The 57,671-nt window shown below is 39.5% G+C and carries 57 protein-coding genes and 3 pseudogenes (1 of these 60 only partly in view); 44 read left to right on the top strand and 16 right to left on the bottom strand.

Annotation, left to right across the window (positions count from 1 at the left end):
- Positions 1–202, top strand: the 3' portion of a protein-coding gene (locus ACIROD_RS17945) for a PTS glucitol/sorbitol transporter subunit IIA (protein ID WP_402942611.1). 164 nt of this gene lie to the left of the window's left edge; only the last 202 of its 366 coding nucleotides appear in the window; the start codon falls outside the window, past its left edge; it ends in the stop codon at positions 200–202.
- A gap of 177 nt (positions 203–379) precedes the next feature.
- Positions 380–1,180 carry an SDR family oxidoreductase gene (locus ACIROD_RS17950; RefSeq protein ID WP_101221953.1) on the top strand — a complete coding sequence of 267 codons (801 nt, stop codon included), beginning with the start codon at positions 380–382 and terminating at the stop codon, positions 1,178–1,180.
- Between the two features lie 507 nt (positions 1,181–1,687).
- Here the strand turns inward: ACIROD_RS17950 and ACIROD_RS17955 are convergent.
- Both ACIROD_RS17955 and ACIROD_RS17960 read right to left on the bottom strand, forming a co-directional pair.
- On the bottom strand, positions 1,688–2,002 hold the full coding sequence (locus ACIROD_RS17955) for an iron-sulfur cluster biosynthesis family protein (RefSeq protein WP_101221954.1): 315 nt from the start codon (positions 2,000–2,002) through the stop codon (positions 1,688–1,690).
- Positions 2,003–2,311: 309 nt separating this feature from the next.
- Positions 2,312–3,220 (bottom strand): LysR family transcriptional regulator, encoded by a 909-nt coding sequence (locus ACIROD_RS17960; RefSeq protein ID WP_402942614.1) that lies wholly within the window; start codon positions 3,218–3,220, stop codon positions 2,312–2,314.
- A 329-nt stretch (positions 3,221–3,549) separates the two neighbouring features.
- On the opposite strand from ACIROD_RS17960, the gene ACIROD_RS17965 reads away from it, so the two are divergent.
- Together ACIROD_RS17965 and cysI are read left to right on the top strand one after the other, a co-directional pair.
- Positions 3,550–5,364, top strand: a complete 1,815-nt coding sequence (locus ACIROD_RS17965) for an assimilatory sulfite reductase (NADPH) flavoprotein subunit (protein WP_402942617.1) — start codon at positions 3,550–3,552, stop codon at positions 5,362–5,364.
- Between the two features lie 26 nt (positions 5,365–5,390).
- Positions 5,391–7,109 carry an assimilatory sulfite reductase (NADPH) hemoprotein subunit gene (cysI, locus tag ACIROD_RS17970; RefSeq protein WP_402942620.1) on the top strand — a complete coding sequence of 573 codons (1,719 nt, stop codon included), beginning with the start codon at positions 5,391–5,393 and terminating at the stop codon, positions 7,107–7,109.
- 502 nt (positions 7,110–7,611) lie between these two features.
- Here the strand turns inward: cysI and ACIROD_RS17975 are convergent.
- The 4 genes from ACIROD_RS17975 to ACIROD_RS17990 form a co-directional block, all read right to left on the bottom strand.
- Positions 7,612–8,163, bottom strand: coding sequence for a Rid family hydrolase (locus tag ACIROD_RS17975; protein ID WP_402942623.1), 552 nt, complete (start codon positions 8,161–8,163; stop codon positions 7,612–7,614).
- 228 nt (positions 8,164–8,391) lie between these two features.
- A complete protein-coding gene (locus ACIROD_RS17980; protein WP_402942626.1) occupies positions 8,392–9,477 on the bottom strand; it encodes a Ger(x)C family spore germination protein in 1,086 nt (361 codons plus the stop codon).
- The gene (locus ACIROD_RS17985) at positions 9,474–10,565 is read right to left on the bottom strand and encodes a GerAB/ArcD/ProY family transporter (RefSeq protein WP_402942629.1); all 1,092 of its coding nucleotides are present in this window, start codon (positions 10,563–10,565) and stop codon (positions 9,474–9,476) included. The genes ACIROD_RS17980 and ACIROD_RS17985 overlap by 4 nt, the downstream gene beginning before the upstream one ends.
- Positions 10,566–10,589: 24 nt before the next feature.
- Positions 10,590–12,047, bottom strand: a complete 1,458-nt coding sequence (locus ACIROD_RS17990; protein ID WP_402942990.1) for a spore germination protein — start codon at positions 12,045–12,047, stop codon at positions 10,590–10,592.
- A gap of 276 nt (positions 12,048–12,323) precedes the next feature.
- Here ACIROD_RS17990 and ACIROD_RS17995 point away from each other — a divergent pair, with 276 nt between their 5' ends.
- Genes ACIROD_RS17995 through ACIROD_RS18005 form a run of 3 tightly spaced genes read left to right on the top strand, consistent with a single transcriptional unit; the run spans position 12,324 to position 15,953 of the window.
- A complete protein-coding gene (locus tag ACIROD_RS17995; protein ID WP_402942632.1) occupies positions 12,324–13,778 on the top strand; it encodes a spore germination protein in 1,455 nt (484 codons plus the stop codon).
- Entirely contained in the window at positions 13,750–14,844 is a 1,095-nt protein-coding gene (locus ACIROD_RS18000) for a GerAB/ArcD/ProY family transporter (RefSeq protein WP_402942635.1), read from the top strand. Before ACIROD_RS17995 ends, ACIROD_RS18000 begins: the two co-directional genes overlap by 29 nt.
- Positions 14,841–15,953, top strand: a complete 1,113-nt coding sequence (locus ACIROD_RS18005) for a Ger(x)C family spore germination protein (RefSeq protein ID WP_402942638.1) — start codon at positions 14,841–14,843, stop codon at positions 15,951–15,953. The genes ACIROD_RS18000 and ACIROD_RS18005 overlap by 4 nt, the downstream gene beginning before the upstream one ends.
- A gap of 92 nt (positions 15,954–16,045) precedes the next feature.
- Here the strand turns inward: ACIROD_RS18005 and ACIROD_RS18010 are convergent, their stop codons facing one another.
- The gene (locus tag ACIROD_RS18010; protein WP_402942993.1) at positions 16,046–17,494 is read right to left on the bottom strand and encodes a flavin monoamine oxidase family protein; all 1,449 of its coding nucleotides are present in this window, start codon (positions 17,492–17,494) and stop codon (positions 16,046–16,048) included.
- A gap of 360 nt (positions 17,495–17,854) precedes the next feature.
- Here ACIROD_RS18010 and ACIROD_RS18015 point away from each other — a divergent pair, with 360 nt between their 5' ends.
- The 17 genes from ACIROD_RS18015 to ACIROD_RS18095 all read left to right on the top strand — a co-directional run bounded on the left by ACIROD_RS18015 (position 17,855) and on the right by ACIROD_RS18095 (position 35,453).
- Positions 17,855–19,216 carry a cytochrome ubiquinol oxidase subunit I gene (locus ACIROD_RS18015; protein WP_402942641.1) on the top strand — a complete coding sequence of 454 codons (1,362 nt, stop codon included), beginning with the start codon at positions 17,855–17,857 and terminating at the stop codon, positions 19,214–19,216.
- A gap of 16 nt (positions 19,217–19,232) precedes the next feature.
- Positions 19,233–20,279 carry a cytochrome d ubiquinol oxidase subunit II gene (locus ACIROD_RS18020; protein ID WP_249593703.1) on the top strand — a complete coding sequence of 349 codons (1,047 nt, stop codon included), beginning with the start codon at positions 19,233–19,235 and terminating at the stop codon, positions 20,277–20,279.
- Between the two features lie 28 nt (positions 20,280–20,307).
- A complete protein-coding gene (locus ACIROD_RS18025; RefSeq protein WP_402942645.1) occupies positions 20,308–21,063 on the top strand; it encodes a hypothetical protein in 756 nt (251 codons plus the stop codon).
- A 211-nt stretch (positions 21,064–21,274) separates the two neighbouring features.
- Entirely contained in the window at positions 21,275–21,886 is a 612-nt protein-coding gene (locus ACIROD_RS18030; protein ID WP_260357977.1) for a TetR/AcrR family transcriptional regulator, read from the top strand.
- Positions 21,887–21,946: 60 nt separating this feature from the next.
- Positions 21,947–23,089, top strand: a complete 1,143-nt coding sequence (locus ACIROD_RS18035) for an acyl-CoA dehydrogenase (RefSeq protein WP_402942648.1) — start codon at positions 21,947–21,949, stop codon at positions 23,087–23,089.
- A 124-nt stretch (positions 23,090–23,213) separates the two neighbouring features.
- Positions 23,214–24,851: an AMP-binding protein gene (locus ACIROD_RS18040; protein ID WP_402942996.1), complete on the top strand. Its 1,638-nt coding sequence runs from the start codon at positions 23,214–23,216 to the stop codon at positions 24,849–24,851.
- Positions 24,852–24,863: 12 nt separating this feature from the next.
- Positions 24,864–26,213 carry an acetyl-CoA carboxylase biotin carboxylase subunit gene (locus tag ACIROD_RS18045; RefSeq protein WP_402942651.1) on the top strand — a complete coding sequence of 450 codons (1,350 nt, stop codon included), beginning with the start codon at positions 24,864–24,866 and terminating at the stop codon, positions 26,211–26,213.
- 31 nt (positions 26,214–26,244) lie between these two features.
- Positions 26,245–26,457 carry an acetyl-CoA carboxylase biotin carboxyl carrier protein subunit gene (locus tag ACIROD_RS18050; RefSeq protein WP_034312225.1) on the top strand — a complete coding sequence of 71 codons (213 nt, stop codon included), beginning with the start codon at positions 26,245–26,247 and terminating at the stop codon, positions 26,455–26,457.
- Between the two features lie 14 nt (positions 26,458–26,471).
- The gene (locus ACIROD_RS18055; RefSeq protein WP_402942654.1) at positions 26,472–27,374 is read left to right on the top strand and encodes a hydroxymethylglutaryl-CoA lyase; all 903 of its coding nucleotides are present in this window, start codon (positions 26,472–26,474) and stop codon (positions 27,372–27,374) included.
- A 19-nt stretch (positions 27,375–27,393) separates the two neighbouring features.
- Complete coding sequence (locus ACIROD_RS18060) at positions 27,394–28,176, top strand: enoyl-CoA hydratase (protein WP_402942656.1); 783 nt, start codon at positions 27,394–27,396, stop codon at positions 28,174–28,176.
- A gap of 23 nt (positions 28,177–28,199) precedes the next feature.
- On the top strand, positions 28,200–29,729 hold the full coding sequence (locus ACIROD_RS18065; protein ID WP_402942659.1) for an acyl-CoA carboxylase subunit beta: 1,530 nt from the start codon (positions 28,200–28,202) through the stop codon (positions 29,727–29,729).
- Between the two features lie 193 nt (positions 29,730–29,922).
- Positions 29,923–30,687: an NUDIX domain-containing protein gene (locus tag ACIROD_RS18070; RefSeq protein WP_402942662.1), complete on the top strand. Its 765-nt coding sequence runs from the start codon at positions 29,923–29,925 to the stop codon at positions 30,685–30,687.
- 15 nt (positions 30,688–30,702) lie between these two features.
- Positions 30,703–31,254 (top strand): cysteine hydrolase family protein, encoded by a 552-nt coding sequence (locus ACIROD_RS18075; RefSeq protein ID WP_101221976.1) that lies wholly within the window; start codon positions 30,703–30,705, stop codon positions 31,252–31,254.
- A 60-nt stretch (positions 31,255–31,314) separates the two neighbouring features.
- The gene (locus tag ACIROD_RS18080; protein WP_402942665.1) at positions 31,315–32,784 is read left to right on the top strand and encodes a nicotinate phosphoribosyltransferase; all 1,470 of its coding nucleotides are present in this window, start codon (positions 31,315–31,317) and stop codon (positions 32,782–32,784) included.
- Between the two features lie 34 nt (positions 32,785–32,818).
- Positions 32,819–33,649, top strand: a complete 831-nt coding sequence (gene nadE, locus ACIROD_RS18085) for an ammonia-dependent NAD(+) synthetase (RefSeq protein ID WP_230176349.1) — start codon at positions 32,819–32,821, stop codon at positions 33,647–33,649.
- A gap of 127 nt (positions 33,650–33,776) precedes the next feature.
- A complete protein-coding gene (locus tag ACIROD_RS18090; protein ID WP_402942669.1) occupies positions 33,777–34,802 on the top strand; it encodes a serine hydrolase domain-containing protein in 1,026 nt (341 codons plus the stop codon).
- 357 nt (positions 34,803–35,159) lie between these two features.
- A complete protein-coding gene (locus ACIROD_RS18095; RefSeq protein ID WP_063593415.1) occupies positions 35,160–35,453 on the top strand; it encodes a hypothetical protein in 294 nt (97 codons plus the stop codon).
- 150 nt (positions 35,454–35,603) lie between these two features.
- On the opposite strand, the gene ACIROD_RS18100 is transcribed toward ACIROD_RS18095, so the two are convergent.
- Complete coding sequence (locus ACIROD_RS18100) at positions 35,604–36,008, bottom strand: hypothetical protein (RefSeq protein ID WP_260357568.1); 405 nt, start codon at positions 36,006–36,008, stop codon at positions 35,604–35,606.
- Positions 36,009–36,371: 363 nt separating this feature from the next.
- On the opposite strand from ACIROD_RS18100, the gene ACIROD_RS18105 reads away from it, so the two are divergent.
- The 12 genes and pseudogenes from ACIROD_RS18105 to ACIROD_RS18155 all read left to right on the top strand — a co-directional run bounded on the left by ACIROD_RS18105 (position 36,372) and on the right by ACIROD_RS18155 (position 43,769).
- Complete coding sequence (locus tag ACIROD_RS18105) at positions 36,372–36,620, top strand: hypothetical protein (RefSeq protein ID WP_260357569.1); 249 nt, start codon at positions 36,372–36,374, stop codon at positions 36,618–36,620.
- Positions 36,621–36,859: 239 nt separating this feature from the next.
- A complete protein-coding gene (locus tag ACIROD_RS18110) occupies positions 36,860–37,288 on the top strand; it encodes a DUF5082 domain-containing protein (RefSeq protein WP_260357570.1) in 429 nt (142 codons plus the stop codon).
- Entirely contained in the window at positions 37,288–37,578 is a 291-nt protein-coding gene (locus tag ACIROD_RS18115) for a YwqI/YxiC family protein (protein WP_260357571.1), read from the top strand. Before ACIROD_RS18110 ends, ACIROD_RS18115 begins: the two co-directional genes overlap by 1 nt.
- Positions 37,575–39,500, top strand: a complete 1,926-nt coding sequence (locus ACIROD_RS18120; RefSeq protein ID WP_402942676.1) for a ribonuclease YeeF family protein — start codon at positions 37,575–37,577, stop codon at positions 39,498–39,500. Before ACIROD_RS18115 ends, ACIROD_RS18120 begins: the two co-directional genes overlap by 4 nt.
- Positions 39,500–40,108 (top strand): immunity protein Imm33 domain-containing protein, encoded by a 609-nt coding sequence (locus tag ACIROD_RS18125; protein ID WP_101221984.1) that lies wholly within the window; start codon positions 39,500–39,502, stop codon positions 40,106–40,108. Before ACIROD_RS18120 ends, ACIROD_RS18125 begins: the two co-directional genes overlap by 1 nt.
- A 438-nt stretch (positions 40,109–40,546) precedes the next feature.
- Positions 40,547–41,320, top strand: coding sequence for a DNA/RNA non-specific endonuclease (locus ACIROD_RS18130; RefSeq protein WP_260357573.1), 774 nt, complete (start codon positions 40,547–40,549; stop codon positions 41,318–41,320).
- A 28-nt stretch (positions 41,321–41,348) separates the two neighbouring features.
- Positions 41,349–41,759 carry an immunity protein YezG family protein gene (locus ACIROD_RS18135; protein ID WP_101221985.1) on the top strand — a complete coding sequence of 137 codons (411 nt, stop codon included), beginning with the start codon at positions 41,349–41,351 and terminating at the stop codon, positions 41,757–41,759.
- 21 nt (positions 41,760–41,780) lie between these two features.
- Positions 41,781–41,903, top strand: a pseudogene (locus tag ACIROD_RS26225) (RNase A-like domain-containing protein); the annotation flags it as partial.
- A 17-nt stretch (positions 41,904–41,920) separates the two neighbouring features.
- Positions 41,921–42,220 (top strand): contact-dependent growth inhibition system immunity protein, encoded by a 300-nt coding sequence (locus tag ACIROD_RS18140; protein ID WP_101221988.1) that lies wholly within the window; start codon positions 41,921–41,923, stop codon positions 42,218–42,220.
- Positions 42,221–42,463: 243 nt separating this feature from the next.
- Entirely contained in the window at positions 42,464–42,667 is a 204-nt protein-coding gene (locus tag ACIROD_RS18145) for a hypothetical protein (protein ID WP_402942682.1), read from the top strand.
- Positions 42,668–42,689: 22 nt separating this feature from the next.
- Positions 42,690–43,136 carry a hypothetical protein gene (locus ACIROD_RS18150; protein ID WP_402942684.1) on the top strand — a complete coding sequence of 149 codons (447 nt, stop codon included), beginning with the start codon at positions 42,690–42,692 and terminating at the stop codon, positions 43,134–43,136.
- A 126-nt stretch (positions 43,137–43,262) separates the two neighbouring features.
- A complete protein-coding gene (locus ACIROD_RS18155; RefSeq protein ID WP_260357575.1) occupies positions 43,263–43,769 on the top strand; it encodes an Imm6 family immunity protein in 507 nt (168 codons plus the stop codon).
- Between the two features lie 392 nt (positions 43,770–44,161).
- Here the strand turns inward: ACIROD_RS18155 and ACIROD_RS18160 are convergent, their stop codons facing one another.
- Complete coding sequence (locus ACIROD_RS18160) at positions 44,162–45,046, bottom strand: iron-hydroxamate ABC transporter substrate-binding protein (protein ID WP_397314750.1); 885 nt, start codon at positions 45,044–45,046, stop codon at positions 44,162–44,164.
- Here ACIROD_RS18160 and ACIROD_RS18165 point away from each other — a divergent pair.
- Both ACIROD_RS18165 and ACIROD_RS18170 read left to right on the top strand, forming a co-directional pair.
- On the top strand, positions 45,012–45,113 hold the full coding sequence (locus ACIROD_RS18165; protein WP_353616210.1) for a hypothetical protein: 102 nt from the start codon (positions 45,012–45,014) through the stop codon (positions 45,111–45,113). The two genes, ACIROD_RS18160 and ACIROD_RS18165, sit on opposite strands and share 35 nt — an antisense overlap.
- A gap of 549 nt (positions 45,114–45,662) precedes the next feature.
- Positions 45,663–45,875 carry an MBL fold metallo-hydrolase gene (locus tag ACIROD_RS18170; RefSeq protein ID WP_260357577.1) on the top strand — a complete coding sequence of 71 codons (213 nt, stop codon included), beginning with the start codon at positions 45,663–45,665 and terminating at the stop codon, positions 45,873–45,875.
- A gap of 366 nt (positions 45,876–46,241) precedes the next feature.
- On the opposite strand, the gene ACIROD_RS18175 is transcribed toward ACIROD_RS18170, so the two are convergent.
- From ACIROD_RS18175 to ACIROD_RS18185, 3 genes are all read right to left on the bottom strand, one after another.
- Positions 46,242–46,487 carry a ribbon-helix-helix domain-containing protein gene (locus tag ACIROD_RS18175; RefSeq protein WP_252297950.1) on the bottom strand — a complete coding sequence of 82 codons (246 nt, stop codon included), beginning with the start codon at positions 46,485–46,487 and terminating at the stop codon, positions 46,242–46,244.
- A 316-nt stretch (positions 46,488–46,803) separates the two neighbouring features.
- Entirely contained in the window at positions 46,804–48,015 is a 1,212-nt protein-coding gene (locus tag ACIROD_RS18180; protein WP_402942689.1) for a SpoIIE family protein phosphatase, read from the bottom strand.
- Positions 48,016–48,037: 22 nt separating this feature from the next.
- Positions 48,038–48,856 (bottom strand): alpha/beta fold hydrolase, encoded by an 819-nt coding sequence (locus ACIROD_RS18185; protein ID WP_402942692.1) that lies wholly within the window; start codon positions 48,854–48,856, stop codon positions 48,038–48,040.
- 931 nt (positions 48,857–49,787) lie between these two features.
- Between ACIROD_RS18185 and ACIROD_RS18190 the strand changes: the two genes are divergently transcribed.
- The 5 genes and pseudogenes from ACIROD_RS18190 (at position 49,788) to ACIROD_RS18210 (ending at position 54,442) form a co-directional block, all read left to right on the top strand.
- Positions 49,788–49,997, top strand: a complete 210-nt coding sequence (locus ACIROD_RS18190) for a hypothetical protein (protein ID WP_230176344.1) — start codon at positions 49,788–49,790, stop codon at positions 49,995–49,997.
- 157 nt (positions 49,998–50,154) lie between these two features.
- Positions 50,155–51,117 carry a peptidoglycan-binding protein gene (locus ACIROD_RS18195; RefSeq protein WP_260357580.1) on the top strand — a complete coding sequence of 321 codons (963 nt, stop codon included), beginning with the start codon at positions 50,155–50,157 and terminating at the stop codon, positions 51,115–51,117.
- Between the two features lie 155 nt (positions 51,118–51,272).
- Positions 51,273–51,338: pseudogene (locus ACIROD_RS18200) on the top strand (peptidoglycan-binding domain-containing protein); the annotation flags it as partial.
- A 202-nt stretch (positions 51,339–51,540) separates the two neighbouring features.
- Positions 51,541–52,458 (top strand): acyltransferase, encoded by a 918-nt coding sequence (locus ACIROD_RS18205; protein ID WP_402942697.1) that lies wholly within the window; start codon positions 51,541–51,543, stop codon positions 52,456–52,458.
- 385 nt (positions 52,459–52,843) lie between these two features.
- Positions 52,844–54,442 carry a phosphodiester glycosidase family protein gene (locus tag ACIROD_RS18210; RefSeq protein WP_402942700.1) on the top strand — a complete coding sequence of 533 codons (1,599 nt, stop codon included), beginning with the start codon at positions 52,844–52,846 and terminating at the stop codon, positions 54,440–54,442.
- Positions 54,443–54,707: 265 nt separating this feature from the next.
- Here ACIROD_RS18210 and ACIROD_RS18215 read toward each other — a convergent pair whose 3' ends face one another.
- The 4 genes and pseudogenes from ACIROD_RS18215 to ACIROD_RS18230 form a co-directional block, all read right to left on the bottom strand.
- Positions 54,708–55,292, bottom strand: a complete 585-nt coding sequence (locus ACIROD_RS18215; RefSeq protein ID WP_402942703.1) for a TetR/AcrR family transcriptional regulator — start codon at positions 55,290–55,292, stop codon at positions 54,708–54,710.
- A gap of 7 nt (positions 55,293–55,299) precedes the next feature.
- The gene (locus ACIROD_RS18220; RefSeq protein ID WP_402942706.1) at positions 55,300–55,851 is read right to left on the bottom strand and encodes an alpha/beta hydrolase; all 552 of its coding nucleotides are present in this window, start codon (positions 55,849–55,851) and stop codon (positions 55,300–55,302) included.
- Positions 55,851–56,051 (bottom strand): alpha/beta fold hydrolase, encoded by a 201-nt coding sequence (locus tag ACIROD_RS18225; RefSeq protein ID WP_402942709.1) that lies wholly within the window; start codon positions 56,049–56,051, stop codon positions 55,851–55,853. Before ACIROD_RS18225 ends, ACIROD_RS18220 begins: the two co-directional genes overlap by 1 nt.
- A gap of 318 nt (positions 56,052–56,369) precedes the next feature.
- Positions 56,370–56,459 (bottom strand): annotated as a pseudogene (locus ACIROD_RS18230) (DUF3898 domain-containing protein); the annotation flags it as partial.
- A gap of 259 nt (positions 56,460–56,718) precedes the next feature.
- Between ACIROD_RS18230 and ACIROD_RS18235 the strand changes: the two are divergent.
- Complete coding sequence (locus ACIROD_RS18235) at positions 56,719–57,615, top strand: R2-like ligand-binding oxidase (RefSeq protein WP_402942712.1); 897 nt, start codon at positions 56,719–56,721, stop codon at positions 57,613–57,615.
- Positions 57,616–57,671: the final 56 nt, after the last annotated feature.

The following is a 57,671-nucleotide window of genomic DNA, read 5'->3' on the forward strand; positions in this document are numbered from 1 at the left end:
TGACATTCTCGTCTTAGGCAATCAGCAATACACCATTACCTCTGTAGGTGACGTGGTGAAAAAGAATTTAGGTTCACTTGGACATATCACGTTAAAATTCAATGGTTCTGAAACTGCAGAATTACCTGGCACTTTACATCTTGAAGAAAGAGATATTCAAATGCCCCAAGCAGGGACAACTCTTCAAATCTTGAAAAAATAAGCTTGTCAAAGATTTATATAGAATGATTGAATGCAAGAAGAGGAAAGTTCCCACACCGGAAAATTGCATTTAGTAAGAGTCAACACAGCCAAAACTAGAAAAAAATTTAGAGTTTGTTACTCATTTTTAAATTTCAACTATGATTCTCGAATCTATATAAAATAAGGAGGAAAAAGAATGAATGAATCATGGCCTCAATTAGAAAATAAAGTGGCAATTGTTACGGGTGGAGCCTCTGGAATTGGCTCGAAAATTACAGCACATTTAGTAAAGAACGGTACAAAGGTGATTGTTTCCGATCTAAATGTAAATACTGGCGAACAAACTGATGGAACTTATCATATACAATGCGACGTTACCAATAAAGAAAGCGTTGAAAATATGGTTACCAAAGCCACCGAGTTATTTGGAACCATAGATATTTTAGTTAATAATGCTGGTGTAAACTTACCACGTTTACTTGTTGATTTCCGTGGCGAAAAGCCAGAGTATGAGTTAAGTGAAAAGGACTTTGATTTCATGGTTGCCGTCAATCAGAAAGGACCTTACCTTTGTGCTCAGGCAGTTGCGAGAGTAATGGTGAAAAATAACAAAGGCGTTATCATTAATATTTCTTCCGAGGCAGGTATGGAAGGATCTTCTGGACAAAGTGTTTATTCGGCAACTAAAGGTGCTGTTAATGGCTTTACCCGTTCCTGGGCAAAAGAACTGGGGAAATTCAACATCCGTGTAGTTGGTGTTGCGCCAGGGATCAATGAGCAAACAGGTTTAACAACAGACGCTTATAATGAAGCATTGGCTTACACACGTGGAGTGACAGTAGAAGGTCTTGGAACAGATTACAGCAAAACGATACCACTTGGACGACCTGGTAAATTGGATGAAATTGGTGAATTGGTCACTTATCTAGCCTCAGACCGTTCAAGTTATATTACAGGTACAACCGTTAATATTTCAGGTGGGAAATCCCGCGGATAAATAACGGCATCAACCATGGAGTTCTTATTCAAAATATAATTACGAGGAAGTTGTGTGGTTTTAAAATTCAACATAGAACCGTTTTATGTTCTATCAACTTTTAAGTAAGCGTTAATCAACATACAGGTGCTTAGGTTCATTAATAGGGGTTGCTGCGGCAGCCTTTTTTTATGGAACTAACGGGGCAGGTTTGTTTACAAAGAAAAAAACGGGGTTGGAATAATCGGTATTATTTTTAATTTGGTTATGCTTAAAGGCGCTATACTCAAATAAGGGAGTTTGCTGAAGCAACCTTTTTGGGGAAGCCTTTTAGACAATAGTCGTTTTAGAATCTGAGAGTTTCTGGAAAATTATCTACATAATATTATAATAATGAATTAGACCCTAAATTCTAAAATCAATTGCCTAATGGTTTGATCCCTTGAAGTAGATACCGAAGATAAATTCGCTGAGTATAAACATTAAAGCCCAACTGAAACAGAAGGGCTTTTTACTATATTCATTTTTTTAATTCACTCTATTCAACTGTAGATTGTATCTCAATGTTTCTTCGTCTGAATATAATTTGTATCCAAGTCCATCACTGTAGTTAAGAAAGACTTTATCTGGAAGATGCTTTTTAGACTCACTTGATATTAAGATGGGGACCCCATTAATTATGAATCTCTCATCATCTTCTTTCTTATTATCAATTTTCAATTCGTGTTCAACATAAATCGAACAGCTTCCAATATAAATGGCTTCGATACGAACACCTTCATTCTCTTTATAACCCACTTTTAATAGTTGTTCAATCGCTGCTTCTTTAATCTCAATATTCATTAAACCCGCTCCCATACAAAATTGATATTATTTTTATCTATACAAGGAAAACAAAAAACAAGCCAAAGAAGATTGCTCTAGTTATTCGTATACCCAATTGTTTATAAGTTAATGTGTATAAGAAAGACAAGTTGGGATTTACTCAGACTTCTTAATTAAGCATATTTCCTTAACGTAGGCAAACCTCAGCTTTATTGTCGAAATTTACTTAATGCAACTTTTCCCCGTTTTGGTTACATAAGCAACCTGTTAACAGCGTGCTCCCGGATTTCCCAGTCTGTAACTTTATAACAGCAATCTTCGCAAAGATCATCCTATCGGCTTTGCTTTCATGGGCCATTTTTTGTTTAATTCAGTTATAAAAGTCTTGACATTCTTTTTATCTTCCATAATTGGGGAATAGACGTACGAAAGTGTCCTGTTAAAGGATTCATTTTTTACCTGAATAATAGAAAGGATTTTATTTTGTACATCCCTTTCAATAACACTTCGGGAAAGCAGAGCCAGCCCTGCGCCGTTTTTTATAAGTGTTTCTTTAATTCCTTGATTACTGCTTATCGTGAGTATCGATTTAATTTTCAATCCGTTTGATCGTATGACGTGATTAAGGTATTCACGAGTACCAGATCCAACTTCCCTGGTTACCCATGCTTGGTCATGTAAATCAGTAATCTCCACTTCGTCTTTATTTGAGAGTACATGATTGTTAGAAGACACAATGAATAGCTCGTCTTGCATGAATGGGTGGACAGAAAGCTCTTTTTCATTAGTTTGACCCTCGATTAAGCCAATATCCACTTTGTATAGCCGAACGGCTTGAACGATTTCTTCCGTGTTTCCAATTACGACTTGAAGTTCGAGTTCAGGGTAGTCCTCTTGAAGGTCGATGAGTAAAGAAGGAAGGATATACTCTCCTATTGTAAAACTTGCCCCTATCTTTAATTCGCCCTTGATGGAACTATCGTGTTCCTGAATGTCTTGTCTGGTCTGTTCATAGATTGTGATCATTTGCTTGGCCCGGTCGTAAAGAATTTCTCCCGTCAAGGTGACTTTTAGGAATTTAGGAGAACGGAGAAATAATTTCGTTTGGAACTCTTCCTCCAATTTTTTTATATGTAAACTTACACTCGGTTGGGACATAAGAAGCATTTCTGCTGTTTTTGTAAAATTCTTGACCTCTACAAGGGTCACGAATGTTTTTAGAGCATCATAGTACATAGAAATTTCTCCTTATTATTAATATTCTTAATAGTTACAATAAATTATATATATTTTACTAATGATGTGACTTCCAGTAAAGTTTTAATGAGAAACTTATTTTAGGAAGAGTATAGGCTGAGGAAGGATATTGTCCTTTATAACCTTATTTTTTTATTTGTTGCGAGCTATGAACCTATATGACTATTTTTTTTTCAGTTAAAACCGACTTGGTCTATAGGAGTAAACGAGTTAATTAATTTATGGATGGATATAAAAATGTTTAAACCCACTCGTTATACATAATAGTCAACTAAGATAAGTTAATATCCCTTTGTGAGGTGGAAATCGTGCAACTTCAGGTAAGTAACAGTCCCTTTAATCAAGAGCAGGCAGAGCTCCTTAACAGCCTACTGCCAAGCTTGACAGAAACACAAAAAATTTGGTTGAGCGGTTATCTGACTGCATCTTTGTCAGTTTCGAATATCAGTTCAGCCGTCGCCCCGGTACTGGAAGCTCAAAGCGGCGGGAAGACAATATCAAAAGAGGTGACCATTCTTTTTGGTTCACAGACGGGTAATGCTCAAGGGCTGGCAGAAAATGCGGCGAGTAAGCTTGAGGGTAATGGCTTTCAGGTTACCATTTCATCCATGAGTGACTTTAAAGTCAACAATTTGAAAAAAGTCAAAAATCTCCTGATTGCCGTTAGCACGCATGGAGAAGGTGATCCTCCGGATAATACATTGTCCTTCCATGAGTACCTTCATGGCAGGAGGGCACCAAGCCTTGAAGGTCTCCGCTTTTCGGTATTGGCGCTAGGAGACAGCTCATACGAGTTTTTCTGTGAAACGGGAAAACAATTCGATAAACGCTTGGAGGAACTTGGCGGGACACGTTTATTTCCGAGAATGGACTGTGACCTTGATTATGATGAGCCTGCTAGCGAATGGCTGGATGGAGTACTTTCTAGTTTAAGTGAAGGGGAAGTCAGTTCAATTGCTGCTGTTCCCGCATCGAAAGCCTCAGTAAGTGAACAAACGTATTCGAGAACAAATCCGTTTAAAGCGGAAGTGTTGGAAAATATAAATTTGAACGGCCGTGGCTCCAATAAAGAGACACATCATCTTGAGTTATCTCTTGAGGGCTCAGGTCTTACATTCGAACCTGGTGACAGCCTTGGTGTTTATCCGAAAAATGATTCGGATTTAGTGGATATGCTTCTTACGGAACTCAATTGGGACCCTGAAGAAACCGTGAAGGTCAATAAGCAGGGAGACCTTCGACAGCTTAGGGAATCACTCATCTCCGATTTTGAAATTACGGTTTTGACAAAATCGCTCATTGAACAAGCGGCACAGCTTTCAGGTAATGAGGATTTAAAGGAGCTTTTAGAGCCTGGTAATGAAGAAAGGTTAAAAGAATATCGTGAAGGCCGTGATTTGCTTGATTTTGTCCGTGATTTTGGCGCATGGGGCGAATCGGCGCAAGAGTTCGTATCGATACTCCGGAAAATGCCAGCCCGTCTATATTCGATTGCGAATAGCTTATCCGCATATCCGGATGAAGTGCATTTGACAATCGGAGCTGTCCGGTATGAAAGTCACGGACGGGAAAGAAACGGTGTCTGCTCCATTTTATGTGCGGACAGATTACAGCCAGGGGAAACGCTGCCCGTTTACATTCAGCATAACCAGAACTTCAAGCAGCCGGAGAACCCAGACACTCCAATTATCATGGTTGGACCGGGAACGGGCATTGCTCCGTTCAGATCCTTTATTCAGGATCGCGAAGAAGCTGAAGCGACAGGAAAAACGTGGCTCTTTTACGGCGATCAGCATTTCGTGACGGATTTCCTTTATCAGACTGAGTGGCAAAAGTGGTTGAAAACAGGTGTACTTACGAAAATGGATGTTGCCTTTTCACGAGATACTGACGAAAAAGTGTATGTTCAAAACCGGATGCGCGAGCATAGCGGGGAATTATACGAATGGCTTCAAGAAGGTGCAGCTGTATACATTTGCGGTGACGAGAAAAACATGGCACATGATGTGCATAATACGCTTATTGAGATCATTGAAAAAGAAGGCAATATGAGCCATGCTGATGCGAAGGCTTATATTGAAGAAATGCAACAGAATAAACGCTATCAACGTGATGTGTACTGAAATTTGAATGAAAAGGAGATAACAACATGGTGAAAACACTATTAAAAGCACCAGAAGGCCCGCCCAGTGATGTTGAGCAAATTAAAGAAAAAAGCGATTATTTGCGAGGTACACTTGGAAAAGTGATGCAGGATCGGATCAGCGCCGGTATTCCGGATGATGACAACCGATTAATGAAACATCACGGCAGCTATTTACAGGATGACCGGGATCTGCGCAATGAGCGTCAAAAACAAAAGCTTGAGCCTGCCTATCAGTTTATGTTGCGTGTCCGTATGGCCGGCGGGGTAGCACAGCCTTCTCAATGGCTTGTTATGGATGACCTCGCTCAGAAATACGGAAACGGAACTTTGAAATTGACAACAAGACAGACGTTTCAAATGCATGGTATTTTAAAATGGAATATGAAAAAAACCATTCAGGAAATCCATGCTTCCATGCTGGATACAATCGCTGCATGCGGAGATGTAAACCGGAACGTAATGTGCAATTCGATTCCATTTCAATCCGAAATCCATTCTGAAGTATATGAATGGTCAAAAAAATTGAGTGATTATCTATTGCCGCGTACAAGGGCGTACCATGAAATCTGGCTGGATGAAGAAAAAGTGGTTGGTTCTCCTGAAGTGGAGGAAGTCGAACCAATGTACGGAAAGCTTTATTTGCCAAGGAAGTTTAAAATAGGCATTGCCGTACCACCATCCAATGATATTGATGTTTACTCCCAGGATCTTGGCTTCATAGCAATTGTTGAAAATGGAAAACTCGTTGGTTTTAATGTAGCGATCGGCGGCGGAATGGGAATGAGCCACGGTGACAAGGCGACATATCCTCAACTAGCCAAGGTAATCGGCTTTTGCCAGCCAGACAAAATACTGGATGTGGCTGAAAAAGTCATAACGATTCAGCGAGATTACGGGAACCGATCTGTACGGAAAAATGCTCGGTTCAAGTATACGGTAGACCGGCTTGGGCTCCAAGCGGTAAAGGCTGAACTGGAAAATCGTTTAGGCTGGAAGCTGGAGGAAGAGAGAACATATCATTTTGATAATAATGGTGACCGCTATGGTTGGGTAAAAGGAATGCAAGGAAAATGGCATTTTACACTATTTGTCGAGGGTGGCCGAATTGCCGATATCAATGATTACAAGCTGATGACCGGTTTGCGCGAGATCGCAAAGATCCATACGGGTGATTTCCGTTTGACGGCCAATCAAAACCTTATTATTGCAGATGTGTCAAGCCAGAAAAAGAAAAAGATCATAGAATTGCTTGAAACATACGGTTTGACGGATGGTGCGCATCATTCGGCGCTCCGACGCAGCTCGATTGCATGCGTGGCGCTTCCAACATGCGGGTTGGCAATGGCCGAAGCAGAGCGTTATTTGCCGGTTCTGCTTGATAAAATCGAGACCATCGTTGATGAAAACGGCCTGAGGAACGAAGAAATCACAATTCGCATGACCGGTTGTCCGAATGGATGTGCCCGGCATGCACTTGGGGAAATTGGTTTTATCGGTAAGGCACCTGGCAAATATAATATGTATCTAGGTGCTGCATTCGATGGAAGCCGATTAAGTAAAATGTACCGTGAAAACATCGGTGAAGAAGAGATATTAAAAGAACTGCGTGTACTTCTTTCCCGTTATGCAAAAGAACGTCAGCAAGGAGAGCATTTCGGCGACTTCGTCATCAATGCAGGCATTGTCAAAGAAGTGACGGATGGAACGAATTTTCATGATTGATTAAAACAAACGAGAGACAATAGAAGTTCGGAATGCTTTCACCCCGAATATAAAAGAAAACTTGATTTTCCTACATGATTTTTTGCTTAATTGTATGATGAAAACCTCTCTAGATTAAAGAAATATGCGACACTCCTGCCGAAAAACTGGCTAGCCGAGACCCCACAGACGCTTGCTTTGATGAGGCTTGGCAGACAGTCGGCGGAAAGGGAGCGAATTTCAGAAATCAGCTGGAACTTTTATAACAGGAAAATTTGAAGGTGAACTGGTTCTTCTCTCAGTTTGTAGACAAAAGGGGTTCTATCTGTATTTTTAAAAAAAGTTGATTGGAACGGAAGGTACGAGATTCCTGAGGGAAAAGCGAGTTTGCCCTACGTTCCAAACAACGTTCAAATTGTACAGTCTGTGAGACAGGAATAGCTTCCTGTCTCTTTTGGTATTCGAAGGTTTTCCGAAGTGCCTGGAACACCGATACTCAATCATGACCATACACAGCTATCGCCTATTTATTTGACTTGCTGTTATTTTGATAGGCTACTTCTGCTTCAATCTCAATGAGGAAATCCGGCGAAACCAAACTTTCAACGCCTACTGTTGAACGAGCTGTTTTCACTTGATTTTCTTTTGTATTAAAGAACTGAGCATAGGCATCGAACCAACCTTGATAGTCTGGTGCATCTCCTTTGTTTGGATCTGGCGCGACATACACGCGCAGAAAGGTTACATCAGCGAGGGAAAGTCCTTTTGTTTTCAGATCTGCTTTTAATTTCTCTAAAATTCCGATTGCCTGCTTTTCTGTATTGCCATATCTCTCATAAGTGGTTTTTCCATCCTTGTTTAAAAGAGGGGCTACTGTACCGCTAAACAATATCCGGTTATAACTTTGAGGTACAGCAACGGAACTGGAAATCGCAGAAGTTGGGGACCCAAAGAAGGTCACTTTATCCGATTTCAATTCATCTCGTACGTTACCTGCGGAAGCAAAAGAGAATCCTGCGATTAAACTTATACCTAATACTGAGGCAGCGATGATCGATTTCATAGGTGTTTTCATAAAGTCACCTCCTGTTATTTATGTAACAACGATAGGTAAATGATTTGATTCATTTGTGCTGCTTTAGAAGGGACTTTACCTTCCTTTAATAATTCTGCAGGAATCCGGCTAACCATGTTTCAAATGCACCTGCCAGTCAACCAGTTAAATTACTTCTCTGTTCACAATTTGATTTGAAAGTAGTTTTCCAATCAGATGAAGAATATTAAATGGCCTATCGATATTTCATCATTCTGAGACCCCGGTTTGGATGATGTTAACTTTAGTTTCTATATTAATGTCCATCACCGGATAAATCTTTTTCCAATGTTCATAGGTCAGTTTTTTATTTTTGGCGTGATATTTTTCCTTAAGGCCAATTGGATCAAGGGATTTTTTCTGAAGATCTTTAATAAGTCGGTTTGCTTGCTTGGTTAAATCAGCTTCCATTTCCTTTTCAATTTTCTTTATCATCTTTCTATTGGTTAGGTTTTCACTGCGCATGGATTCCTTGATTTGTCCTTTAATTTTGATCTTAATCGTGATAGAGGGAATTCTCTCTGAACTTGATACCTCATAACTTGAACCGCTTCGGATACTTTCCACTACGATATCGCTTTCTTTCTTATCTTTTAATTTGAATTTATATATTCCTCGCCTATGATGCTGAACTAATGTCTTAAAAATGAACATATCATCGGTTCGAACTTTCGTGACCATCTTATTTTCATGAAATAGGGCCACTCCAGAAACAGCAACTTCATTATTAATTAATTTAATTAAAGGAAGATACGAATCGCCGCCAGTTTCTAGAGCGTTTCCTAAAAAAAGATGGAGGTTAGTATCGGGTCCGTTCCCCGTTTCATTTTGTTGATTAATCAAATCCGATAAAAAGATTCCAATATTCACATTCGTATTTGGTGGTTTCGTATTTATGACATTCTTGACCTTTCCTTCCACGATGGCCAAAATGACCCTGTTTCCAAGTTGCGGCTCACGGTAGAGATAATCGGTCAGTTCTGTCATTCCGATTTCACGAACCATTTTCTCGCTAAATAAAACGATGCGTGTCTGTCCAAGCATTACCGGCTTATCCGCTTTTTTGGAAACGACAGCCTGGACATCACTTGTTGTCGTCGATGTTCCAGTTAAGATTTGATATTTACCCATCTTGTCCTGTTGGAAGATAGGGATGACGAACATTCCTTCGACATTATCATTCTTAAGTATATCGTAGCCAATGGCTTGGGACATATTGACTTCGTCAACCACCCTTGGCTCGGCACAGCTGCAAAGGAGGGGAAAAGCCAATATAACAAGAAATAATTTTCTCATAAACGTTTCCTCATTTTCTTTATATAAATGAAGACCAAAAGAAGAGGCAAGTATAAAGCAACAAAGAGTGCGCCGTATGGATTGATGATTTTACGTAATATATATAGTGAATCGACATCAAAAACAAAAATATTCGTAAGCAGGATTATAATGGACATTCCTAATAATGGATACTTTTGCTGAACATTGAATAAACGCTTGAAACCTCGGCTTGCAGCCCACAAGGAAATGGTCATGTTGGGTATAATAACGATGGCCCACCAAGAAACGTCTATATATTCAAATCGTTGAATAAAGGGCAATTCGACAATACTGGTCAATGACAGTGTCGGCCATATAGTCAGTTCCAACTGTTTTTGTGAATAAAAAACAATTGAAACCAAATAAACGAATACGGTTATTAAGGTTGTTGTTAAGGCCCCTCCATGAGCATATTTTTGTGAGGCTTTAGCATCTTTGATGAACGGATAAAACATCACGATCATTTCAAAACCAAGCATTGTTAATGAAGTACTTCTAGTTCCTTTCAATATATCCAATAGAGTGTGGTGGAAAACAGGGAGCAAATTGGTGAATTCAGAGTATTTCATGGCATAGAATAGGACAAATAAAAGCCAGTATGTCAAAATGGAGCTTAAAAAAGTAATACCCGTAATCGTTCGGAACCCTCCCGTATTTATATAATAAATCAGGATAAGAAATACTAAAGCAAACGCCCAAGATGGTACCTCTTCAAACATCCATACATGTATGACATTTATATAACTAATCATGACTGTCATTCCTAGGATCAAAAAGTAAAGAATGAATAATAGACTGAAGAAATTCCCAATCCATTTTCCGAATGCATGATTATTGGCCGAAATTATATCACCAGGGACGATACTGAAAATTTTATATATGACCCAAATCATTATATGAACGATCAGGCCGGCTAGTAGTATCGAAATCCAGCCATCGGTTCCCGTTGTCTTCGCTAAAACTCTTTGAAAACTTAAAACGCCTATTCCCGTTTGCATGGAATGCACTAAAAAAAACACATAAAACGGTGACACTTTATACTTTTCATTAACTCCAGCTTGGTTCATATAGGACCCTCATTTAAATTTAAATCATTCATTAAAATCATTTTTTTTGATTCTTGCTTTTTTGGGCTGTTGCTGTCTGGTTATATCATCAGGCCGTAAATTTACAGGCCGCGACTTGAAAAGATTAAAAGGAAGCCGAACAAAGCTGTCTTTCCAATCTTGCATGCGAAATGGGTAGATCGGTTCGAGGTACGGGTGTCCCATTGATGTTAATTTGATAAGGTGGGTCATCAAAAACACGGTTGCTATGGTAATGCCGAGCAGCCCCCAAATTTGGGCCCCGATTAAGAAGGGGAACCGCAGCAGCCGAATGGCATTCCCCATTTTATAAATGGGAGTAACAAATGATGCCAATGCCGAGAGGGCAACGATGATCAATAAGATATTACTGGTCAAACCAGCTACAACGGCTGCTTGACCGATAACGATACCGCCCACGATACCTAATGTCTGACCTACCTTTGTTGGCAGCCTGGCAGCTGCTTCCCGTAATAACTCAATGGAGATCTCCAGGAATAATGCTTCGATCAAAGGCTGAAAAGGTATTAAGTTCCTGGAAGTGACGATCGTTTCCAAAAGATCTTTAGGAATCAGTTCATAATGATAGGTCAGCACGGCTACATAAATAGGAGTGGCAAATATCGAAAAAGCTACCGCGAATATCCTTAATAAACGAAATGCAGATGCGGGAATCCACGGCATATTATAATCTTCCATGGTGATAAAGTATTCCAAGAAAATGGTTGGAGTAATAAGTGCAGAGGACGACCTATCGATTAACAGGGCTACTTTACCTTCAGCCAATGCACTTGCGATGCGATCAGGCCTTTCCGTATTTAGAAAAAGGGGAAACAAGGTATTTGAATTATCATATAGCAATTGCGCGAGATTGGACCCGTCCAATATTTCATCAAACTCTACGTCATTGATCCTTTGTATAACATTATCGACATTTTCCTGATCAACGATCCCTTCTATCGATAAAACTGCCACTTTCGTTTTAGACAAGTATCCCACAGTCATTTCACTTACTTGCAATCCGGGGACAGGAAGTCTTTTTCTGACTAAATTCAGATTGATATCAAGATCCTCGACAAATCCTTCTTGAGCACTTATGATTCCAAATTCAAGTTCAGGTTTCTCAACTTGTCTCCCTTGTTGGGCCGCAACATTGATTAATAGGCATTCATCAAGACTTCCATCTAAACGAAGTGCGATTTCGCCTCTCATGATTCTTTCTTCAATTACAACCTTGGTACAGGTGATCAGTGTATTTTCAATAGGAACGTTTTCTTTTATTTGCTCCAAATTTATCGTTTCCAGAGTAGGTATGACAGAAAGAACACTTTCATGAAGTACCTGTGCATCGATCAAAGAGCGATAAAAAGAGACCCAATAGCCTATGCCATTATATGTTCCTTGATGGTTAATGAAATCAGTGGATGAAGATAAGGTATTGAATAGATCCCTTACTTCCGAAATCGTATTTAATTCATCATTTTTTTCGTTTGGTTGATTTGGCTTTTTTTTGAACGTTCTGCGGTTAAACAATGTTGTCACCTCTGCAATAAAACTTATTATCCTAGCATTTGCAATTTAATTACAAATTAACCATTTTGGATGTAAATGTTGCTCGCTTTATAAGGGGATTTCAAAAAAAACTTGGTTTAAATAGTGTCCCATTTCCTCTTCGCATAAAAAAATTGAAAATAGAGGAAACTGATACAATAAAAACTCATTTAATCAAAGGAGTTCACCATGAAAAGTAAACCCTTGCATATTAAATTGGATCAAAAACATGAAAAATTGAAATCTGAATTGAATATGCAGGATGATGTAGTTTTTAAACAGATATTCATTCCCGGTTATGAAGTTTCGGGATTATTTGTATTTGTCAATGGAACGATGGATTACCCTGCATTCAATGAGATAGTCCTAGATTTATCGGCTGCCCAGGTTGAATCCAGGCAGCCGGTTTCAATCGAGCAGCTGGTCATTTCCAAAATCTGTTCAGTCAGGGAACAGGATGTTGAAACTTATGAAACAGCCATAGAGCATATTTTTGATGGGAAAACGCTTTTATTTATAGAGGGAATGGCAAATGGTTATGCCTTGAATCTGGAAAAGGAAAAGGTTCGTACACTGGGCGAACCTTCGACAGAGAGGGTTGTCCGTGGACCGAAGCTTGGTTTTATCGAAAGTCTCCAGGAAAATATCGGCTTGATAAGGCAATATTCAAACCATCCCAACCTTATCGTCAAACAACAGAAGTTCGGGACGATGGAAAAACGGGAAGTTGCGTTGATCTATTATGAAGGAAAAGCGAGCGATTCTTTATTGAAAGAAGTGAATAAACGGATAAATGAAGTGAAAGCTACTGATCTTCAAGACTCGGGGATGCTTGAGGAATTAATTGAAGATACAGCGTTAACCCCTTTCCCGCAGATCCAGAATACGGAGCGTCCGGATAAAGTATTGGCTGCATTGCAGGAGGGAAGGGTGGTCATCATGGTTGACGGATCGCCATTTGCGTTGATGGCACCAACGACGATCACGATGCTGCTTCAGTCTCCTGATGATTATTATGAAAGATGGGTCGCAGGATCATTTTTACGTGTCCTTCGCTATTTATCTTTATTTGTTACCGTATTTCTTTCAGGGATTTATATTTCCCTGGTATCGTTCAACCCTGGAATGCTGCCGTCAGAACTGGCGATGACGATCGCGGGTACAAGGGAGAATGTGCCATTTCCGCCGTTTGTTGAAGCTATCATCATGGAAGTAACGATTGAACTGCTTCGCGAAGCAGGTATTCGGCTCCCATCGCCCATTGGTCAAACGGTTGGATTGGTTGGCGGAGTCATTATTGGACAAGCTGCCGTTCAAGCCAATATTGTAAGTTCCCTGATGGTCATAATCGTTTCGATCACGACGATTACCTCTTTTACGGTACCACAATATAGCTTTGGATTGGCGTTCAGGGCTTTAAGGTTTGGGGCGATGATTTTTGCCGCCGTTTTAGGTTTATACGGAACCACTTTATTCTTTATCATCGTTATTAGCCATTTGTCGAAATTGACGAGCTTTCAAGAACCTTATTTTCAACCAATGGATTTTATCGGTAAAAAGACCTGGAAGGATGCGTTCCTGCGGTTAACGAAGCGGAAAAATGGGGGGGATTCTTTTGAGCCAATCCGACGGCAAAATTCTTAGTGGCGAATTGGCCGCGATCATTTCTTGCAGCATGTTAGGGGTTGGAATGCTGACCCTTCCAAGAACCATAACGGAAAAAATCGATTCGACCGATGGATGGATCGTCTTGATTTTAAATGGGATCGCTATTGCCCTTTTGATATGCTTATTGGTTGTTCTGTTAAAAAAACATAAGGTCGCTAACTATTACACATACATGGAGGAGGCCTATGGAAAGTGGCTTTCCAAACTTATTGGATTGATCCTGGTCGTGTACTTTATAGGTGTGGCCAGCTTTGAAGTTCTTGCGATGAGTGAAATGGTCCGGTTTTATTTGTTGGAGGAAACCCCAGTTGAAATCGTGATACTTACCATGATTTTAGCGGGTGTGCATCTTTTGACAGGAAAAATTAAAGCCATAGCAAAGGCGTGTGTTTTCTTTCTTCCTTTGACAATAGTCATCGTCTTGCTCATTTATTTGTTCAGTCTCAGAGTAGTCGAGATAAAAAACCTCCAGCCTGTTCTTGCGAAAGGATTTCTTCCTGTCATGAAAGGAATGGGATCCGGAACTTTGTCTTTTTTTGGAATAGAACTTTTCATCTTTTTGTTTGGCGTCGTTAAAAATCAAAACAAAATAAAAAGTGGCGTTTTAATCGGTTTTTTCATACCGCTTATTTTATATGTGATTACATATGTATTGGTAGTGGCTACACTGACTGTCCCTGAAGTCAAAGCAGTTACGTGGCCAACCATTTCTTTTATTCAGTCCTATGAAGTAACTGGCATATTTTTGGAACGTATGGAGCTATTTCTCTTAATAACTTGGATTCTTCAGTTTTTTTTAACACATGCGATTTACTATTACTTCGCAGCAGAAGGACTGACGAAAATTTTTAACAATTCATATACGACTAATCTCATTGTACTGGTTCCCGTCGTTTTTTTTCTGGCCAAAATTCCTAAAAATACAATCGACATCTTTAAAATGAGCGATTTGCTGGGATATCTATTTCCCGTTATATTGATTGGCTTGCCCATTATTACATTCGTAATCGTTCAATTGAAAAGGAGTAGAAGAAGCGGATGAAAAGATTATGGTTGATCTTGCTTATTCCTTTACTTGCTGGCTGTTGGGACAGTGAAAATATTGAAGAATTATCCCTTGTCGTGGGAGTGGGAATCGATAAAAGCAAAAAGAAAGACGAAATCATGTTAACAGAGCAAATTCTGGTGCCTCCAGGAAATAGTGTTCAGGGGAATCAAGCTCAATTAAAATATAAAAATGTTTCCGTCAGTGCCAAAACGCTGCATGAAGCAATAAGGGATTCGTTACTCATAACCAATACGGTTTTAACCAATCATCAGCGTATCATCCTTATTAATGAAGATGTATTAAAGAAATTCCCTATGGAAGCGATCATTAATCAGTCGATACGTGATAATAATACAAGGAGAAGCTGTCATGTTTATTTAACAAAGAGACCGACGAAAGATATTTTGGGCCGTTCCGAAGATGGGGAGATCCCTTCGAATGTAATCTATGGATTGAAAGATAATGAGAACAGAACGAATAAGATACTTCCGCCTTTAACACTAGGTAAAGCATCCTCAAATTTGCAGTCAGATGGAAGCTTTGCCATTCAGGCCGTTGATATTAGGGGTGGGAAATTAATTTTGGAGGGTGCAGGGGTGATCAACAATTCAAAGTTGGTCGGGGTCATGAATGATGAAGATATAGCTGCATTAAATTGGTTAAACGGAGAGGTAAAGGGCGGAATAATCGAAGCTGTCCAACACGGTGAGCCTTTAAGTGTTGAAGTGATCAATAGGATAAGGAGGAAAATCACGACGGAATTGAACGGTGATCATTTGACGATCAATATTCAGGTCGGTTACACAGGAAGACTTTCGGAAGATTGGTACGGTAATGAAAACTCATTTAAGGAAGGCTATTTAAAAGATGTTGAGCGTGTTGCTGAGGATGAAGTGAAGAAAGATGTCGAGAAAATCGTATACAAATTACAGCATGATTATAAAACAGGGGTAGCAGGATTATATCGTTATGTGCAAAATCAGCATCCAAAGTATTGGGAGAAAAATAAGCAGAAATGGGACGAGGTTTTCAGTAAAGCTGATATTAATTATGAAGTGGACATAAGGATCGTAGACTTCGGTTCAAAAGGAGGGATAAAGTGAATGATTATAAGTAGAAAAACCTTCCAAACGGGAAGGTTTTTTGTCAATGGACTTAAATTATCGATCATTTATTATTCAAAGAAAAGGTCCATTCAAGGCTCACCGAACGTTCTTGGCAGATTCGTCACTTCATGTGCAACCCTGATGCCGGATTGAATGGCTCCTTCAATCCAAGCAGGTACGGTTGATGTATGCTCACCAGCGAAGTGGACCCTTCCTTCAGGAGTTGGGATGTATGGAAACAAGTCCGTCTCCTGACCAGGTTTAAACATGGAGAAAGCGCCGTATGCATACTGATTCAGTGTCCAGCTATAAGAAGCTCCTGATAAAAAATGATCATATACTTGTTTTCCATGGACCGTTGCTAAATTTTTCAATGCGTGTTGTAAACGATCATTTTCTGGTAGTATATCCCATAAAGTGGCATCATCTTCCCATGTGTAACTTGCTAAGATGAGACCGGATTCACTCTGGTTACTCGTTTGGCTGGGGTAATAAGAAAATCTTATAGGTAAATCGGTCGTCAATTTACCGCCGAAGATACCTTCCTTTTCCCAAAACCTATGCGTGAACTGAAGTCCAATTTTTGTGGAAGCGGCATAATGAAGTTCTCTTATTGCCTTCCACTTATTATGAGAAAAGGAATTCCGGGGTTCAATATCCATAAATTGCAACAATTGAAGAGGAATCGTCACGATGGCCAGGTCACCGGTAACCGTTAAGGGGTTTTGGCTTTGAGTATGTTTGGAATGGATGGTGACTTGATTATCATGTTGGATGATCTTTGTCACTTCATATCTGAAGTTAAGATTTTCCTTCAATTCCGGTAGAAAAGCATATGGAAGCCGGTCGTTTCCACCTTCGATTGCAAAAAAATTTACATCTGGATTAAAGAGCGGCATAAGCTCCCGTAGTATGGCCGGGAAAGATAGTTCCGGGAATCCTTCTAAACCCATCAGGACTTTGATGCTTTCAATTGCCCCTGTTGAAAGGCTGATTCCGACTGGATTGTACTGCAAAAAGAAGCTCATGGAGTATTTATCAAACTCTTTAATGACTATTTCCCAATTTCTACGTGGGTTTTGAATGATGAAGTCAGTCACAGGCTTGATTGCCATGTTGAGTAATTCTTCAGCTGTTTTACCTCTTTCATGGGGAGCTACAGGGTACCTCAGTATATCCGGGTTTCGTTGATATATGGCAGCGGTCGTCTTGATTCCATTGGCATAAATGGGGTCATTAGGTGTCGCATTCACAAAAGTGTTGACTCGTAAACCATACTTCTTGATGTATTCAGCAACTAAGTAATGATAATTCGGAATGCGCATGGCACCGGCTTCAAGGTAGGAACCTTCTGAAAATGGCTCCCGTATGGTCAAAACACGCCCTCCGACCCTCCCGGTTGCTTCCAATATCGTAACATCGTGCCCGGCTTGTTTTAAAAGCGATGCTGCAACCAAACCAGACATGCCGGCACCAAGGATAATGATTTTTTTTGGAATCTGGGAAGGCCCCAGGCCATTTCTGATAACAGCAAGCATTTGATCGGGTGATAGCGGATCTTTGAAAAAGGACAAAGTGTTTTTCTCCTCTCTTGTTACACTTTCTATATGGGATTTACGCTATCTTATTCCTATAGGGCCACCTTTTATGAAGGATCTTCAATAATTTGTCATCTAAATGCTTAGTGTAATTTTTTATCGCAATGGTGAAATCTTCGTAATATATATATCAAAAATAACCTCGATAGAATATATTCTGAACATTCAACCAAAAACATCATTAAGTAAAAAGCTGACCTTCTGTAAAACCTATGAAATATTAGTTTGTGGAATATTATTAAATATTTTCCTTTCCAGAGGAGATACTACCAAGAGACAAAGGTTAGAAAGGAAGACAGTATGGATCATATACAAATGGCCCGCGCAATGTTCGGGACGAATATGGCTGTACATATCATATTTGCAACGATCGGCGTCGGGTTGCCGATGATGATGTTGGCAGCGGAATTGATGTATCAAAGGACAAAGGATTTACAGTATGTCGTCATGGCTAAACGCTGGACGAAAACATTAGGGGTTTTACTTGGGGTCGGGATTCCGACTGGAACGATTGCGGGTGTGCAGCTGTCACTATTATGGCCTGGGTTCATGGAAGTGATTGGACGTGTCATGGCGCTTCCATTCCAGATCGAGATTTATGCATTCATGGTTGAAGCGCTGTTCATGTCAATCTACGTGTATGCTGCTGAAAAAATCAAGCCATGGGCCCGAATCGTGAGTTTATTCTTTGTTGCATTCGGAGCATTGGCTTCGGCTGTATTGATTTCGAATGTCCATGCTTTTGAGGGGACACCGGCTGGGTTCCGATTTGAAAATGGGGAGATCGTCGATGTCGATCCTTGGGCGGCATTTTTCAATCCAAGTTTCTTGGTGACGGCAGGACATACGGCCTTGACTGCTTATACTACAGGAGCTTTTGTCGTAGCGGCTGTTGCAGCCTATAAGATGCTAAAAAATAAATATGGCACTGCTGAATTTAACTTTCACCAAAAAGCACTGAGACTCAGTATTGTATTGGGTTTGGTTTTTTCTTTTTTGACGGCATTGAACGGTCATGCGACTACACAGCATTTATATAGGGAACAGCCGGAAAAACTGGCTGCGGCAGAAGGGTTGTTTGAAACAAAGGACCATGCCGGACTTACCTTGTTCGGTTATACCGATAGGGAAGCACAGGAAGTGAAGTATGGGATTGAATTCCCATGGTTATTAAGCTTTCTATCTGGTAATAGCTTTGATACGGTCGTGACCGGTTTAAACGATTTTCCGGAAGAGTATTGGCCCCCGCTTTATGTCCATATCTTGTTCAACGCCATGGTCATCATTGGTTCAGGCTTAATCGCGTTGGCACTATTTGGATTGGTATGGAATAAATGGCTGAAAAAGGAGACATATCCGAAATGGATTCTTTGGCTGTTTGTTGCGTCAGGGCCGCTTTCTGTGATTTCAATTGAATGCGGTTGGATTTTTGCCTGTACAGGCAGACAGCCATGGACGATATACAGGATGCTGACCACGGAGGATTCAGTCACTTCGTACGAAAACCTTGGATTTTTATTCACGATGTTCATTATTGTATATATCATTTTATGCGTTTCTGTCGTGTTTACACTTTTGTATTATTTCAAACGTCATTCCGTGATGGATGATATATATAAGGCCGAACAGAAAGATGTAAGGCTTTTCGATTCGAATTCATAAAAGGGGGGGAAGGCGAATGAGTGATGCTCTTCTTGCAATAACACTGGTCTGGGGCTTTATTTTTCTTTATGCCATCATGGCCTCCATGGATTTCGGCGCTGGCTTCTGGGCAATGACTTACATTAAAAAGGAAGAAACGAATGCTACCAAGATCGCAAATAGCTATTTATCACCAACTTGGGAAGTGACTAATACTTTTGTCGTTGGTCTTGTGATTGCGATTTACAGTTTATTTCCAGGTGCGGTTTTCCCGATAGGGGTAGCCTTGATCGTTCCTGCAAGCCTGATACTTGTCCTGCTATGTATTAGGAGTGCTTTCTTGGTTTTCTCGCATAGCGTAGACAAATATGAAAAAGCGTTAACGTATATTTCAGGATTGACGGGATTGATCATACCCGGGCTATTAATCAGCGTATTGCCAATCACCCACCTTGGATTTGTTGAAGGTGTAAGAGGAAATGAAGAATTGAATCTATCTAAACTATTCACGAGTCCAAATGAGTATGCATTTGTGGGGTTCGGAATTATGAGCACGCTTTTTTTATCATCTTTGCTCCTGTCCGATTACTCAAAACAGGCCGATGAAATGAAAGCATACAAAATATATCGCAGAGATGCGATGATAACGGGCCCGCTTATGTTGGTCATGGCTTTGTTGGTTATGCTCACGTTAAGAAACGAAGCGAATTGGATCTACCAAGGAATGATGAAAAACTCTGGATTGTTATTCGTCTCGCTCATTTTTTTCATCATTAGCGGGATAGCACTGTACTTACCCTATTTTTCTAAGCAGGAGGTTAAAGGGATGCCTCGCCTCGCTGTAATAGCGATCATCATACAGTATTTAATCGGAAGCTATGTTTATGGTATCGCACATTTACCTTATATCATATATCCAAATGTCACGATTCTTTCAGGATTTACCGATCCAACCTCATTCCGGGCCGTGTTTGCCACTTATATCGTGGGCTTTGCGATATTAGTGCCAGGGTTCTATTATTTCTGGTCCATCTTCATGAAAGATCAGCGTCGAAAGTTCAAACGGCGACAAATGTCAAATTAGTTCATCTTTGAAAAGCGAGGTTATCACTATGAAAAAGTTAGATCTGCTAAAATATGCGGTTTTAGTCATCTCACTATTTTTGAGCTATCAAGCAGTTGAAGCCCATGATAAAAATTTTCAGGTAGATGGCACATATATTTCAACAAAAAGAGATGTAACAGGTGACCAGAAAATAGACATCATCCAGGTTCAGGGACTGCCATTTGAGGAAGGAAGCAAGTTTCTGAAGAAAATTGAGTTAAGTGTGGAAAGCAATCGCCGTACAATCAGCGTCCCGCTTGAAGCTGGGTATACTCCAGACCTAAAGGTGGCGGACTTGAATAATGATGGAGTCCAGGATGTATTGGTCACGGTTTTGATGGAAGGCAGAGAGCGGTTGATATCCAGTTACGCCTATACGTTCAAGGATGGAAAAGTGAAGGAACTGGAAGTCCCTCCATCCGTTCCCGTAATAGCACAATTTCTTGACGGATACAAAGCGGAAATCATTATCGAAGGTAAAAAGCCTGTGGTGATAGATGTCAGTTCCAGAAAACAAGCGTACGATGAATTAGGCATTTATCAAAATGGAAAACTAAATGAACCGACAGAGCTTTTGGTTGATCCATACTCCTCATTGGATCCCAAGACCGTTTTTGGAAAAGGAAAAGCACTTATGGGAGTCCAAAACGTAAAAGGTTCCGATGAACTTGTTCCGATTTTGAAGATTAAATCAGTATGGAAGTATGACAATGGATGGCAGCTTGTAAAAGCACAGGTTAAACCGGTCAAGGGTAGTGAATGACAATATGTATCGCATGCATTACTATATAAAGTAGGTTGACAGCTCTTGGTTTTGAGGGCTGTTTTTTTATTGATAATTAAAAATTGACAATTTTTAAATATTTGGTAAAATCTAAATAAATCCAGTTAACTACATAACCACATCTTCTTTATGTCGTTAAATGTAAGCGGATACAAGAAGGAGGTGCAGTCTTACGGAGTTAAAAGAAAAAATAATTGAAACATCGTTGACGCTCTTCGATCAGCATGGTTTTCATGGTGTCTCCGTTAACGAAATCGTTAAGGCTTGCGGAACTAGCAAGGGAGGTTTTTATCACCATTTCTCTTCCAAAGATGAACTTTTATTTGTCATCCATGATTACTTTATTTCATATGTTTTAACAAAAGCACAGGAAGCCATCTCAGAAAGTACCCATCCAACAGAAAAAATGCAAAAGATCATTCAATCATTTGTTAAAGTTTTTGACCTCTATAAACCACACATCTCAGTTTTCTATCAAGAAAGCATTTACTTAAAACCGCCCTATGTTGAAGCAATCAAAAAAAAGCGCCAAATGTATAAAGAAATCATTTTTTCCGTTATCAAAGAAGGTATTGACAAGGGAGTATTCCGCAGCGAATTGCCAGTGGAAATTACCGGAATGTCAATTCTGGGCATGGTGAACTGGTCCTACAAATGGTACAAAAGGGACGGTGGAAAAACGATAGATGAAATCGGTGATATTTACGTAGATTTAATTCTGAATGCCCTATTGATGGATAAACAAAAAGAAGCGGAAATCACCCAGCCATTTTTACTGAAGAACCAAGTTGTTATGGATTAAACTATAAACTTGATTTGTACAGACCAACTAGTCGGTCTCAATAGAAAGGGGAATGAATATATGGATTTTTCACTTACAAAAGAACAGCAGATGATTAAGGAAATGGTTAGGGAATTTGCCGAAAATGAAATTAAACCCATTGCTATAGAGTTGGATGCAAAGTCCATGTTTGCGGAGGATGTATTCAAAAAAATGGGGAAACTCGGGTTGCTTGGAATTCCGTTTCCTGAAGAATATGGCGGTTCGGGCGGAGATACGGTTTCGTATGCCATTGCAGTTGAAGAGGTTGGAAAGGCATGCGGGGGAACCGGCTTAAGTTATGCAGCAGCCGTTTCGCTCGGGGCAAGTCCAATTTACTATTTTGGAACCGAAGAACAGAAGCAAAAATATCTGGTTCCAATCACGACCGGTGAAACCCTGGCAGCTTTCGGGTTAACAGAGCCTAATGCTGGTTCCGATGCTGGCGGTACGAGAACTACTGCCGTGTTGGAGGGTGATGAATATGTGATTAATGGCGAGAAAACATGGATAACAAATGCCAGCTATTCAAGAACGGTTACCGTCACGGCTGTATCGGGCAAAGATTCCAAGGGCAAAAATATCATCTCTGCATTCATCGTGCCAACCGATACCCAAGGGCTGACGATCAATAGCAATTATGAAAAAATGGGAGTTCGAGCTTCCAATACTTGTGAAATCATTCTGGATAATGTCCGGGTGCCAAAGGAAAATTTACTGGGAGATCCAGACAAAGGGTTCAAACAATTCTTATTCACGCTTGATGGAGGAAGGATTTCCATTGCTGCTTTGGCCGTCGGTATCGCCCAGGCTGCCTTTGATAGAGCTTTAGCTTTTTCAAAAGAGCGCGTTCAATTCGGTAAAACCATATCCAATTTCCAGGCCATTCAATTCAAGCTTGCAGACATGGCGATGGAAATTGAATTGGCGAGGAATATGGTATATAAGGCTGCATGGTTAAAAGACAATAAAAAACCTTTTGCAAAGGAAGCGGCATATGCCAAGCTTTTTGCAAGTGAGACCGCGTTCCGGTCCAGCAATCAAGCTATTCAAATACACGGCGGCTCTGGTTACATGCGTGAATATGAGGTGGAGCGCTATTTAAGAGATGCTAAGTTATTGGAGATTGGTGAAGGTACATCCGAAATTCAAAGACTCGTTATCGCCAGGCAATTAGGCTGTTAATCTTTACGGAACGTAAAATGAACAATGATGCTTTGGTTCATTTTGGTGAAAAGCAGATGTTATCTATACAGCAAAAAGCGTTCATTCTTACTTTTATTTGATTAGGAGGAGTTTGATGTCTGATTTGCTAGATGTTACTATCGGGAAACTGCTTGAAAGGACAGCTGAACAATATGGTGATAATGAAGCGGTTGTTTACCATGAGCTAGGCCTGCGCCATTCCTATCGCGAATTTGAAAAGATTTGCCGAAAGGCTGCCAGGGCGTTCATGTCACTAGATATAAAAAAGGGCGAACATATCGCCATTTGGGCATCCAATAAACCGGAATGGCTTATATCCCAATTTTCGACCGCGAAAATGGGCGGAGTGCTGGTAACGGTCAATACTAATTACCGTACAAGTGAACTGGAATACCTGCTCAAGCAATCCGATTCGACGACGATCATCCTGATGGAACAATATAAAGATCATTCATATATAGATACGCTGTACGAAATCGTTCCTGAATTGAAAAATGCAGAACCAGGAAAATTACAATCTGAGAAACTGCCAAAATTGAAAAATATCATCGTTTTAGGTGAAAAGCGTTATCCCGGAACGTTTTCGTGGGATGAAGTCATTAGCAGGAGCGAATCCGTTTCGGAGGAATCGCTGGACATGAGGATGGAGGAATTGGCTCCCGGTGATGTGATTAATATGCAATATACATCAGGGACGACAGGATTTCCAAAAGGAGTGATGCTGACTCATTCCAACTTGGTCAATAACGGATTGAATGTCGCGGAATGCATGAAGCTTACCGAAGCTGACCGGCTTTGCATCCCGGTTCCGTTTTTTCATTGTTTCGGCTGTTCCCTTGGCACGATGGCCTCTGTTTCAGTAGGGGCAACAATGGTGCCAATCGTGGAATTTAACCCACGCGTTGTCCTTCAGACGGTTGAAGCTGAAAAATGTACGGGGCTTCATGGTGTTCCGACGATGTTCATTGCTGAACTTAATCTCGATGACTTTGACCAGTATGATTTAAGTTCGTTACGGACTGGTATCATGGCAGGATCCACATGTCCGATCGAAGTCATGAAAAGCGTGGTGAATAAGATGGGCATCTCGGAAATTACGATTACTTATGGTCAAACGGAATCTTCTCCAGGAATTACGATGACAAGAACGGACGATCCGATCGAACTTCGTGTTTCTTCAGTGGGAAGGGCTTTGCCGAAAGTGGAAGTGAAAATTGTCGATCCAGCTACCGGGGAAGAAGTCCAGCGGGGCAAACAGGGTGAACTCTGTTCTAGGGGTTACCATGTAATGAAGGGATATTATAATAACCCGGAAGCCACTGAGCAGGCGATTGACCGGGAAGGCTGGCTTCATACGGGAGATTTGGCGGTAATGGATGAAAGGGGCTATTGCAAGATTACTGGCCGGCTGAAAGACATGATCATCCGCGGAGGGGAAAATATTTATCCCCGTGAGATTGAAGAATTCCTCTATCAACATCCTGCAATTGTCGATGTCCAGGTACTCGGCGTTCCGGATCAGAAGTATGGGGAAGAGGTAGCCGCATGGATCATTTTGAAAGCAGGAGAAACCCTTACGGAGAAAGAATTGATAGAGTATTGCAAAGGGAAAATATCTTTTCATAAAATTCCGCGTTACATTCAATTTACCGATGCTTATCCAATGACTGCATCCGGAAAAATCCAAAAGTATAAGCTTCGGCAACAAACTCTTGACCTACTAACGGAACGCACTAAATAAGGAGGATATCGAATGATTCGAAAAATTCTTATCGCAAACAGGGGAGAAATAGCATCACGCATTATTCGTACATGCAAAAAGCTGGGAATACTTACTGTCGCTGTCCATTCGGAAGCAGATTCGGATTCGCCTTTTGTGGGATTGGCGGATGAGGCATATTTATTGGGTGGCCCGAGAGTACAGGAAAGCTATTTAAACGTCAATAAGATTTTGGAAATAGCTAAGGAAACCGGAGCGGAGGCCATTCATCCTGGATATGGTTTTCTTAGTGAAAATGCAGATTTCGCACGTTCATGCGAAGAAGCCGGCTTGATATTCATTGGTCCCAAACCAGAGATCATCCAGCAAATGGGCAATAAAGTCGAGGCGAGGAAAAAGATGGAGCAAGCGGGACTTCCATTGGTGCCTGGATTTTCACGTCCGTTAATTGATAGTGCAGAAGCGGCAGCCGTTGCCGAAAAGATTGGCTATCCAGTCATGTTAAAAGCAGCAGCAGGCGGCGGGGGAATCGGCATGCAGGCCGTTGCTAATGAAGATGAACTAACCAAAGCCTTCGAAGGGAATCAAAAACGTGCCCAATTATTTTTTGGCAATGGAGATATGTTCATAGAAAAATTGATTGAGAAGCCTCGTCATATCGAAATTCAGGTATTGGCGGATTCCTTTGGGAATGCTGTTTACTTATGGGAAAGGGAATGCTCCGTTCAAAGGCGCCACCAGAAGGTCGTGGAAGAGGCTCCATCTTCTTTCCTTGACGAAGAAACAAGGAACAGGATGGGAATGGCTGCAGTGAAAGCGGTAAAATCCATTGGTTATAGCAATGCGGGCACCCTCGAATTTTTAGTTGATGCAGATAAAAATTTTTATTTCCTGGAAATGAATACACGCCTTCAGGTAGAGCATCCTGTCACTGAAGAAATTACGGGATTGGACTTAGTCGAACAGCAAATTAAAATTGCATCGGGCAACAAATTGGATTTCACCCAAAGTGAGATTAAACAGGACGGACATTCCATTGAAGTCCGCATTTATGCTGAAGATCCGAAAACCTTTTATCCAGCACCGGGGAAGATCACCACTATGGAACTTCCGGAAGGTGAAGGGATCCGTCATGAATTGGCGGTTCATGGAACTTCGGTCGTATCCCACTTTTATGATCCGATGATCGCCAAATTGGTGGTGAGCGGCGACTCGAGGGATAATGCGATCGAGAGATTAAGAGAAGCGCTCGCAAGCTATAAAATAGAAGGAATTAAAACAAACCTTCCTTTGCTGATGGAAATAATTTCTCATGAAGCTTTTTCCCAAGGAGATACGACTACTGATTTCATTGCGAAATATATTCAAAAATTGACTGTATAACTTAAAACATAATGATCGGGAGGAAAATAAAATGGCAGAATTAAAGGCAAGCATGGCAGGAAGCGTTTGGAAAATCGTAGCGAACGAGGGGCAAAGTGTAACCGACGGACAGGATATCATTATCTTGGAATCGATGAAAATGGAAATCCCCATTGCAGCCGAGGAAGCTGGCACCATAAAAGAACTAAAAGTGAATGAAGGGGATTTCGTAAATGAAGGCGACGTTTTGGCCGTCATTGAATAAAGGGACGGAGGGGTATGATGAATTGGCCTGAAAAAGTGACAATTAAGGAAGTTGGACCCCGTGACGGGCTGCAAAATGAAAAGGTCATAATACCTGCACAAAGCAAAATGGAGTGGATCGATCAGCTCTCTGATACAGGATTATCTTATATAGAAGTGACTTCATTCGTACACCCAAAGTGGATTCCCCAATTGAGTGATGCCGCCCTGGTGGCTAAGGGAATAAAGCGCAAGCCTGGTATCACTTATGCGGCCCTTGTACCGAATCAAAGGGGACTGGAGTCGGCTCTAGAAGCCAATATCGATGATATTTCCGTGTTCATGTCATCCAGTGAAACGCATAATCTAAAAAATATCAATAAGTCGATTTCCGATACCTTTCCAATATTGAAGGATGTCATCAGGACAGCAGCAAATAGCGGGAAAACGGTAAGGGGCTATGTTTCAACCGTTTTCGGCTGTCCTTATGAAGGGGAGGTTTCGACTGATCAGGTTTTCCGTGTTTGTGATCAACTTTTTGAATATGGCATCGATGAAGTCTCATTGGGTGATACCATTGGGGTCGCTTCTCCAAGACAGGTTGCACTGTTCCTGGAACAAGCTGTAAAAAGATATGATATAAGCCGGATTGCCCTCCATTTTCATGATACAAGGGGAATGGCACTCGCAAATGTTCTAGAATCACTGAATTATGGTATTGACACTTTCGACTCTTCACTTGGAGGTTTAGGGGGATGCCCGTATGCACCAGGCGCGAGCGGAAATGTGGCTACGGATGATCTGGTTCATATGCTACATAAAATGGGGATTCACACAGGAATCAATCCCGAAAAGCTAATGAAGGCTGCGGCCATGGTGCAAAGCTTTTTGGAAAAACCATTGCCTAGCCATCAGATGGCTGTAAATAACGCACAATAAGCGAAATCGAGGTGAAATTATGACTTCATTAGTTGATATAAGGTATGAAGAAAAGGGAATTGCCCTCGTGACTTTGAATCGGCCGGATGCTGCTAATGCTTTATCCACAGAATTGCTTCATTGCTTAGTCGAAGGGCTGGATGAATTGAAGAGAGATTCCAATTTACGAACAGTCATTATAACGGGAGCAGGTGAAAAGGCGTTTTGTGCAGGTGCGGATCTTAAGGAAAGAGCGGGTATGAATGATGATAAAGTCAAGGAGACAGTCAAGTTGATCGGAGACACGATTACGGCTGTTGAAAACCTTCCAGTACCGGTCATCGCCGCGATTAACGGTTCGGCTTTTGGCGGAGGGCTGGAGTTGGCACTCGCTTGTGACATACGAATCGCATCGGAAACGGCGAAGGTGGGACTGACAGAAACATCGTTAGGCATCATCCCAGGCGCCGGCGGTACTCAGCGCCTGCCGCGGATAGTCGGAATGCCGACAGCGAAAGAACTGATTTATACGGCAAGGAGATTGGATGCAAAAACGGCACATGCCTTGAAAATCATCAGTCATGTATATTCACCCCAGCATTTACTTGAGGAAGCGAAAAAATTGGCTAAGGAAATTGCGGTCAATGCCCCATTGGCACTAAGGGCTGCAAAAGCGGCAATCAATCAAGGGGCTGAGACTGACTTGAAAACAGGTTTGCAAATTGAAAAAGACTGCTATCAGACAACTTTAAAAACCTGTGACCGACTGGAGGGTCTGTCAGCATTCAAGGAAAAGCGCAAACCGGTATTTAAGGGCCAATGATTTCAATTGAAGGAGGAACAGGGATGGTAACGACGGATAAACTAACCGAAACGGTTGAGACGATTAAAAAAGGCGGTTTAGAAAAATATCATCAAAAAAACGCTGAAAAAGGAAAGCTTTTCGTACGTGAACGGCTTGAACTGCTTTTCGATGAAGGGGTTGAAATAGAGGACGCTTTCTTTGCTAATTGTGCCAGTGATGGTCTGCCTGCCGATGGTGTGGTTACAGGCATCGGGAAAATCAATGGTCAGAGGGTCTGTGTCATGGCCAATGATTCGACTGTAAAAGCTGGTTCCTGGGGAGCAAGGACCGTCGAGAAAATCATTCGCATTCAGGAAACAGCTGAGAAGTTACAGCTGCCCCTTCTTTATTTAGTCGATTCTGCCGGGGCACGAATTACAGATCAAGTAGAAATGTTTCCGGGACGCCGCGGAGCAGGACGCATCTTTTACAACCAAGTAAAGTTATCAGGAAAAGTCCCTCAAATTTGTCTATTGTTCGGTCCGTCTGCTGCCGGCGGGGCATATATCCCAGCTTTTTGTGATATCGTCGTAATGGTTGATGGCAATGCATCCATGTATTTAGGTTCACCGAGAATGGCTGAAATGGTCATTGGCGAAAAGGTGAGTGAAGAGGAAATGGGCGGGGCGAAAATGCATTGTTCCGTTTCAGGATGCGGGGATGTGCTTGTCAAGTCAGAAGAAGAATCGATCGCGTTTGCGCGCAGGTACTTAAGCTATTTTCCAGGAAATTATCAAGAAAGGCCTAAAGCCACAAAGCCTGAGCTGCCTGCGGATTTCGAAAAAACGTTGGAAGAACTGATTCCTAAAAATCAGAATGCAGCCTTCAATATGTATGACCTGATCGATAGGATCATAGACAGGCAATCGTTTTGTGAAATCAAGAAGCTATTTGCCCCTGAATTAATCACTGGACTTGCAAGACTAAATGGACAAACGATAGGGATCATAGCCAATCAGCCGCGTGTCAAGGGCGGCGTCCTGTTCCATGATTCAGCTGATAAAGCAGCCAAGTTCATCAATTTATGTGATGCTTTCCATATACCGTTGTTGTTCCTGGTGGACATTCCAGGATTCATGATCGGGACTAAGGTCGAACGGGCAGGGATCATTCGCCATGGTGCAAAAATGATTTCGGCCATGAGTGAAGCCACGGTTCCCAAGATTTCTGTCATTGTCCGTAAGGCCTATGGTGCTGGACTATACGCGATGGCCGGTCCAGCTTTTGAACCGGACTGCGTTCTGGCCTTACCGACGGCATTGATAGCGGTCATGGGGGCAGAAGCTGCGGTCAATGCAGTCTATGCCAATAAAATCAATGCAATGGAACCAGAAGAGCGCCCTAAATTCATCGAACAGAAACGCAATGAATACAATGAAGACATTGATATCTACCACTTAGCCTCCGAGATGATTGTTGATGGCATCATCCAGCCAAATGACCTGCGTGATGAATTGTGCGCCAGGTTTGAAGCATATAGCAGTAAACAATTGACATTCACCGATCGTAAACATGGAGTCTATCCCGTTTAAAGAAATCGATAAACAAGCCCGGTCATCATGACCGGGCTTGTTTTCATGTGAAAAATAAATGATTATTTAAATAATTAGAAAATTTTTCTGATTTAGAGTTGCTAAATCACACAAGGAAGAGTACTATAATTAGTAATTAATGATTTACTAATTACTTGAATTCCATACTTAGTGAAAGAAAGTGAGAGTTGCCATGGCTCAGCAGGAAAAAAAGAAATATATTACTCCAGATGGATATACGGCAGATATTGCGATTTTTACTATTACAACAAAGAAAACGGCAGAGAAAGCTCCGCCTGAAATGTTTTTGAAGCTATTATTAATCAAACGCGCCACAAAAGATAAGGAAGGAAGCCCTAATGTTGAAGGAGATAAATGGGCTTTACCCGGAGGTTTTGTCAATGCTGGCGAGACTGCCTATGAAGCAGCCAAACGAGAATTGAAAGAAGAAACGGGCGTAGCTGGATTCCATGTCAAGCATTTCGGGGTTTATGACCGGCCAGGACGAGATCCCAGGGGCTGGATCATTTCCAATGCTTTTTATGCCATTGTCCAGGAAGAGTTTCTTCATCAAAGAAAAGCGAATGACGACGCAGCCGAGGTTGAATTGTTCACGATTCAGGAAGCCCTACAATTAGATCTTGCATTCGATCATTATACAATTATTAACGATGCGATGAATTTAATGAAAAAAGAAATGGTGCAAACGACGATAGCCCAAAAATTCCTGCCGGATGAATTTACACTTTCTGAGCTGCAACGGGTTTTGCTGACAGCCAGAGATGATGCAAAAATCAGTGCAGACTCACTTTTTTATGCAAAAGCCCCGAAGCTCCCGTTTCTGGAAAAAGTCTTGGATGAAAAGGGAATGCATAAGAAAACGAAACGGAATTCGTATCGGCCTTCACAGCTTTACCGATTTAATGCAGAGGTTGTCATGGACTCTATTTACTATTGAGGGGGAATTGATGATATGGGGAAAAAGGCATTGATCAATATAGATTATACGTATGACTTCGTGGCAGACGGGGGTTCCTTGACCTGCGGGAAGCCAGGTCAGGATATCGAGAAGGAATTAGTCAATATAACCAGGGATTTTATAAAAAGCGGCGAATATACGGTATTCGCGATTGATTTACATGAAGAAGGAGACCGCTTACATCCCGAATCGAATTTGTTTCCACCGCATAATATTAGCGGTACAATGGGTAGAGACCTATACGGGGCGTTAAAAGAGGAATATGAAACTAATAAAAATCAAAAGAATGTTCATTATATAGATAAAACACGTTATTCGGCCTTTGCAGGGACGGACCTTAATATCCGCCTGCGGGAACGTCACATCACCGATGTATATTTAGTCGGGGTTTGTACAGATATCTGTATTTTGCATACGGCAATCGACGCTTATAATCTAGGCTATAATATCTTTGTATATGAAAATGCAGTGGCCTCGTTCAATGATGCCGGTCACCATTGGGCGCTTGGACATTTTAAAGGATCTCTTGGAGCAACCATTCTATAATATCCATTCAAGCAACAGAATAGAAGGGAAGCGATGCTTCTCTTTTGGGAGGAACTATCCATGGAAAAAAAGTACAACGACGACAGTTACGCATTACACACTGACCTTTACCAAATCAATATGGCCCAAACTTATTGGCAGGACAAAACACATAACCGAAAGGCAGTTTTCGAGATATTTTTCAGAAAGCTTCCATTTAATAGCGGATATGCGATTTTTGCGGGACTTGAAAAAATTGTCCATTACCTTCAAAACTTTTCCTTCTCGGAAAGTGATATCGACTATTTAAAAAATGATCTGCACTATAATGAAGAATTTTTGAATTATTTGAAGAACATTCGTTTCACGGGAGCGATTCGCTGCATGAAAGAGGGAGAGCTCGTTTTCGGCAATGAACCGATATTACGGGTGGAGGCACCGCTTGGTGAGGCTCAACTCATTGAAACTGCGTTGCTTAACATTGTGAACTATCACACACTCGTGGCAACAAAAGCTTCACGCATCAAACAGGTAATCGGTGAAGAATCTGCCCTTGAATTCGGTTCAAGGCGGGCGCAAGAAATGGATGCTGCAATTTGGGGAGCGAGAGCGGCCTATATTGCTGGCTTTGATTCCACTAGTAATGTACGTGCTGGAAAGCTGTTCGGCATTCCGGTTTCAGGGACGCATGCACATTCCATGATCCAAGCTTATAAAGATGAATATACAGCTTTTCATAAATACGCTGTTTCCCATAAAGACTGTGTATTCTTGGTTGATACTTATGATACATTGCGTTCTGGCATCCCGAATGCAATCCGAGTTGCCAAGGAATTGGGCGATAAAATCAACTTCATTGGCGTTCGTCTTGACAGCGGTGACTTAGCTTACTTATCAAAAGAAGCACGGCGTATGCTTGATGCTGCAGGGTTCCATGATGCTAAGATAGTCGCTTCCAATGACCTGGATGAATATACGATCATCAATTTGAAACAACAAGGAGCAAGAATTGACATTTGGGGCATCGGAACCAAATTGATTACGGCTTATGACCAGCCAGCGCTCGGTGCCGTTTATAAAATGGTTTCAATAGAGGGTGAAGATGGGAATATGAGAGATACCATCAAAATTTCTTCTAACCCTGAAAAGGTTACGACACCTGGATTAAAACGAGTATATCGAATCATCAATAAAGTGAACCATCATGCTGAAGGTGATTATTTGGCGATGGAATATGAGAAGCCGCAGGAACAGGAAAAATTAAAGATGTTTCATCCTGTCCATACCTTCCTAAGTAAATTCGTCACGGATTTCGATGCGGTTGATCTGCATGTGGATATTTTCAAGGATGGAAGTTTGATTTATGAATTGCCGACCATAGATGAAATCAAGGCCTTCACGCAAAAAAATCTCCAAGTATTATGGCCGGAGTACCTTCGTGCACTGAACCCTGAAGAATACCCGGTAGATCTAAGCCAGGATTGTTGGGATAATAAAATGAGGAATATAGATGAAGTTAAAGCAAATGTAGAAAGAATGCTAACGAAATGACCAATCTATTTTATTAGAAAGCGGGGCTATGCCAATGCGTCCATTACAAAAAGAAATCGTAAAAAAATTACTTGTCCAACCAACGATCGATCCTGAAGCCGAATTCAGGAAAAGTGTTGATCTTTTAAAAGGGTATATGAAGAAAAATACGTTTCTGAAAAGTTTTGTACTTGGGATATCCGGAGGTCAAGATTCAACACTGGCGGGGTATATTGCTCAAACCGCTGTCAATGAATTGAATGAAGAAAAAAATGGCAGCGACTATAAGTTTGTTGCTGTAAGCTTGCCATATGGAGTACAGGCTGATGAAGATGACAGGCAGCTGGCTTTAAAATTCATCAAGCCAAGCCAAACGGTTACTGTTAACATCAAGGAAGCGGTGGATGCTTCAGTAAAAGCTGTGGAAGAAGCGGTTTCTGAAAAGCTATCGAATTTCTTAAGGGGAAATGTCAAAGCACGTGAGCGAATGAAGGTACAATATGATTTAGCCGGACTGTATAAAGGCGTTGTGCTTGGTACGGACCATGCAGCTGAAGCGATCACAGGTTTCTTTACGAAACATGGTGATGGTGCAGCGGATATCCTACCTTTATATCGCTTAAATAAAAGGCAAGGAAAAGAAATCCTCAAATTCGTCGGTGCTCCTGAGCGTCTTTATACGAAAATACCAACGGCAGATTTAGAAGATGACAAACCATTACTTCCTGATGAAGTGGCTTTAGGCGTTAGCTACGATGAAATCGATGATTATCTTGAAGGCAAGGAAATCAGAACGGAAGCTGCCGAAATCATCGAAGGATGGTATACTAAAACCGAACATAAACGCAATGAAGCCATTAATGTTTATGATACTTGGTGGAAATAAAAGAACGAGTGAAATCTGAAATAAGTTATCCCGCATCACATAAGATGCGGGTTTTTTGGCAAGACCTAATGAGCACCTTGGCCAACACATCGGTTATGAAAATTTTACAGGCAAAGGGGAAAACGAAATGTCGACTCTACATATGGATATATCCAGGATTATTGAAGAAACATGCAAGGAAATTGAATTCTCGGGTGTTATCGGTGTGAAAGCGGGAGATGACCTGATTCATAGCTCAGCACATGGCTATACCAATCGAGCGGATGAAATCATGAATACGGCCGAAACAAGATTCGGAATTGCTTCCGGTTGTAAACTGTTTACAGCGGTAGCCATTTGCCAGTTAATACAAAAAGGAAAACTTAGGCTTGATTCTAAGCTTATAGACTGTCTTCCTATCGTGTTTCCTGATTTCCATCAAAATGTAACCATTCATCACCTCTTAACACACACTTCGGGAATTCCTGATTACTTTGATGAGAAAGTGATGGATGATTTTGAAGAGCTTTGGCAGAAAAATCCGATGTACCATATAAAAAGATTAAAAGATTTCCTCCCAATGTTTCAAGATGATGTGATGATATTTGAACCCGGGGAAAGATTTCATTACAATAATGCAGGCTATATTTTATTAGGATTGATTGTTGAGGAACTAACCGGACTTCAATTTTCTGAATATATCGACAAGAACATCTTTCTTCCTTGTGAAATGATAAATTCCGGTTATTTTTCCATGGACCAGCTTCCTAAAAATACTGCATTAGGGTATATTGACGAAGAAAATGGAGCATGGAGAACTAACGTTTATTCCCTTCCCATCAAAGGCGGTGCGGATGGAGGAGCGTATATTACCGCATCAGATATGTTCAGGTTTTGGGATGGGTTATTTTCCAATCAGTTACTGAATCAAGAATATACCACTCTCTTATTGGAAGCCCATATTGCAACTGGAGATGAAGGGGAATATTATGGATATGGTATATGGATCCGTAAAAAAAATGACGGGATTTTCAAATATCATCTTATGGGGTATGACCCGGGTGTAAGTTTCAATTCTGCGGTATATCCGGCAAATCGATTGAGAACCGTCATTACTTCAAATAAAAGCATGGGTCCATACCATATTACTTCCGCGATCGAGAAAGAACTATAAACAAATGGAAACTTTCCGATAGTGAAGGGTTCCATTTATTTACAGTCAATGTGAATTCATTCAAGTATTTTTTAAGAAAGGGACGAATTAGCATTCAATTGCTCCATTGGTTCCAAAACTTCTGTATTTTAAAAGGGATGAAACTTCACCTGGACCTTTATTCAAGAACGCGGCTTTAATGATATGGTTCATCACTTTTCCATATATGGTCTTGTGAAGCTCGTTAAGGAGGTAGAATTCTTTAGGTTTCAAGGCTTTTCCAAACAAAGAATTTGTATATTTAAATATCTTGAAGTAGAGTATATTTAATATACATTATTTTAACCGGTATTTTCCGATGGAGGTTCTTTTTACTTTATGAAGGCAAGATATGAACTCGCGAACATGAACTTAACAGTAAGCAATGTGACTTTACGTAATGCTGCGGATAGCTATGTCCTCTTGAAAGCTGCAGATGACCAAAATAATGAAATCACGATCAAGCTTTCCCACGAACAAGCGGAATTTCTGGAAGCGGAATTAAGGGAAGTAAATCGCCGTCGCAGGGAAAATAGTCCTGATATAACAGGAAATGACCAAGAACGTATTAATGACGACGATTCTTTTAATCTGTTCAGCATTGATTTATTCAATGAAAATGAATCGAAGTAATTCCCCGAATCAAATTTGCTTCTCTGTAACCTTCCTTTCCATTTAAGATGCTGCTACAGAGAATTTATCATTCCCGCCAATACAAAATCCGAATTTCCAGTTATTGAAAGGCATTAGGAATGTTTTAAGCAAGGTGACCTATCGTTACCTTTATTTTGATTGCTTGAAAAAATTCTTCACCAATAGGAATATGGATGATAGTACAGCAAAAACCATGAAAAATACGATGAACCCCCATAGGCCTATCGCCGCATCTTGAAACTCCATATTTCCCCTGCTGGTAAGGGCTTGCTGTATCTCAATGGCAAATACTAAAACAACCATGACTGTAAAGGTATAAAGGAAAGAGAGTATCGTTATCCCAAAACGCATCCGGGCAATTAAATTAGATAAAAATAACACGAACAAAAATATGATGATACCGATGATTCCCATTATCCAAAAATGCAAATCTTTGTCCGTTGCATTTGAATTTAATGTGTCACTTACAAAGAATAGGATGAAATCGTGAAGATTATTGACGATTTCAGCTAATATCTGGATGATTTCTTTCATTTTTTCACACCTCCAATCCTTAGATTATAGCAGGTTATAAATCTATATAGAAGAGGGAAGGTCCTCGGGGTTGCCAGACTGACCTTTGGTGGAAGTAATGTGAAATCATACACATGCTAAGAGAAGTATATTATGGGAAACGTATAAAAGCATATGTGAATGAAAGAAGTCAGGACATGCAAGTTCAGTTAAATTAGGGGAGATTGAACAAAATACATAGAAAAATAAAGTAATTCATGGAAAGCAGGAGTACCTATTTCCAATGTTTTTAATGCCTTTAGCAACCTTAGCCATGATTGTTTGATCGGTTTCTTTATTTATAAAGTTAGTAAAACTTAATGCTTAGAGTTGGAGGAAAAAAGGATGAATGATGTACATAATCATGTGTTAACAGTAATTGATTTTATGAAAACCGGACACAAAACCTGTTTTGTGAAGGTCATCGGTTTTGATGCTGAATCCGGACAGGATTTTGAAGGTGAAGTTAAATTTGTCGGTGATTTGCCTTTTGGCGATTTGATACATCCCGAGCGGTCACATTTATCTTCCTCTTGCAGGGAATTTGTTCGGGATGACTTACTGCGCAGATACAGTCAAGGGCAGTTTGAATGAAGTGTCGGAAATTTTTATAGAGAATCTAATAAGATGACATTCTGCTAACTTGTTTAAAATTGGTAAAATGCCGGGTATAAAGAATATGGTATGTAGGAACTTTTTTATGCCAATCTTCTCTTTTAACTGACAAAATAGCATATTTCTCCCTATTTAACTCTCGGACTATAATCCTTATAATATTAAATAGGAAAATATGACATTTAGTGTAGGATTATACTGTTTCTGAGGTGAGTTTCATGGTTTATGCAGATATTTTGAGTAATATACACTCTGCTATCTCCGGTAAAAAAGCTGATTTGAATGTGAAAATAGAGCGTTTAGAAAATGCGAAGAACGATATTATAAAAGAGCAAAGCATGTGCTTAAGCGAGATTAGGAAAATAAAAGACCCTGAGCTAGGTGGCAGCTGGACAGGGAATCGCTCGGATCTCTTTCAGGAAGCCCGTCATGATGCCTATAATGTGATGTTTAGTATCATTCATGACGATTATGATGATTACCAATGGAAAATCGAAGCGATGATTACCAAGCTGAATGCAGAGAACACGCTTCTGAGCATAGCGGGGAATATAGCCCAAGAAGCCGATTCCCTTTTGAGCAAAGGTGAAGAGGCATTTGAGCAGCTGGAAAGTAAAATATCCGATTTAAAAAGGCGGTTGTTTTAATGACGACAATCAAACTGAATCATCCTGCCGTAACGAAGCAAGTCGATCAGGTGAAGACGGCACTTGGTACAGTCACGCTTGGAAATTTGCCGGCAGGCGAGCTTGGCAGCAATAAATTGGAATTCACTTCGAAATGGATCGATCGGGAAACGAACCTGGAGAAGGTCTTTGAACAATATATCAAAATCGTCCAGAAAAATGTGGAAGATACCCGTGCCAACATTGACTTATTAAAAGAACAGGATGAAGCCATCGCCCATACGTCTTCACATGGGTATCCTGTGAAATGAAAATATATGAAGCCGAGACATTGACGGCCGCAACCAAGTCGCGCGCCAAGCAATATGAAGAACTAAAAAAGGAAGTCGCAGCCCTGAAAAAGGAATTTCAGGGCATCGTCGGCTTGGATAACGAGTTTCAGGGAGCCGGTGCTACCGCCATCAAAAGCTTCTATGAAGCGCAAATCGAGGTGGCGGACGCCTGGATGGAACTATTCACGACCCAGATCAGTTTTTTGGAAGGTATACCGGCCACCCTGGAAGAGGCGGACCTCTCCGGAAATACGGTGGTCGAGGTTCCCTTTTTAGATGGCGAAGTGTCAAACGGCATCAACCAAGCGAAATCGCTTGTCGATGAACAAGCGAACGATCTCCAAAGAATCCTGAACAGCATTGACGATATCCTGGCTCTTGATATATTCGACCAAAAGGACTTTAATGAAAAAATCACGCTGGCCGGGCACAGGCTGGATGACACCGTGACAAAGGTCGAGAATGTCGACCGGCAATTGATCGAGGAATATGATGTGTCCGTCGGCCAGGAAAACGTGGCCGTTGGCCTCTTTCGTGCCTTGCTTGATGCCACCAAACAGGACGGCAACGTTTCGCCGATGACATTCAATCAATCGGCATTCAAGAGCAGTGATGTCTATCAAGTGAAGGATGAAGTCGCCGGTCAGATGAAAGACTATCAAACCTTCAAAAAGCAGCAAGCCGAAGCCCGGAAAATCGAACAAGAAATGGAAGAACTCGAAAACCGCCCATGGTACGAAAAAGCCTGGGATACGACAAAAACCTTTACAGGGGAATTCACGGGATATTATGATTCTATCAGGGCCTCAACCGGAGTCGATCCAGTAACGGGCCGCAAGCTGTCCGATGCCGAACGAATCGCCGCAGGCGCCATGGCCGCCGCTGGATTCATCCCCGTCGTTGGCTGGGCCGGCCGGGCCATCAAAGGCGGAAGCGCCCTATACAAAACGGCCAAAGGACTCAACGCAGCGGACCACGCGCTCGATGCCTATAAAACGACAAAAGGCTTTAGCCTCCTCCAGAAAACCGAATACGGGATATACGGACTCCTCGCAGCCAACGGCCTCGGCGAAGCGGCCACAGGCAAAGACATGTTCGGCAACCAGCTGACCGAGGAACAGCGCCAGAACGGACTATTGATGGCACTCGGAATCGGCGGTGTGGCAGGTGCTGCTAAAGTCGCTGATAAAGTAGCTAGTGGAACAAAGTTCGTCCCTTACAGCAAAGAATTTGCGCAAAAGCAGGTTCAAAAGGTTCAAGCTACAATAACAGACATAGCGAGATCAGGAAAAACCACGTTAAAAAATATAGGTGAAGCAATCGGTAAAAAAGAAATCCCTAAACGGATAAGTATGGAACAAGTATCCCTCGCAGGAGGACCAACCCTTCGCCAAGTTATGATGGAAAAGCAGACAATTAAGGAAGCCTATCAGAAATTTGCGGTGAAGAATAGCAATGTAGAGGCTGTTTCAGGGGAGAGTGTTCCTAAGGGTAAGGTTAAGGGTATTACAAAAGGTGAATATAAAAACCTGAGGAAAAAGACACCAAGTAACGAGATAAGAAAAATGGTTAATCCAGATGGTCCTAAAGTAGACCCAGTATACGGGTATGAAGTTGATAAGTTTGAAGCAGACCATATTGTTTCAATGAAAGAAATAACTGAAATCGAAGGATTCAGTAGGTTAACTAGAGAACAACAGATAGAAATTCTAAATCTAAAAGATAATTTTGTTGGTCTTGGGAAATCTTCGAATGCCTCTAAGGGGGCTCATAGTTGGGCTGATTGGAAAGGACATTCTAAGATGGGAGAGGTTCCTGTTAATGTTAGAATGGAGATGCTAGAAAAAGAGGAACAAGCTAGAGAAGCGCTAAAAGTAGCTATAGAGGAGAGGTTGAAGTAATGAAGAAATTTGAAAAGATTATTATGGGTAAAACCATTGTAGTGACTGCCGAAAAAGAATTAGAACCTCAAATAGAAAATTTGTTTGCTATATTAGAAAAGGTAGATTGTAATAAATTAATTCATGGATTCTCTCTTCAAGTTGGTTGGTCTGTCTATTATTTACATGAGAGAGAAACCGGGAATTTTATATTGACTTCTCCTGATTACTCTAGAAATCCATTTGAAGATATAACAGAAGATTTAACTTTAGCATTGTGGGTACAACTAGAACAAGGTCATTTTTTGAGAAAGATAAATGTCAATGGTTTATCAATAAAATTTAGTGATAAAATCATACTTACTAAAGGTGTACTAGAACTTGAGAAAATATATTTACAAAGAAATGGAGATGTTGAAAAAGGAGATTCAGGTTGGTATATAGGTCCTGTAGAGGATAATAATACTACAGAGTTGTATGCTCTATATGCTTATCAACTACTAAAAATTAAACCAGAAATCATTCAAGTTCTTGCTTTACCAAATGATTATATGGTTGTTTTTGAAGGTAATGAAATAGAAGCAGTATTAAACGAAAACGATGTAGATGTTTTTAAAGGCTCTATATAGATTTTATTTACGGGAATTTAAGTTACACAACTAAACTATACAGGAAGTAAAACATTGAATAAAGCACTTGATTGTCAAACGGACAACAGGTGCTTTTTGTTTTATGTGAGAAATTGCTATGGACGACATAAAAAATGCTAATGAAAAATTCATAACTCATGATAGTTGTACCATCAAGGCATTCTGTTTTAATACTTGGTTTGTGAAAATAATAAAGATAAATAGGCGAGATGACATTTTACATGGCTGGATGTGCAGTTTAATCGGCTAAGAGAGCTTACCGAATAAGGTGCAACTTGTTTTTCTTTTATATGACCTTAACCCAAAAGTTAAGGTCTTTTCACTTTTGATATGAATATGTATCATCTTAAGCCATACAGGTTCCTCAGATAATAGGCCGTGAGGCCTTAAAATCATATAGAATTACTTCAGGCAAGTGTGGCTAAGAAAAAAATAGCAAGTGGTACAAAGTTCGTCCCTTACAGCAAGCAATTTGCGCAAAAGCAGGTTCAAAAGGTTCAAGCTACAATAACAGACATAGCGAGATCAGGAAAAACCACGTTAAAAAATGTAGGTGACGAACTAGGTAAAAAAGAAATCCCTAAACGGATAAGTATGGAACAAGTATCCCTCGCAGGAGGACCAACCCTTCGCCAAGTTATGATGGAAAAGCAGACAATTAAGGAAGCCTATCAGAAATTTGCGGTGAAGGATAGCAAAGTAGAGGCTGCTTCAGGGAAAAGTGTTCCTAAGGGTATAGATAACGTTAGATATGGTGAACAATACACGAAAGTAAATCGTAAGAAGACCTTAAAACCCAATGTAGAGTATACAACAAAAGAAGGATATAAATATACCACTGATGATAACGGACGTATTGCGATTGCTGAAGCTAAATTAGAATTGGGTAAAGCAAAACGAAATCCTTATGCCCAAAGAAAGGTTGGAGGAGACGATAGACTATCAAACGATGATGGTGGACATTTAATTGCAAGTATCTTTAAAGGTTCTGGTGAAATAGATAACTTAGTACCCATGAATGCTACTTTAAATAGGAGTGAATATAAGACTCTAGAGAATACATGGAAGAAGGCTTTAGTAGAGGGTAAAGAAGTAACCATTAAAGTAAAACCCATATATGAGGCACAATCAGCTAGACCAAGTGAGTTTAAAATCAACTATGTAATAGATGGTAAAAAAATATTCAGATAGATTAACTAATTATTTAGGAGGTAAGTAGATGGAAACCAAAATAATGGAGCAGACATATCAACAAATTGCGAATACATTAATTAATATAATTCCAGAGGATTGGAAACAAATCTTTTTATACGCTGAATTTAGAGAAGGTTATAAAAAAGTTTTTTTCTATTATTACCCTGAAACTGGAGGGGAACCAGTATATAGTCTGGATATAACAGATTTATTTAATGTTGATGAGGAAGAGTTTGATGGGCTTGATGATGATTTGTATAATTATTTTTCAAGATTGCGTGAAGAATTTAAGGAGCAAGAACAGGAACTATGGACAAACCTAACTTTCATTTTAGATAACACAGGAAAAATGAAAATTAATTATGGATATGAGGATATTTCAGAACTTAGCCCAGTAGAAAAACAAGATAAATGGGAAGCTGAATATCTAAAGTAAAACATTATATAGAATGAAAGAGAGATAATTGGTAGAAGTGTATCAAGAAACTCCGAAGTTGTGGAGAATGTTACAAATGCAAAAATTGTACTTAAAAAGGATTCAAACGGTAATTTTATTCTAACAGGATATCCAGAAAAATAATGAAGCGAGGAATTTAAATGGACGAAAGTTATGATTACTTAGAAGAGTTAGAAGATTTTTTAGGTGGAACATTCCACCAGGATATTAGTTCGCCTGAACAAGCATTAGCTGAGTTTATAAACGAAGCTAATAAAGAATGTTTGCTTTTTACAATAAAGTATTGTGACGAATTTCTAACTAGTAATAGAACAAAACAAGAAAAGGAAAACTATATTCAAACTAATGCTGAAATTTATTATCCCGCAATTGGATTAACTCCTATACAGTGGCTTAATAATGTCGTAGAACAAATAAAAGAAGCTGTTAAATCAAAATAGTATTTTTTTGAAAATCTTGGTTGGTAAATAAAAGGACCTTAACGTATGTTGTTAAGGTCCTTTTATTATAGTGACTGAAGGACTATAGCCTCCTCCAGAAAGCCGAATACAGGATATACGGACTCCTCGCAGCCAATGGCCTCGGTGAAGCAGCCACCGGCAAAGACATGTTCGGCAACCAGCTAACCGAGGAACAGCGCCAGAACGGCCTGTTGATGGTGCTCGGAATCGACGGTGTAGCTGGTGCAGCCAAAGTCGCCGATAAAGTACGAGTGGTACAAAGTTCATCCCTTACAGCAAGGAATTTGCGCAAAAACAGGTTCAGAAGGTTCAACCTTCGGCAGGGAAACCGGCAAGGTGGAAGTACCTCTCCGGATTAGGGTCGAAGAATTAGCGACGGCGTATGGAAACAACTATAAACATGTTACATTTGATAACGACGATTAAGGATATCGTGCAGAAGTTTGCGGTGAAGAGTGATGGTGGTAAGGCTTTAAATGGAACTGGTAGTAAACCGGGTATTACCATTGGGAAAGAGGATTTGGAAACTCTTAGAATAAAACTAGGTGTTCCTGAAACTCAAACAATTGCAATTGGAAAAACAGATGTAAAAGGTTTAGAAGGTAAAATATTTGAGGGTGGCTCACCTAAAGTTAGAAAAGAAGCAGGTTTACCTGATTTAGATACAGTAATGCCCAATAGGCCAATTAAGTCACCTTCTTCCCATCCTTTATCTACTAGACATGCTGAGGAAGGTGTAATTAATGAATTCATTTTGGAGGTTGAAAGAATAGGATTGAAGGCAGAAGAGGTTACCGGTTCATTAAATTTACATCAATCTAATCCAAAAGGTGCCTGTACAACTTGTATACAAGGAATTGTTAATCCAAATGTTAAACCAGGAATATTCATGTAACTAAGTAAAAGGTACCATGAGTTAACGATAAAGTTATCTTCTGAGACAGTAGAGGGGGTTAAACCTGCTGGAAATTGTCCTTTATTTTGAAAAATGGAGTTTTGATTGAATAAGGAGGTAAAGTTTGTGATAGAAAAAATTAATGAAATGAACGCTGATTTACAGGTAGCATTTCTTTTAACTTTGTCTGAAAAAGTTATTGGCATGCTTTCGAACTCTTCTGGGTATAAAGATGCAGTAGAAGTAATTGACTTATGCTGGAGTTGGGTTGAAAACAAAAACATTTCTGGAGATACTATCTATCAATTTTTAGATAATGCTGATGAAACAGGTCTATTCATTCTAATGCAATTTGAGGAGAACGAATTAAAGATGAAGGCTTGGAACTGCATTATTGATGCAATTGCTTTTGCTGATTGGAAAGCTTACATTGAGCAAGGGGAAAAATATTTACCTGCTCCAATAGAATCAGTGGATGAAGATCTATTCCAACATTTCATAAATAATTTCTTAGAAATTAACTATGGAACGGATGAAATGATTTTTAGTTTAATTGATAGTTTACAAGATAATTATTCAAATAATAAAATTGATGCAAATATAAGAAAACAAATTTTATCTAGCATTGAATAAGTAATTATACAAAGGGTTATTCAGCTTTTTCCCTTTAAGTTCTTGTTTTACACGCGCTAATAAAACAACAAAGTAGGTTATGTAAATTGTTAGCAGATGGGTTACTATGAATATGAGGATATATCCAATGCAGATGATCACGAAAGAGGAATTTATGATAAGAGTATTTTAGAAGAATACCTCAAGAAAGAATAATGGAGGATAAGAAAAGCTTGATTTTGTGTGACCTTAACGGTAAAGTTTAGGTCTTTTCATTGTTGATATGAATATCAGTTAGATTTAACACTTGAGTGCCTTTTAGGTAACAGTTTCTTTTTATTATTCTGAGAAGCAATTCAAGTATAAAACACATTCAAAAAGGAATTCTCATTTAAAGAATTCCTTTTTGCATATTATTTGTCAAGAAATGATTTTTCGAAAAATTCCAGAAGATGCTCTAGAGTGATTGGATCACTGTAAGTGGATGCTTTACTATTTATTTCAAATATACGATCGTTCTTAACTGCAGGTATATTTTTCCACGTTTCGGTCTCCACAAATGAGTTAACCACATCTGGGTTTTTACTAAAGATAATATAATCTCCAGTATACTCAGGAAGCACTTCAGATGAGAGTACATAAATGCCGGATTTAAGTGCCTTTTCTTTTACTTTTTCAGGCATTTTCAAATCCATTGCTTGATATAATATTTCAGTTCCGCGTGCATAGTTATTTCCAAATACATAAAACTCCTTAGCATCATTTTCAATCACAGAAACGGTTGCATCTTCACCAATTTTTGCACGTATCGCTTTTCCTGCGGATTCTGCACGCGTTTCGAAATCATTAACCCATTCTTTTGCTTCCTTTTCTTTATTTAAGAGTTTTCCGATTTCTATTTGCTGTGATAAATAATCTAATTTTCCCCAAGTGAATACTACAGTTGGGGCAATTTCATTTAGCTTTCCAATATTTTTCATTTCGGATCCCGCTATGATTAGATCCGGTTCCAGTTCAATGATTTTCTCGAGGTTATCTTCTGATACGACTTCCACTCCCTTTAGTCTTTCTTTAAAAAGGGGATTCATATTAGTCCATTGGTCTATCCCAACGACATTACCTTCTAAAGCCAATACATTAGGTCCATTAGAGAGAGCAATTATTCTTTTTGGTTTTTTAGGAATCTCAATAGGGCCAGTTTCAGATTGATATGTAACTGTTTCTTTTTTAGCCTTGGATGCATTATTTTCGTTCGCTGTCTCTTTGCTCCCACAGGCACTAAGAATAAGTACGAACAAGAGTAGGAAGGGGATGAATAGCTTTTTCATTCTGATTTTGCTCCTTATTAATTATAGAGTAGGTTAAAAACATACCAAAAAATGTCTAATTAATAATGATATTCATTTTCAGTGACTACATCAATATATTAATAGTAATGATAATCATTGTCAATAACTTTCGCCAGATGGCTAAACTCTGTGTACTACAAATTGCGGTGTTCGCAATCATCATTTTATGCCTGCGTCGTTAAATACTTGATGTTGAAGTCTTCCGTTAAATTTTGATTAATCTATAATATTCAATTTGATAAGTAATTGTTTACATAACTATATTATGGTCTAATCGTTGAGAGGTCATATATATTCAAACTAAAATTTGGAAGTGTATATAATTCTATAAATATAGTATAGAAAAGAGGAATTATATGAAAGTTAAAAAAAGGATTTTTAATAATCGTGTTAGCAAGTTTTTGTCTTTTATTACTAAACATTTCGACACCGGCTTCAGCTCATGTGAGCAAATCAAAAAAACGGTATTAACGAGTGAAGATGGATCAATAATATTAACTCAAATAAAAAAGGATGTATGGGTTCATACAACATACGGAAATACAAGGTAATAAGGTCGGTGCGAATGGCCTTATTATTTGGTGATATGATTTTTGCACTGAAACAAAAGAATTCTGGAATCATTGATGAAGCTAACATGGAAGCTTTGCCAAATACGATGAAGAATTTAATGTATGTTTATAATGATGCGAAGATTGTTATTCCTGGCCATAAAACTTGGGGAGATTTCAGTTTGCTTCCACATACATTGGAAATTGTCCAGAATCATGGAAAATGAATTAATTAATTCTCATTCACTTCTAATCTTTAAGCAACTTGTCCACACCTTCCATCAGTCCATGCATATACAAGAGTAAGGAGGGTGTTAGTATGCAGATAAATTGTTGTTATGAAGAAAAATGTTTTGAGAACAATGACCCAAGTACAGTATGGTTTCCTGGAAAGCGTTGTAAATGTAAGTGCAAATGCAAAAAAAACAGGCGCCGTTTTTATTAATCACTAAATGAATGACTGGACATAAGTTGTTCAACAGAGGCAGGCCTAGTGGCTGCCTTTTTTATTTGGACTTGAAGTTGATGGTGAGTAATGCTCTGAAATATAAAAGCTTAAAAACACTCAACCGTGATGGCTGAGTGTTTTTAAGCTAGTCTTTCTTAAGGATCTGCCTGCTTTGCTGAATGATTTCATTATTTTTATTAATCGCTTCAACATTGTTTAATTTAACATGGTCATTGATCAATTCATTGTCTTCCATATATTCAAGTAACAGTTCGACGGATTTATCCAATAATCTTTCCAGTGGGATTTCCCTTTCTTCTGCCAAACGAGTGAGCCGCATGTTTAAATGAGAAGCGAGTGAAGAAACGAATGGATCTCTACCTTCGTTCATTTGCCATGCCCCCTTCCTCTTTAATAGCTTCATTATATTATGGAAATGATTGGAAGGTAAATGGGGCAAAATTAATGAAAAGCTGGTTAGATCGATTGAAAGTGTGCTGGTAGCTGGATGATTTTTGATAGTTATTTTTCATAAAAAATAGAAGCTACCCAAAATAGATAGCTCCTCATTTGTTTTATTTTATGACAATTACAAAACTGGTCCATTAAGACTCTCGGTTTTCGAACCGACTAAATTAGTATCTATTACCTGAAGTCCCAAGAAATTGAACAGCAGTTTATGTAACGGATAGCACAACCCGAAAGTCTTATTTTAGTTTAACCAAAATAAGACTTTGGTCATCTTTACGTTGGTCAGTGTCCTCTTCATTTCTAAGCGATTGTATAATTTCCTCTTTAAGTGTAGATAAAGGGGCAGCCGAATATGTCTTTAACAATGAGCATAAACGGTTTGAACCTAGAGGTTCTTCAACTCCATCTGTATAAAGGCACAGCTTACTGTCCTTATTGTATGTAAGGGTATTTGTTTTAAAAATAATTTCTTCAAACATCCCGAGTGGAGGCCGATTAGAACGCAACTGATATTGTTTTCCGTTTATATCCTGTAAAAGAACGGAAGGATGGCCTGCATTGATATAATTAATTTCTCTCTTATCAGTATCGATTAAAAGGTAGACGGCTGTGCAGTAATGCCAAGTTTCACTTGTGTTTTTGAATAAAGAATGAAGGTGATCATCTAATTCCTTCATCACAGTTTTCACTTCAGAACCTTTTAAAATTAATCTCTGAAATATGGAATGAAGTGACATGGTTATGAGAGCTGAAGAAAGACCGTGCCCCATCACATCAAGTAGGATAAGTCCATACCGTTGGGCGTCAATTTGATAAAATCCATATAGATCACCTGATAATTGATTGGAGCCTTTATAATATGCTTGAATTTCAAGATGTTCATTAATAATAGGAACTGGTAATAATGTCTCTTGGATTTTTTTGGCAAGACCCAGTTCTCTTTCTGTATCTACTTTGTATTTTTCGTTTTTTTCGTTTAATTCACTAAGTTTATCCTTTTGAACTTTCATCGTTTCATGAGCATTCTCTAAATCAGAATAAGCCTTATTCATAGCATTTAGAGCTGTCACTGCCTCTTTTTTCGCTATAAGAAGCTCATTTTCTAATTCGTTTCTTTTTCGCATTGGAATCACCACACACTCAATAATAGTTCTTCCATCACGCTCTCTTTGAACAGCGTTTAGTAACACAGGTATTTCTTCATCGTCTTCAGACTTTAAGGATATGTATATTTCCTCAATCTGATTTTCTAACTTGATCAGAGGAACCAGATAAAGCTGATGAAAGAGTATAGCAGAAGCCGAAAGGATAAAATTAATAGGCTGCCCTTGCAATTGATCGAGATTATACCCCATTAATTTAAGTAAGGTTTGATTAACGGATAAAATATCATCTTCTTCTGATAAAGTAAAATATCCGCAGGGTGCCTCATTCAGTTGTTCATTCACAAAAATTCACACCCATCTCTATCTATAAATCGTTTGTCGGAAATTCATCCAAAAACTGTCTAATTAAGAATATCGTCTCTTCAGGATGACTCATATGTGGACAGTGTCCTGTTGCTTTCATCACTTTCAATGTACTATCAGGAAGATGCTTATGAATATATTCTCCTACTGCTGACGGAGCAATAACATCTTCTGAACATTGCAAAATGAGTGATGGTACTTTTACTTTTGGTAAGTCTTTACGGTTGTCTGCAAAAAAGGTAACCTCCGCAAATTGTCGAGCGATAATAGGATCAGTAGAGCAAAAACGATTCTCTAGATCCCGTTTAAGCTCTGGCCGATCTGGATTATTCATTACCGTTCCAGCAAAGGCGGTTGCCCAGCCTATATAATTTTTGTCCATCATATCAATCAATCCTAAAAGTTGTTCTTTTTCGAATCCCCCGTAATAATCAGGCAGATTCAGGTAGCAAGGAGAAGGACCAACCAGAACAAGTTTAGAAAAATATTCAGGATGTTTAATTGACGCCAGCATGCCAATCACACATCCAACAGAGTGTCCAACAAATATAGCATCTTTTAGGTCTAATGCGGAACAAACATCAAGTACGTCTTGTGCATACCCTTCAAGAGTACTGTATCTTTCCACGTTATATGCCTGTATATCTGAATTACCTGACCCAACATAGTCAAATAGGATAATTTGGTATTCATCTTCAAAGTCTTTTGCAACTGATTGCCAGACATTTTGATCACAACCAAAACCTGGAGCAAATATCATTGGTCGTGTACCACTTCCTTTAAACTTTACATTATTACGCAATAAAATATTGGGATTCATAATTAGCTCCTTCAATAGAAGATATACTTACTATATGTTAACACTAACCTTATTCGAATTAAAGAATTACACTTTAGTACTAAATCGGAGGAACTTATCTTTAACTTCACCAGGATTTACTTGAACTGGATTGTCTAAGCATCTATTTACCTTAAAAGTTCTGTCATCCTTGTACCATTGTAAGTAATGATCGGTTTTCATAGACTCACATTTGCTGGTCAGTGAGTATGAGGAACCCCATTATCTCCTCAAACCATCATATAAGATCTATTAATAAGCATGAAATAAACATCAATCTACTGATTTACAAAGGCAGTAAGATAAATTTACTTGCTTTAAAATGACTTGGAATCGGAGGAGATTGATACAATTCATGGAGTTTCAATACTTTAGGTAACTCTTAAAATTACGTATACACGAACTTCTTATACCCGGAAAAGGCTGACAATGTATAGGGGATCCACGAGGGATTTTTTTAATTAGATCGAAAGATATGGCCATGATGTGATTCATCCACTGTTCTAGGTGTACTTCTTTTTAGAAAACATTTTGTAGAGAGCAAAGATAAGTGGGGGTTAGAGAAGTATGTACTGATCATATGAAGTTCTTTAATTCAATTTATCTATTTTATAATCGTGAAAGAAACGCTACAAAAAATATATAACCCTAATTTATGTCTATATTTGAATAGATAAGATGGGGGTTTTTATAATGGTAATTTAAACTTCTCCCTTTTTCTGATTCAAATCCTTCAATATGGATTCACCCCATCTTTAAGAAATTTTCTGATGACTATTTGGAGATCATTAAAATATGGCTAGCTTCAGTTTTTTTTCGCAAAATAATTATTTAAATAAAAAATCAATATCGGACGCCTTCTTTATTTTTCCTGTATAATAATACTATATTTTACATTTGGGAGGAATTATTTATGGATCAAGCCAGTAGTTTAATAGGGCTTTTTGCAATCATACCGATTTTGTTCTATTTGGGACTTATTGTATTAAGTGTTTATTTCATAATTAAGATAATTAAATTCATCAATGCAAAGACAAGATTAGACCAAGAAAGAAATGAAAAGCTGGATGAGTTGATAAGGGTAATTGCTAAAGATAAAGAAGATCAAAATATGCCTTTATAATAGATTAAAAGCACAGCCCCATTTAGGGTTGTGCTTTTTTTATTTAAGAACCATGAACCTATACTAGGTCCTCATAAAAGGGCGTTTTTTTGTAACGTCAAGGTAGGTGTACAAGCAATTCCTAATTGGCACCATAACATATTAGGAGGTGATAAAATTGACAGTTAAATTAGAAACTTTATTGGATCGTTCAGAAAAGAATATGGGCAGCGGAATTCATCCAGTCGTAAAAGAATCGGCATTGGAAATGGTTAAGCGGGCATACCAAGAAGGAATTTTCGTGCAAATCAGCGCAGGTTATCGATCTATGGAAGAGCAAGCAAAGCTATATGGTCAAGGTCGCCTAGGATATATCTACGATGGTAAAAACTATAGTGATTTATCGAAACCGAGAGTGACCAACGCGAAGCCAGGTCAATCTTACCATAACTTTGGACTAGCCATTGATTATTTCATCGTCAGCGATGATGGAAAGAATGCAATATGGACGGTTGATACAAAATGGAAACGGGTAGCGGCAATTGGTAAATCCTTGGGCTTTTCATGGGGAGGGGATTGGTCAAGCTTTAAAGACTATCCGCACTTGGATATGACGGGCGGACTGACTTATTCTCAGTTAAAAGCGGGAGTGAAGCCTAGACTGGTATCAAAAGTGAATGGAACCACTCCACCAGCTACACAAGTCGAATTTGAAGTCATAGTAAAAGATACGCCAGCAAAGGACAGCGGCAATCAAACTATCAAGTCCATTCAAAGGACATTAAATAGCAGGTATACTGCAAAAATAGATGTTGATGGTTATTATGGTCCCAATACTAAAAAAGCGCTGATCAAGGGTTTTCAAACCGAATTGAATAAACAATATGGTGCAAAGGTTAATGTTGATGGAATATGGGGACCCCAAACAAAAGCAGCTTCACCTAATGTTAGGGAAGGGGCGGAAGGGAATATCACTTATATCCTTCAAGCTGCACTTTATTTGGAAGGGCATAATCCACATGGTATAGATGGTATCTTTGGAAGCGGAACGGAAATAGCGGTGAAGGCATTACAAAGGGCTAATGGATTATCTGCAGACGGGATCGCCGGTGAAAATACCTTCGCAAAATTATTTGGATGAAATATATGAAATGTAATAGAATATAATGCTTAAATGCAATTAGCTTAGCAAAAAAGCCCTTAAAATGAGGGCTTTTTTTGTATGAATAATAGCATTCATTAAAAGTGAATACTCCAATAATTTAAATATCGAGCTGATGATAGATTTAAGGTGAGGAAACGAAAGCAGCTGTGAAAGCTTATCAGAAGCGAAAAAGGTTAGTTGTTGACGGACAACTCTAAAAAAACCTTTACGTATCCTTTAATATCTCAATTTAAATAGTCATGACGTTTCCCAACCATTTCTGCAACTTCACGACTATCTACCAGCAATTGTTCATGGTGATTTACAACCTTTAATTCAATTACCCTTTTTCGGAAATCTGAAGGCTTCAACTTAACAGTTCCTCAGATTTTCTTATGCGGTCTTTGTGGTGAGCTAAAAATGATGTATAATGAAAGCGTTTTTAACACTTTGAAAGTGGGTATGGACAGCATGGAAAGCATTTCTAACATCTTGCATAAACCGGAAACAAATAATGAAATACACTTTATAGGAAATACCGAAGATGAGATTTCGTTTGTGAATAGTAAAATCAAATTTTGGGGTAAAGGAAATCGGTTAATCATTGAACGCGGAGCTGAATTTAAAAATGCAACGCTAAATTTTAATGGCAACAACTCGCTCATAATCATTGGGAAATCAAATCGCAATGCAACGATGAGCGTCAGTGTTTGGAATGATAATACATTTTTCCTTGGTCGCAACTATTCATTTAATGGTTTAGCGAGATTTATTCTCTCTGAGCAAAAGAATCTATTCATCGGTGATGATAATATGTTTTCAAGTGGTGTAGTCGTTCGTTTGGCAGATCCACATTTGATCTACGATGTAACAACTCAAAAACGGATAAATCCAACAAAGAGTGTGTACTTAGGTGACCACATTTGGATTGGACAGGACGTCATGATTCTAAAAGGAGTAGAAGTAGGTACAGGTTCAATTTTAGGTGCAAAGTCACTAGTGGCAAAATCCATCCCATCAAATGTAGCAGCTGCAGGAAGTCCTGCACGTGTGGTGCGGAAAAGTGTTTTTTGGGCACGACCATCTGTACATGCATATACTGAAAAAGAAACAGTTGAATCACAAAATTTCCCAGATGTCCGTTTTGTTTATACGCCAAAAGGCTCGACAGCGAAACATTTTGCGAAAATTGAAGAACAGCTTAATACCGCAATTTCTGTAGAGGAGAAGACTGACATCTTAACGCCTTATCTTAAAGTAACAAATAAGAATCGTTTCTATCTTCCTGTGCCTCCTGAGAAAAAGAAAACATTTTTCGATCGAATCTTTCGCAAATGAGGCAAGAAGTAAATGAATGAATTTATCTCAAAAAATAAAACAAAACTCTGAGTTGTTTTCGTTAACCACAGGGAAATTTTTTGTATAAAAATTTTTGGTCATTGATACACTTAACTTATTACAGACAACTCTACCTAAATGGAAAGCCCGAAAGGCTCTTCGTACAACTATTACATTTTTCTTCAAAGGAAACATTGTTATTTAAGTTATCAAAGTGAAGATGTCCTAAAAGTTATCCTTTCACAAATATGAATTGTAATATTTATCGAGTATTTATGCTCATTTTTGTTCACTTAAAATTGACTGAAATATAATAGTCTTTTTAATTTTCCATCATATTCCTCCAATAAAGTTAAAGCAGGACATAACTTTATTGGAGGAATAAATGAAAAAATTATGGAAAAAGCCCATTTTGCCTATCGCCACTATTAGTCTAGCATCTGTGATGATTGTAAATGCCATTCCAGAAACTCCAGTTCATGCAGAATTGAATGCTCAATTACATGTGAAGAATCATGTGCTTCCGTTAGGAACACCCAATTTGATTGAGCAAAGAACTTCCATGAATCCAGCACCAGGAGTGACGTATATCAATATCCATCGTGGTGAAGCATCTTCTAAAGACTATTTCACAGTGGATGTGGCATTTGTAAAAACAAAGAAGCAGGCAAAGATATTGTTGGGAAATTTAAAGAGAGATGGTTTCAAAAAAGCTCGTATCATAAGAGAAGCGGATCGGGCCATGGATGATGGGGAAAAAGGTCCACTTGGATACATTGTCCGCATTGGCCAATATCAGCTGGAAGCGGATGCAGCCGAAATGAGAAACAAGTTATCGGAAAAGGGATATTCGGGTCTACGGACTGTGTATACGGGAGAAGACGGAGAGAAAACAACAGGACCATGGGTAGTGAACGTCCTTGAAGTGGATCAGGATCGATTTCAAGGGCATGTGGAACCTGAATTGGCAAATGATACAGTGACAGGGAAAGAAACATTGACCAAAATCGCTGACAGAAATGATGCCATTGCAGGAGTTAATGCCGGATACTTTGTTGTAGGAGAGAAGGATGGAACACCAGGCGATCTTGCCGGTATATTCGCCAGCGAAGGTCAGCTTGTCAGTGAGGCGATAAATGGCCGTTCAGCTCTAATTTTATCTTCTGTTGAAGAGAAGGCAAACATTGCGTCCGTTTCAACGTCAATTCAGGCTACGTCATCTGATGGTGCGGTCAGGGAAGTGGATGGATTAAATCGGAAGCCAGGATTAATCCGCAATTGTGGCGGTGTTGGAGGAGATACGACAACAGAACGGGCGAAACATGATTTTACTTGTAATGATGAAAGTGAGCTTATCCAATATACGGCCGTATTTGGAGGAAAGACAGAATCGGGCGACGGTGTGGAAGTAGTCGTAAATCATGCCGGAGAAGTGACGGTAATTCGTAACCATCGCGGAGGAGTCATTCCGGGCAGTGGTTCTGTTCTAGCGGGAACAGGGGAGGCAGCAGAGTGGCTTCGTGACCATGCCCGACAAGGGATGAAGATTCAGGTGAAGAGTGAAATCATCGGGGATGCAAAGCTATTAAAATTAGACCAAACCACCAGCATGATTAATGGAGGTCCTCGTTTAATGGAAAAAGGGGAAATTTCCATTAATGCCGTAGAGGAAGGCTTTCACTGGGAAGAAAACCCTGGGTTTTATTATCGTTTTGGGGAGCGCCGTAATCCTAGAACGCTTGCAGGAATCAAAGAAAATGGCAATCTATTATTTGTCACCATCGATGGACGCGCACCCGGATGGAGTGTGGGAGCTAATTTTGAAGAAAGTGCGAAAATCATGAAATCATTAGGGGCAATCGATGCCATCAATCTAGACGGCGGCGGATCGACGACCATGACAGTTGGGGATGAGCGAGTCACAAGACCCTCTGATGCAGCAGGTGAACGCCCGATTGCCGACGGTATAATGTTAGTAGAATAGATGGGCAGAGATTAACGACTTCAATTATCAAATAAACTTAAAATCTCTTCAGATAGGTTTCTGAAGAGATTTTAAACGGAATCATCCGATCAAGATCACAAAGAAGTCAGCTATTAATTGTTTGAACTTCAGGCATAATATAAGGTCTAAAGATAATCATGGGGATTTTTTTTGTTGAAGAACCTTTTTACTGTATTTTAAGCGCTCGATTGTAGAAGTTCCTCATTTAATCTTTATTCAAGATATGACCTATTAAAACGGTAGACTAGCTACAAAACTCCCTTATAATCTGGTTCTTTATTTCTTCTACCGGAAACCCTTGTTGATATGTGGATATCATCAACATAATACCTTGCAGCACAGATGAAAAATATAACGATCGTTTCCTTGGTTCCTTTTCACCCATACTTTCAAATATTTTACATTGAAACTCAAATTGTCTAGCATTTTCTTCAATAATGAGATGACTGAATTTTATCAACTCTTCATCTGACTCTGGCTGAGTTTGAAGGTGTAGATAGAAGCGATGGATTTCCGGTTTTTGGTGGATATAATCAATGGCACCATTGATTATATATTCAAGCTGTTCACGAGGTGTATTTAAGGCGAACGCTACTTTCATGACTTCCACCACTTCCCTGATTCTGGCCTCGACCATTTCAGAAAGCAGTTCTTCTTTTCCTTTGTAATAATTATAGAGTAACCCTTTAGAAATACTCGCCTTCTTGGCTATATCGCTTATAGAAGTAGCGTAATATCCTTGTTTCATAAATAACTCCATGGCTGCAGTATGAATATTTTCTTTTGATGCTTGGCGAATACGGTCATTTTCTTCAGGTGTACGTGGCATTTTATTTTCAATCCTCCATAAAAGCAGTGAATTCTTCATATAAAACTTCAGAATGGGTGAGGGGCAGCATATGATCCGCATCCTTTATTTCGATGAATCCGATGTTTGGAACCTTACGGAAACAATCGGCAACTCGAAAATTGTCTGCCAAGTCCTTTTTGCCGATAAAAAATAAGGTTTCGGCGTTCAATGCTTCTAATCGTCCTATTGCTGGCGGCTGTGGCCATTTCATGCAGAAATCAGCGGGCCACTTAAGCATGCGCTCAAAATGATGTCTGAGCATTTGGACAGTGAGATTTTTGTGCGGACTATCGATTACCACCTGATATGTTGGTGAATGAAGGGCAAGCTCTAACATCTTATCTATATTGGGTGCACTTTCCAATATTCTGTCATGATATTGTCCAAACTCCTTTGAATAGGTAAAACCAGTTAAAGAAGGAGCAATTAACACAAGTTTCGATACTCTTTCAGGGAAATTAAGAGCGAAATCAGTTGCAATCTGCCCGCCCATGGAATGGCCAATAATCGTTGCCTGATGAAGTTCCAGGTAATTCATTAGTCCAGTACTTCGTCTACATAGTTTACATGTTTTATAGGGGATGGTGATTTACCGGCACCACGGCCATCAAAAGCAATAACTTTGTAATCCTTAGATAAAAGAGATGCTAAAAATGTCCATTGCCTCAAATCAGTCCCACCGCCATGAATAAGAACAACAGGACGACCATTGCCAGTAATCTCGAAATGTAAATCCAATGCAACCCCTCCATTTTTCACTGAATTTTCAGTTTTGTTTTATTATTGAATGAACGTTTAGTCAATAGAAAATGTAATCTAATTCCTAAAGATCTTAGATATTATTTACATTCCAAATAATGGCGCTAACCAATAAAAAAAGCAAAATAATTATTGCCCTATTATTGAACAAGCTGGGAAGGAAGCATAGTAATTTATACATTTATTTATAAATTCACCTTTGCAAAAGCCAATTCTAATCGGTTCCTAATTTGTTTATTTCCATTTTTCTATATCTTAATCTTACGTTACAGTGATTAAAACTGCCAAGCTTCATGCCAATTCTGCTTCAGGTGTATGCTCGACTAACTGGGCCGTGGCTTCGGTGACTTGGTGGGTCTAAAAGCGTTCCTGGATTTCCATCTCCTCAGGTTTTCTTATACGATCTTTGTGTTGAGCAAAAAATATTGCATAATGAACACATTTTTAACAATTTGAAAAAGTGGTATGAGAGGCGACTATTGATTTATTAATTGGTTTTATTACTTCTTATAGAGTGCAATACCCATTTGTGCAGAGCCCGTTATTCTCTTTTATTTTAATTTTTGCATCAGTCCTGAATTTGTCCATACGTATGATCCGCTTTTTGCATAAAATGGTAAATGTATAATTTGAAGGAGGACTATACTTGAGAAAGAAACTCTTAACGACGAGCTCGGAGGGTTTGATGGAAGATTCATATCCCTACCAGTTGTATCAAAAGGCAAAAAAGTTTGGAATTTGGAATCCCCAGGATATCAATTTCTCACAGGATCAAGAGGACTGGAAAACACTATCTGTTAAAGAAAAAGACTGGGTGCTGAAACTTCTCGCTCAATTTCAAGGAGGGGAAGAGGCGGTTACTCTTGACTTACTCCCATTGCTTAGGGTGATTGCGAGAGAAGGTAGATTGGAAGAAGAGATGTTCCTTACAACCTTTTTATGTGATGAAGCTAAACATACTGAATTCTTTCGACTGGTGTTAAATGCTATTGGTGAAAAAGGCGATCTTTCCCACTTGCATTCTGAAACCTATCGTAAGTTATTTTATGAAATTCTCCCCGAAACAATGGAACGGCTATGGCATGAACAAACCCCTGAGGTAATAGCTGACGCAGCTACAGTGTACAATATGTTTGCAGAAGGAGTGTTGGCGGAAACTGGATATAAATCATTTTACGATGTACTTAAAAAGATGGGTAAAATGCCCGGACTTTTAGAGGGCATTGACCACTTAAAGAAAGATGAATCAAGGCATATTGCATATGGAACATATCTTCTTCAGCGCTTGATTTGTGAACATCCTCATCTTTTTGACAGGGTGGTTAAGAAGCTTGAGGAATTGGCACCAATTTCTATCTCCTTAAATGCAGAGGGCGTTATTGGAGAAGGGGAAAAAGTAAAGGAATACCATTCTGATATTAAGAAATACTCAGAAAAACAGTTAATGGCAAGAATTGAAATCCTTGCACGGGCGAAGGGGCAGACAATCGAAGAAATTTATCGATCTGGAGGAAACTCAAAACTAAAAAAAGGTTCAGAATGACAGATTTAGAAATCACCAGTCAATATGATTGGTGATTTTTTTTAATGAAATTATCA

This window comes from Peribacillus sp. NPDC101481 (assembly GCF_044767165.1).
In the GTDB taxonomy this organism is placed as follows: Bacteria; Bacillota; Bacilli; order Bacillales; family DSM-1321; genus Peribacillus.

Coding starts and splice junctions, on each gene's coding strand:
- ACIROD_RS17950 (WP_101221953.1), top strand. CDS start 380: ATGAATGAATCATGGCCTCAATTAGAAAATAAAGTGGCAATTGTTACG.
- ACIROD_RS17985 (WP_402942629.1), bottom strand. CDS start 10,565: ATGAACCAAGCTGGAGTTAATGAAAAGTATAAAGTGTCACCGTTTTAT.
- nadE (WP_230176349.1), top strand. CDS start 32,819: ATGCGTCCATTACAAAAAGAAATCGTAAAAAAATTACTTGTCCAACCA.
- ACIROD_RS18110 (WP_260357570.1), top strand. CDS start 36,860: ATGGTTTATGCAGATATTTTGAGTAATATACACTCTGCTATCTCCGGT.
- ACIROD_RS18010 (WP_402942993.1), bottom strand. CDS start 17,494: ATGCTTGCTGTTATCAGAAATGGCCTGGGGCCTTCCCAGATTCCAAAA.
- ACIROD_RS18140 (WP_101221988.1), top strand. CDS start 41,921: ATGGACGAAAGTTATGATTACTTAGAAGAGTTAGAAGATTTTTTAGGT.
- ACIROD_RS18020 (WP_249593703.1), top strand. CDS start 19,233: ATGAGTGATGCTCTTCTTGCAATAACACTGGTCTGGGGCTTTATTTTT.
- ACIROD_RS17955 (WP_101221954.1), bottom strand. CDS start 2,002: ATGAATATTGAGATTAAAGAAGCAGCGATTGAACAACTATTAAAAGTG.
- ACIROD_RS18210 (WP_402942700.1), top strand. CDS start 52,844: ATGAAAAAATTATGGAAAAAGCCCATTTTGCCTATCGCCACTATTAGT.
- ACIROD_RS18045 (WP_402942651.1), top strand. CDS start 24,864: ATGATTCGAAAAATTCTTATCGCAAACAGGGGAGAAATAGCATCACGC.
- ACIROD_RS18100 (WP_260357568.1), bottom strand. CDS start 36,008: ATGAAAGAAATCATCCAGATATTAGCTGAAATCGTCAATAATCTTCAC.
- ACIROD_RS18060 (WP_402942656.1), top strand. CDS start 27,394: ATGACTTCATTAGTTGATATAAGGTATGAAGAAAAGGGAATTGCCCTC.
- ACIROD_RS18115 (WP_260357571.1), top strand. CDS start 37,288: ATGACGACAATCAAACTGAATCATCCTGCCGTAACGAAGCAAGTCGAT.
- ACIROD_RS18215 (WP_402942703.1), bottom strand. CDS start 55,292: ATGCCACGTACACCTGAAGAAAATGACCGTATTCGCCAAGCATCAAAA.
- ACIROD_RS18070 (WP_402942662.1), top strand. CDS start 29,923: ATGGCTCAGCAGGAAAAAAAGAAATATATTACTCCAGATGGATATACG.
- ACIROD_RS18135 (WP_101221985.1), top strand. CDS start 41,349: ATGGAAACCAAAATAATGGAGCAGACATATCAACAAATTGCGAATACA.
- ACIROD_RS18125 (WP_101221984.1), top strand. CDS start 39,500: ATGAAGAAATTTGAAAAGATTATTATGGGTAAAACCATTGTAGTGACT.
- ACIROD_RS18205 (WP_402942697.1), top strand. CDS start 51,541: ATGATGTATAATGAAAGCGTTTTTAACACTTTGAAAGTGGGTATGGAC.
- ACIROD_RS17975 (WP_402942623.1), bottom strand. CDS start 8,163: ATGAAAACACCTATGAAATCGATCATCGCTGCCTCAGTATTAGGTATA.
- ACIROD_RS18105 (WP_260357569.1), top strand. CDS start 36,372: ATGAATGATGTACATAATCATGTGTTAACAGTAATTGATTTTATGAAA.
- ACIROD_RS18080 (WP_402942665.1), top strand. CDS start 31,315: ATGGAAAAAAAGTACAACGACGACAGTTACGCATTACACACTGACCTT.
- ACIROD_RS18025 (WP_402942645.1), top strand. CDS start 20,308: ATGAAAAAGTTAGATCTGCTAAAATATGCGGTTTTAGTCATCTCACTA.
- ACIROD_RS18185 (WP_402942692.1), bottom strand. CDS start 48,856: ATGAATCCCAATATTTTATTGCGTAATAATGTAAAGTTTAAAGGAAGT.
- ACIROD_RS18220 (WP_402942706.1), bottom strand. CDS start 55,851: ATGAATTACCTGGAACTTCATCAGGCAACGATTATTGGCCATTCCATG.
- ACIROD_RS18175 (WP_252297950.1), bottom strand. CDS start 46,487: ATGAACGAAGGTAGAGATCCATTCGTTTCTTCACTCGCTTCTCATTTA.
- ACIROD_RS18190 (WP_230176344.1), top strand. CDS start 49,788: ATGGATCAAGCCAGTAGTTTAATAGGGCTTTTTGCAATCATACCGATT.
- ACIROD_RS17980 (WP_402942626.1), bottom strand. CDS start 9,477: ATGAGAAAATTATTTCTTGTTATATTGGCTTTTCCCCTCCTTTGCAGC.
- ACIROD_RS18035 (WP_402942648.1), top strand. CDS start 21,947: ATGGATTTTTCACTTACAAAAGAACAGCAGATGATTAAGGAAATGGTT.
- ACIROD_RS18050 (WP_034312225.1), top strand. CDS start 26,245: ATGGCAGAATTAAAGGCAAGCATGGCAGGAAGCGTTTGGAAAATCGTA.
- ACIROD_RS18065 (WP_402942659.1), top strand. CDS start 28,200: ATGGTAACGACGGATAAACTAACCGAAACGGTTGAGACGATTAAAAAA.
- ACIROD_RS18120 (WP_402942676.1), top strand. CDS start 37,575: ATGAAAATATATGAAGCCGAGACATTGACGGCCGCAACCAAGTCGCGC.
- ACIROD_RS18055 (WP_402942654.1), top strand. CDS start 26,472: ATGATGAATTGGCCTGAAAAAGTGACAATTAAGGAAGTTGGACCCCGT.
- ACIROD_RS18015 (WP_402942641.1), top strand. CDS start 17,855: ATGGATCATATACAAATGGCCCGCGCAATGTTCGGGACGAATATGGCT.
- ACIROD_RS18170 (WP_260357577.1), top strand. CDS start 45,663: ATGGCCTTATTATTTGGTGATATGATTTTTGCACTGAAACAAAAGAAT.
- ACIROD_RS17995 (WP_402942632.1), top strand. CDS start 12,324: ATGAAAAGTAAACCCTTGCATATTAAATTGGATCAAAAACATGAAAAA.
- ACIROD_RS18075 (WP_101221976.1), top strand. CDS start 30,703: ATGGGGAAAAAGGCATTGATCAATATAGATTATACGTATGACTTCGTG.
- ACIROD_RS17960 (WP_402942614.1), bottom strand. CDS start 3,220: ATGTACTATGATGCTCTAAAAACATTCGTGACCCTTGTAGAGGTCAAG.
- cysI (WP_402942620.1), top strand. CDS start 5,391: ATGGTGAAAACACTATTAAAAGCACCAGAAGGCCCGCCCAGTGATGTT.
- ACIROD_RS18090 (WP_402942669.1), top strand. CDS start 33,777: ATGTCGACTCTACATATGGATATATCCAGGATTATTGAAGAAACATGC.
- ACIROD_RS18095 (WP_063593415.1), top strand. CDS start 35,160: ATGAAGGCAAGATATGAACTCGCGAACATGAACTTAACAGTAAGCAAT.
- ACIROD_RS18005 (WP_402942638.1), top strand. CDS start 14,841: ATGAAAAGATTATGGTTGATCTTGCTTATTCCTTTACTTGCTGGCTGT.